Here is a 43736-nt window from a genome sequence, read left to right on the forward strand (position 1 = left end):
CGCCGACCAGGGCGTACCGGCCAGTGGCCAGGGGAAACAGATTACGGTTAAGACCGATGTGCTTGAGCTGACAATCAACACCCGTGGTGGTGATGTTGAGCAGGCGCTGCTGTTGACCTACCCGAAAGAGCTGAAGTCTAACGAACCGTTCCAGTTACTGGAAACCACGCCTGAGTTTATCTACCAGGCGCAGAGCGGCCTGACCGGTCGTGACGGCCCGGATAACCCGGCTAACGGTGCGCGTCCACTGTATACCGTCGAGAACGACACCTTTGTGCTGGCTGATGGTCAGAACGAACTCGCGATCCCGATGACGTACACCGACGCTGCAGGCAACACCTTCACCAAAACCTTCACCCTGAAACGCGGTGAATATGCGGTGAACGTGGGCTACAGCGTACAGAACGCCAGTGCGAAACCGCTGGAGCTGTCGACCTTTGGCCAGCTGAAGCAGTCCATCAATCTGCCGTCTCACCGTGACACCGGAAGCAGCAACTTTGCGCTGCATACCTTCCGTGGCGCGGCGTACTCCACGCCAGACGCGAAGTATGAGAAATACAAATTCGACACCATTGCCGATAACGAAAACCTGAACGTCAGCGCTAAAGGCGGTTGGGTGGCAATGCTGCAGCAGTATTTCGCTACTGCGTGGGTGCCAAATAACGACGGTACCAACAACTTCTACACCGCGAACCTGGGTAACGGTCTTGCAGCCATCGGTTACAAATCTCAGCCGGTACTGGTTCAGCCGGGTCAAACCGGTAAGCTGGCAAGCACCCTGTGGGTCGGGCCGGAAATTCAGGACAAAATGGCCGCTGTTGCGCCGCACCTGGATCTGACCGTGGATTACGGCTGGTTGTGGTTCATCTCTCAGCCGCTGTTTAAGCTGCTGAAGTTCATCCACAGCTTCCTGGGTAACTGGGGCTTCTCCATCATCGTTATCACCTTCATCGTTCGTGGCATCATGTACCCGCTGACCAAAGCGCAGTACACCTCCATGGCGAAGATGCGCATGCTGCAGCCGAAAATTCAGGCAATGCGTGAGCGTCTGGGCGATGATAAACAGCGTCAGAGCCAGGAAATGATGGCCCTGTATAAAGCAGAGAAAGTGAACCCACTGGGTGGTTGCTTCCCGCTGCTGATTCAGATGCCAATCTTCCTTGCGCTGTACTACATGCTGATGGGTTCCGTTGAGCTGCGCCACGCGCCGTTCGCCCTGTGGATCCATGACCTGTCCGCACAGGACCCGTACTACATCCTGCCGATCCTGATGGGCGTGACGATGTTCTTCATCCAGAAGATGTCGCCGACCACCGTGACTGACCCGATGCAGCAGAAGATCATGACCTTTATGCCGGTCATCTTCACCGTGTTCTTCCTGTGGTTCCCGTCAGGTCTGGTGCTGTACTATATCGTCAGCAACCTGGTGACCATCATCCAGCAGCAGCTGATTTACCGTGGTCTGGAAAAACGTGGCCTGCATAGCCGCGAAAAGAAAAAGTCCTGATTCGGTAAGTTAACGCTAAAATAAGGGCGGTCGATTGACCGCCTTTTTTATTTGTATTGAACGAGACCAACCATGAGCCATAACGACACTATCGTCGCCCAGGCAACCCCACCGGGACGCGGTGGTGTAGGCATTCTGCGCATCTCCGGCCTGAAGGCGCGCGAGGTGGCCGAAGCGGTGCTGGGTAAACTGCCAAAGCCGCGCTACGCTGATTACCTGCCGTTTAAGGACACCGACGGCACGCCGCTGGACCAGGGCATTGCACTGTGGTTCCCCGGCCCGAACTCCTTTACCGGCGAAGACGTGCTGGAGCTGCAGGGCCACGGCGGCCCGATTATCCTCGACCTGCTGTTAAAACGTATTCTGACCCTGCCGGGCCTGCGCATTGCGAAGCCGGGCGAGTTCTCCGAGCGTGCCTTCCTCAACGACAAGCTCGACCTGGCGCAGGCGGAGGCGATTGCTGACCTGATCGACGCCAGCTCTGAACAGGCGGCCCGCTCCGCCCTGAACTCGCTGCAGGGGGCATTCTCCGCGCGTGTGAATCACCTTGTGGAAGCACTTACTCACCTGCGCATCTACGTGGAAGCGGCTATCGACTTCCCGGATGAGGAGATCGACTTCCTCTCTGACGGCAAAATCGAAGCCCAGCTCAACCAGGTAATGGCCGATCTCGACGCCGTCCGTGCCGAAGCGCGCCAGGGCAGCCTCCTGCGCGAAGGGATGAAGGTGGTGATTGCCGGACGCCCTAACGCCGGGAAATCGAGCCTGCTGAACGCCCTGGCGGGCCGTGAAGCGGCGATCGTAACCGACATTGCCGGGACCACCCGCGACGTGCTGCGCGAGCATATCCATATCGACGGGATGCCGCTACACATCATTGATACCGCCGGTCTGCGCGATGCCAGCGACGAAGTGGAACGTATCGGTATCGAGCGCGCCTGGCAGGAGATCGAGCAGGCCGACCGCGTGCTGTTTATGGTGGACGGCACCACCACCGATGCCGTTGACCCGGCTGAGATCTGGCCAGACTTTATCGCCCGTCTGCCGGCGAAACTGCCGATCACCGTGGTGCGTAACAAAGCAGACGTTACCGGCGAAACGCTCGGCATTAGCGATGTGAATGGTCACTCACTGATTCGCCTGTCGGCGCGGACCGGTGAAGGCGTGGACGACCTGCGTAACCATCTTAAGCAGAGCATGGGCTTTGACACCAGCATGGAAGGCGGCTTCCTGGCGCGTCGTCGTCACCTGCAGGCGCTGGAAGAGGCGGCGAACCATCTCGTTCAGGGTAAAGCGCAGCTGATCGGCGCGTGGGCGGGTGAACTGCTGGCGGAAGAGCTGCGTCTGGCGCAGCAGAATCTGAGCGAGATCACCGGGGAGTTTACGTCGGACGATCTGCTGGGAAGGATCTTCTCGAGCTTCTGTATTGGTAAGTAATGCCCGCTAATCAATGGTGATTTCCTCCAGGGAAATCACCATTGTCCAAATGGCAACTCGCGTATTACCTTTTCACCCCCTATCCTGCATGCCTGCATCTATGGGGGGTTTATGGCGCGTTTTCTGTTTTGTAGTTTCGCATTAGTTCTGCTTTATCCGTCTGGCATTGATATGTATCTGGTGGGATTGCCCCACATCGCCCGCGATCTGGACGCCAGCGAAGCGCAGCTGCACATCGCGTTTTCGGCCTACCTCGCCGGGATGGCGTCGTCGATGGTCTTTGCCGGGAAGATAGCGGATAAGGCAGGCCGTCAGCCAGTCGCGATAACCGGTGCCATCATTTTTGCCCTGGCCTCTCTGCTCTGCTCACAGGCGCAAAACAGCACCGTGTTCCTGACCGGACGGTTTATCCAGGGTATTGGCGCTGGCGGTTGCTACGTGGTGGCGTTTGCCATTTTGCGCGACACCCTAAGCGCCCAGCGTCGCGCTAAGGTGCTCTCGATGCTGAACGGTATTACCTGCATCATCCCGGTGCTGGCCCCGGTCGTGGGATATCTGATCATGCTGAAATTCCCGTGGCAGAGCCTGTTCTGGACCATGGCGGCCATGGGCGCGCTGGTGTTTACCTTATCCATCGCCGTGCTGAAAGAGACCCACCCGGGCTCGCAGAATACCGGCCATACCGCCACCATTCACCCGGCAGAGAAGCTTCTCAACCGCTTTTTCCTCAGCCGTCTGGCCGTGACCACGTTAAGCGTGGCGGTGATCCTGACCTATGTAAACGTTTCCCCGGTTTTACTGATGGAAACCATGGGCTTCGATCGCGGTGAGTATTCAACGGTGATGGCATTAACCGCCATGGTCAGTATGGCGGTCTCGTTCTCCACCCCGTTTGCGCTAAATGTTTTCAGCCAGCGCACGCTGATGCTGACCTCACAGGTTTTATTCCTCACGGCAGGCGCGATCCTGGCGACCACCAGCTCACATGCGGTGATGCTGGTGGGCATTACGCTCATTTGTGCCGGGTTCTCGGTTGGCTTTGGCGTGGCGATGAGCCAGGCGCTTGGCCCCTTCTTGCTGCGGGCAGGCGTGGCCAGTTCGGTGCTGGGTATCGCGCAGGTCTGCGGCTCGTCGCTGTGGATTTGGCTGGCGGCAGTCATCGGGCTTAACGCGCTGAATATGCTGATCGGGGTTCTGATTGGCTGTAGCATACTGTGCATTACCTTACTTATGGTCATCCAGCCCGCGGCGCACTATGAAGAAGCCCATCAGCAGTCTCGATCTTAACCTGTTGCTCTGCCTGCAGCTTTTGCTGCAGGAGCGCAGCGTTACCAAAGCGGCGAAGCGGATGAACGTGACGCCGTCAGCGGTGAGCAAATCGCTGGCCAAGCTGCGCGACTGGTTCGATGATCCGCTGTTTGTCAAAACGCCGCTAGGGCTGCTGCCGACGCCGCTGACGGTGAGCCTGGAGCAGGATCTGGCTGACTGGATGCAAATCGGCAACCAGATCCTCGATAAATTCCACCATGACTCTCCGGGCGGGCTGACGTTCGTGCTGGCCGCGGAAACGCCGCTGATGCTGATCCGCTTCAATACCCTGCTGGAGCAGGTGAACCAGCGCTATCCGCAGGCGACGGTGAAAATGCGCCAGTGGGATTACGACTCGCTGGACGCGATTACGCGTGGCGAGGTGGATTTGGGCTTCACCGGGCGTGAAACGCATCCGCGATCCCGCGAGCTGCTTAAGCTGATGCCGTGGTTTATCGACTACGAAATTCTGTTCAGCGATCGCCCCTGCGTCTATCTGCGCGAGGATCATCCGGCGCTTCAGCAAGAGTGGAATCTGGAGACCTTCCTGCGCTATCCCCATATCAGCATCTTCTGGGAACGCAGCGACACCTGGGCGCTTGATGAGGTGCTAAAGGAGATGGGACGCGAGCGCACGATCGCCATGAGCCTGCCGGGCTTTGAACAGGCGATGTTTATGGCGGCGCAGCCCAACCATCACTATATCGCCACGGCTCCGCACTACTGCCATCACTACAATGAACTCCACCAGCGGAAGCTGATCGCGCTTCCTATTCCCATTGATGAAGCGCAGGCTGAAAAGCTTACCGTTCCCTTCACGCTGATCTGGCATAAACGGAACAGTCATAATCCGAAAATCCTGTGGCTGCGGGAGACCATCAAGGCGCTGTACGGTGCGAGCGATCCAATTTTTGCCTAAGAAAATGTAAAGTTCGGTCCTAAGGCTTCTCTTACTCCCATTTACTGATTAAAACAGGAGTCAAGTTAAGCGATAATCATGTAACCGTTTAACCGATTACGACCATTATCAAGGAGCGAAAAATGGCTACGCACTTTGCAAGAGGGATACTTACGGAAGGACGTCTCGTATCGGCAAGAATTTCTTCAGCCTGTCATACTGAAGCACTCACTCTCCCGGAACACCGCAGGACGCGGTTTTTAGCGTCCAGAGCGCTTCTCGCAGAACTGCTGTTTATGCTGTACGGCACCAGCGAGCTGCCGGATATCATTACCCAACCCGAAGGCCGCCCGGTCTTTGCCGACCCGGATCTCCCTCGTTTTTCGATTGCCTACGCGGGCAATATCATTGGCGTCGCGCTGACCACCGAAGGGGATTGTGGGCTCGATATGGAACTTCAGCGCGCGACGCGCAGCTTCCATGGCGGTAATGCGCATGAAGACTATCCGCTCTCCAGCAATGAGAAGCTGTGGGTCCGCAACCAGAACGACCCTGTCGAAGCCAGAGCCCAGCTCATTACCTTACGTCAGAGCATTCGCAAGCTCTGTGGATGCGCCTCAGACGACGCCAGCCTTCTGCAACTGCTGCCAGGCTCCGGACGTCTTCGTGCCACTCAGGCCACGCTGGTAGAGGCGCTCAGTGACGCAGAGGATGTGCTCATTTGGTCCATTGCGGTTACCCCCGCCATCGAACGCATGAAAATCTGGGAATTTGACAGTCAACAGGGATGGCGTAGCCTTCCTGATGTGCCCGAGCGCGCCAACGAGCCCGCCGCACGCCTGATGCGTTTAACCAGTTTACCGGCAGAAAAAGCATTCACCCTTAGCTGATCCAATCAGGGTCATCATGATGAAACAGGAGTAATCATGTCTGATACGTTGAAAGTCGTTACTTTACTGGGAAGCCTGCGCAAAGGTTCATTTAACGGGATGGTAGCCCGCACGCTGCCACAGCTGGCGCCTGCAGGTATGGAAATTAGCGCCCTGCCGTCTATTGGCGATATTCCGCTGTATGATGCGGATGTCCAGCAGGAAGAAGGGTTCCCGCAGAGCGTTGAGGCGCTGGCCGAACAGATCCACCAGGCCGACGGCGTGGTCATCGTCACGCCAGAGTATAACTACTCGGTTCCGGGTGGCCTGAAGAATGCCATCGACTGGCTGTCCCGTTTACCTGAGCAGCCGCTGTCAGGCAAACCGGTGCTAATCCAGACCAGCTCCATGGGCGCGATTGGCGGCGCGCGCTGCCAGTATCACCTGCGCCAGATCCTGGTATTCCTCGATGCGATGGTGATGAACAAGCCGGAATTTATGGGCGGAGTGATTCAGAATAAGGTCGACCCGCAAACGGGTGAGGTGGTCGATCAGAGCACGCGCGACCATCTCTCTGGCCAGCTGACGGCGTTCGGGGATTATATTAAGCGAGTGAAGGCGTAAGATCATTGCGGCCTGATGCCCTCACCCTGACCCTCTCCCACGGGGAGAGGGAACAAACACTAAAGCCCTTTTCGAAGAAAAGGGCTTACTGTTTATTTGGCGTCAATAAACACAATCTTCAGCACAAACAGCAGCGCCACAACGATGACGCACGGGCTGAGGTCGCGGAAACGACCGGTACCGATCTTCATTACGCAGTAAGAGATAAAGCCCAGCGCGATACCTTCGGTAATTGAGAAGCTGAACGGCATCATCACGGCGGTAATAAACGCCGGCACCGCTTCGGTTAAATCATCCCACTTAACGCGAGACAGGCTGGAGGTCATCAGCACCCCCACGTAGATCAGCGCACCCGCTGCAGCGTACGGAGGCACCATGCCCGCCAGCGGCGAAAGGAAGATCACCAGCAGGAACAGAATACCCACCACAACCGCCGTCAGACCAGTACGGCCACCTACAGAAACCCCGGAAGAGGATTCAATGTAAGCGGTAACAGACGAGGTTCCGATAAATGAGCCGGTCACAGAGGAGATACTGTCCACAAACAGCGCCTGCTTCATGCGCGGGAATTTCCCTTTTTCATCCGCCAGACCCGCTTTGTCGGTCACGCCGATCAGCGTACCGGAGGAGTCGAACAGGTTCACCAGCATGAAGGAGAAAATCACGCCCGCCAGGCCCAGGTTCAGGGAGCCCGCCAGATCGACGTGACCAACAACGGTAGAGATGCTCGGTGGCGCGGAAACGATGCCGTTATAGTGAACGTCGCCCAGCATCCAGCCCAGCAGGGTGGTGACCACGATAGACACCAGCACCGCCGCGTGAATATTGCGGGAAGCCAGGATCGCGATGATAAAGAAGCCCAGCACGCCCAGCAGCACGTTATGAGAGGTCAGGTGACCGATGCTCACCAGCGTATCCGGGTTCGCCACGATAACGCCGGCGTTTTTCAGCCCCATCATACCGATGAACAGACCGATACCGCTGGTGATGCCCACGCGCAGGCTCACAGGAATGTTCGCAATCATCCAGTAACGCACGCGGAAAATGGTCAGCAGCAGCAGACCAACCGCGCCCCAGAAGATGGCGCCCATGCCAACCTGCCACGGCAGACCCATCGCCTGAACGACCACGAACGCGAAGAACGCATTCAGGCCCATCGCCGGCGCCAGCGCAACCGGCAGGTTAGCGAACACACCCATCAGAATGCTGCCAAGGGCCGCAATCAGGCAGGTGGTTACAAAGACGGCGCTGGTATCCATGCCAGCAACGCCCAGAATTTGAGGGTTCACAAAAACGATATAGACCATCGTCAGGAAGGTGGTGAAACCCGCGATCACTTCGGTGCGTGCCGTTGTGCCGTGCTCGCGCAGTTTGAAAACGCGCTCAAGCAGACCCTGACCAGACGTCTGGGTAGTGTGTTGTTGACTCATCATCAATTTCCGAACAAGGAGGGAAAATTCGTCGCTATCCTATACCAAAATGCGACAATAGTGGCGGTTACGTGATACTTTTTTCATTGAATATGCTTATACGGCAACGATTGCGTTTCGGCGAACTGCCGTACGTAAACGTTAAACTGGTTAAAAGGGAAAGGCATGTCCGGAATTGAAGCGGTATTTTTCGACTGCGACGGTACGCTGGTCGACAGTGAGGTCATTTGTTCCCGCGCGTATGTGGCCATGTTCCAGGAATTTGGCATTACGCTGGAACTCGAAGAGGTGTTTAAACGCTTTAAGGGCGTGAAGCTCTACGAGATCATCGACATCATTAACGAAGAACACGGCGTTGTTCTGGAGAAAGCGGCTCTGGAACCGGTGTACCGCGCCGAGGTTGCACGCCTGTTCGACTCCGAGCTGGAGGTTATCTCCGGGGCTAACGCGTTGCTGGATGCGATGACGGTACCGATCTGCGTCGTCTCTAACGGCCCGGTCAGCAAAATGCAGCACTCGCTGGGCAAGCTTGAGATGCTGCACCACTTCCCGGAAAAGCTGTTCAGTGGCTACGATATCCAGCGCTGGAAGCCGGACCCGGCGCTGATGTTCCATGCGGCGAAAGCGATGGGCGTCAACGTAGAGAACTGCATTCTGGTGGATGACTCGTCTGCGGGCGCGCAGTCGGGGATTGATGCGGGAATGGAGGTGTTTTACTTCTGCGCCGACCCGCACAACAAGCCGATCGATCATCCAAAAGTCACGACCTTCACCGATCTGGCGCAGTTGCCCGCTCTGTGGAAGGCGCGCGGGTGGGATATTACTTGCTGAAAAAACAAAGCCGGATGGCGCTAACGCTTATCCGGCCTACAGGGCTAGTAGGGCGGGTAAGCGCTAGTGCCACCCGCCACAAACATTACTCTTTCGGATCTTTACCCGCCAGCAGCTTATCCAGCTCGTCGCCGCCCACGTGACGGAAGTCCTGACCTTTCACGAAGTAGAAAATGTATTCGCAAATGTTCTGGCAGCGGTCGCCGATACGCTCGATGGAGCGCGCGCAGAACAGGGCAGTCAGTACGCTTGGGATCGTACGGGAATCTTCCATCATATAGGTCATCAGCTGACGCACGATGCCTTCATACTCCTGGTCGACCTTCTTGTCTTCACGGTAGATACGCACCGCTTCGTCCAGATCCATACGCGCAAAGGCATCCAGCACGTCGTGCAGCATCTGCACGGTGTGGCGGCCCAGCGACTCCAGGCTCACCAGCAGCGGCTGGTGCTGCTGAGAGAACTTCTCCAGCGCGGTGCGGCAGATTTTATCCGCCACGTCACCAATACGCTCCAGCTCGGCGATGGTTTTGATGATCGCCATCACCAGACGCAGGTCGCTCGCCGTCGGCTGACGTTTCGCGATAATGCGCACGCAGGCCTCGTCGATAGCGACTTCCATCATGTTGACGTTTTTGTCGCCTTCAATGACGCGCTTCGCCAGCTCGCTGTCCTGGTTGTGCATTGCCGTAATTGCATCAGAAAGCTGCTGCTCAACCATGCCACCCATGGTCATCACCTGCGTGCGGATGCTTTCCAGCTCTGCGTTGAACTGGCCTGAAATATGTTTATTAAGATTGAGGTTGTCCATGGTTTCTCCACATGCACTAAGGCAAATCAACCGTAGCGGCCAGTAATATAATCTTCGGTTTGTTTCTTCGCGGGCTTAGTGAACAGATCGTCCGTGTTGCTGAACTCAATCAATTCACCCAGGTACATAAACGCCGTGTGATCGGAACAACGTGCAGCCTGCTGCATGTTATGGGTCACGATAACCACGGTGTAATCCTGCTTCAGCTCGGTGATCAGCTCTTCAATGCGGCCGGTTGAGATCGGGTCCAGCGCTGAACACGGCTCATCCAGCAGCAACACTTCAGGGCGAATCGCAATACCACGCGCAATGCACAGACGCTGCTGCTGACCACCGGAGAGAGAGTAACCGCTCTGGTGCAACTTATCTTTGGTTTCGTTCCATAATGCGGCCTTGGTCAAAGCCCACTGCACGCGCTCGTCCATATCGGCACGGGAGAGCTTTTCAAACAGACGAACGCCAAAGGCGATGTTGTCATAAATGGACATCGGGAACGGTGTGGGTTTCTGGAACACCATCCCCACTTTGGCGCGCAGCAGGGCAATATCCTGAGCCTGGGTCAGAATGTTTTCGCCGTCGAGGATGATTTCCCCTTCAGCGCGCTGCTCCGGATAGAGCGAATACATTTTGTTAAAGGTACGCAGCAGCGTGGATTTCCCACAGCCGGACGGACCGATAAATGCCGTGACCTGGTTCTTGGCGATATCCAGGTTGATGTTCTTCAGGGCATGGAATTTGCCGTAGTAGAAGTTCAAATCACGAACCTGAATCTTACCCGGGGCAGTATCAACCATACTCATTGACTCATTTCCTCATTCGGCGCCGCGAGCTGCCGCGCCGTAAAAAATTAACCGTGTTTCTTCTTCGCGAAAATGACGCGCGCCAGAATGTTCAGCAACAGTACGCAAAGGGTAATGATCAGCACCCCGGCCCAGGCCAGCTGCTGCCATTCCGCGAATGGGCTCATCGCAAATTTAAAGATCGTTACCGGCAGGTTGGCGATCGGCTGCATCATGTCCGTGCTCCAGAACTGATTGGAGAGGGACGTAAACAGCAGCGGCGCCGTTTCACCCGCGATACGCGCAACCGCCAGCAGGATACCGGTCATGATCCCGGAGACCGACGCCTTCAGCGTAATCGCCGAGATCATCTTCCATTTCGGCGTACCCAGCGCATAAGCCGCTTCACGCAGGCTGTCCGGCACCAGTTTCAGCATGTTCTCGGTGGTTCGAATCACAATCGGCACCTGCAGCAGCGCCAGTGCAATCACACCCGCCCAGCCGGAGAAGTGTTCCATCTGCGCCACCACCACGGTGTATACAAACAGACCCACGACGATAGACGGTGCAGACAGCAGAATGTCGTTGATGAAGCGAATGACTTCCGCCAGCCAGGATTTACGACCGTATTCTGCCAGGTAGATGCCCGCCATGATGCCCAGCGGCGTGCCGAAGACCGTCGCCCAGAGGATCAGCAGTCCGCTGCCCGCCAGGGCATTCGCCAGGCCACCACCCGCCGTGTTCGGCGGCGGCGTCATTTCGGTGAACAGCGACAGTGACATTCCGTCAATTCCGCGAACGACCGTCGAGAAGAGGATCCAGACCAGCCAGAACAGGCCGAATGCCATCGTCGCCATAGAGAGCGTCAGGGCAATGCGGTTTTTCATGCGGCGTCTGGCCTGCATTTTACGGCGAGATTCCGCCAGTTCAGCGGTTGCTTGCATTTCGAGAGTAGCCATTAGCGTGCCCCCTCATTTTTAGCGAGACGCATAATCATCAGCTTGGAAATCGCCAGAACAATGAAGGTGATAACGAACAGAATCAGACCCAGCTCCATCAGCGCCGCCACGTGCAGCCCCGATTCCGCTTCCGCAAATTCATTCGCCAGCGCCGAGGTAATACTGTTACCCGGCATGTAGAGCGACGCGCTGTCGAGCTGGTAGGTGTTACCGATGATAAAGGTAACCGCCATGGTTTCACCCAGCGCACGACCTAAGCCCAGCATCACGCCCCCGATCACCCCATTTTTGGTGAACGGAAGGACGATGCGCCAGATCACTTCCCAGGTGGTGCAGCCGATACCGTAGGCCGACTCTTTCATCATCACCGGCGTTTGTTCGAAGACATCGCGCATAACCGCCGCAATGTACGGAATAATCATGATGGCGAGGATCACACCTGCCGCCAGAATGCCAATACCGAAAGCCGGGCCAGAGAACAGGGCCCCCACAAACGGAATGGCAGAAAGAACGTTACCGACCGGTTCCTGGAAGTATGTGGCGAACAGCGGAGCAAAGATGAACAGGCCCCACATGCCGTAGACGATACTTGGAATGGCTGCCAGCAGTTCGATGGCAATACCCAGCGGGCGCCGCAGCCAGCCCGGCGCCAGTTCCGTCAGGAACAGGGCAATACCAAAGCTTACCGGAACCGCAATCAGAAGGGCGATGAACGAGGTCATCAGCGTGCCGTAAATCGGCACCAGGGCACCGTAGATGTCGTTCGGCGCGTCCCACTCTTTGGTCCACAGGAAGGAGAAACCGAATTTCTGGATGCTCGGCCATGAGGAGAAAATCAGAGACACGATAATGCCGCCCAGCAGCAATAGCACAATCAGCGCAGCCAGTTTAACCAGCGCGCTGAAAATCATGTCACCTTTTTTACCCGGAGGGTTAAATGCAGGCTTGGTTGCAGCCATAAATTACTCTTCTGTTTGAGACGTTTTTACGAATATGCCCGGTGGCGCTAACGCTTACCGGGCCTACAGCTTAAACCGTAGGGCGGGTAAGCGCAGCGCCACCCGCCATCTTCGTTAAATATATCCTGTTAGTACAGCGCTTTACCGCTGCTGTCTTTCACGTTGGTTTTCCATGCAGCGCGAATCTGCTCAACCACGTTGTCCGGCAGGGTGGCGTAATCCAGAGCGTTAGCCTGTTTGCCGCCGTTTTTGTATGCCCAGTCGAAGAACTTCAGCACTTCGGTGCCCTGCTCAGGTTTCTTCTGCTCTTTGTGAACCAGGATGAAGGTGGTAGAGGTGATTGGCCATGCACCTTCGCCTTTCTGGTTAGTCAGATCCTGCGCGAACGATTTGCTCCAGTCAGCGCCTTTGGCGGCGTTAGCAAAGTTCTCTTCGGTTGGGCTAACCGGTTTGCCGTCGGCTGAAACCAGTTTGGTGTAGGACAGGTTGTTCTGCTTAGCGTACGCATACTCTACGTAGCCGATGGAGCCAGGCAGACGCTGTACGAACGCGGCGATACCGTCGTTACCTTTACCGCCCAGACCGGTTGGCCAGTTAACGGTAGAGCCGGAGCCGACTTTAGATTTCCACTCTTCGTTCACTTTTGCCAGGTAGCTGGTGAACACGAAAGAGGTACCGGAACCATCCGCGCGGCGAACCACGGCGATGTTCTGAGAAGGCAGCTTCAGGCCTGGGTTGAGTTTGGCGATCGCTTCGTCATCCCATTTTTTGATTTTGCCCAGGTAGATGTCACCCAGGGTTTTGCCGTCCAGCACCAGCTCGCCCGACTTCACGCCCGGCAGGTTGATGGCCAGGACCACGCCACCGATCACGGTCGGGAACTGGAACAGGCCTTCCTGAGCCAGTTTGTCATCAGACAGCGGAGCGTCTGATGCGCCGAAATCAACCGTGTTCGCGGTAATTTGTTTAACGCCACCGGAGGAGCCGATACCCTGATAGTTAACCTTGTTACCGGTTTCTTTCTGGTAGGTATCCGCCCATTTGGCATACACCGGCGCAGGGAAGGTTGCACCAGCGCCAGTCAGGCTTGCTTCTGCAAATACAGAGAACGCGCTCAGAGATAAGGTCGCGGCGACAACAGTTGCGACAGTGGTACGCATAACTTTCATAATGTCTCCTGCAAGATTTTCGTAAATCGTTGTTTAGTGGCTACGATGAGCAAAATAGGACAAACAGGTGACAGATAAATGTACGAATTATGACAGTTTTATGACAATGGAAATTTCACTTAAAAACAAGCAAAATAAATATTATATTTCAATGCATTAGCCACTTTTATGACAAGACGTTTTCAGAAATATTTTCTTTATGTGACACTGAAAAAAGTAGCTGAAGATGACAAATTGTCATTATTAAAAATGAGAAAGGATTGATGAAAAACAAACCAGGCAGGATAAAAAAGCTCCACCCGAAGGTGGAGCCTGAAGGGATTATTCTACGGTAACCGATTTCGCCAGGTTACGCGGCTGGTCAACGTCGGTGCCTTTGATCAGCGCAACGTGATAGGCCAGCAGCTGCAGCGGAACGGTGTAGAAGATGGGTGCAATCACCTCTTCCACATGCGGCATCTCGATGATGTGCATGTTGTCATTGCTGACAAAACCGGCATCTTTGTCGGCGAAGACGTACAGGACACCACCGCGAGCGCGGACTTCTTCGATGTTAGATTTCAGTTTTTCCAGCAGTTCGTTGTTTGGTGCCACAACGATGACCGGCATATCCGCGTCAATCAGCGCCAGCGGGCCGTGTTTCAGCTCGCCTGCCGCATAGGCTTCAGCGTGAATGTAGGAGATCTCTTTCAGCTTCAGCGCGCCTTCCAGCGCAATCGGATACTGATCGCCACGACCCAGGAACAAGGCGTGATGTTTATCAGAGAAGTCTTCCGCCAGCGCTTCAATGCGTTTGTCCTGAGACAGCATCTGCTCAATGCGGCTCGGCAGCGCCTGCAGGCCGTGAACGATGTCGTGCTCAACGGAAGCATCTTCGCCTTTCAGACGCGCCAGCTTCGCCACCAGCATCAGCAGAACGGTCAGCTGCGTGGTAAACGCTTTGGTGGAGGCCACGCCGATTTCGGTGCCTGCTTTGGTCATCAGCGCCAGATCGGATTCACGCACCAGGGAAGAGCCAGGAACGTTGCAGATGGCCAGTGAGCCCAGGTAACCCAGCTCTTTAGAGAGACGCAGCGCGGCAAGCGTGTCCGCCGTTTCGCCAGACTGGGAAAGGGTGATCATCAGGCTGTTACGACGCACCGCAGATTTGCGATAGCGGAATTCAGACGCGATTTCCACATCGCACGGCACGCCCGCCAGGGATTCAAACCAGTAGCGAGAAACCATACCGGAGTTGTAGGAGGTGCCGCAGGCCACGATCTGAATGTGCTCAACCTTGCCGAGCAGTTCGTTCGCGTTTGCACCCAGCTCGCTCAGATCCACTTCACCGTGGCTGATGCGCCCGGTCAGGGTGTTTTTGATGGCGTTTGGCTGCTCGTAAATCTCTTTCTGCATGTAGTGACGGTAAGCGCCTTTATCGCCCGCGTCGTACTGCAGATTCGATTCGATCTCCTGACGTTTCACCTGCTCGCCTTTGGTATCGAACACGGTCACGCTGCGGCGAGTCACTTCCGCGATATCACCCTCTTCGAGGAAGATAAAGCGACGGGTAACCGGCAGGAGCGCCAGCTGGTCAGAAGCGATGAAGTTTTCGCCCATGCCCAGACCGATAACCATCGGGCTACCGGAACGCGCGGCCAGCAGCGTGGACGGGTCGCGGGAATCCATGATCACCGTACCGTACGCACCGCGCAGCTGAGGGATAGCACGCAGCACCGCATCACGCAGTGTGCCGCCCTGCTCCAGCTCCCAGTGCACCAGGTGAGCAATCACTTCGGTGTCAGTTTCAGAGACGAAGGTGTAGCCGCGCGCTTTCAGTTCTTCGCGCAGCGGTTCGTGGTTTTCGATAATGCCGTTGTGCACGACCACGATGTGTTCAGACACATGCGGGTGCGCGTTACCTTCAGACGGTTCACCGTGCGTCGCCCAGCGGGTGTGCGCAATACCGGTACCACCGTGCAGCGGATGTTCTTCCGCGGCCTGGGCCAGCATCTGCACTTTTCCGAGACGACGCAGACGGGTCATATGGCCTTCTGCATCGACGACAGCCAGACCGGCTGAGTCGTAACCACGGTATTCCAGACGACGTAAACCTTCGAGAAGGATTTCAGCAATATCACGCTGCGCAACTGCGCCAACAATTCCACACATAATTTTAGATTCCGAATTTAGGCATTATGCCTGCGTTGTCGCTGACCTGTATTTGCCCTTTCCGGGCGCCCCGAGCCTTGTAGAGAGTGGGGTTATTTTTATGGGTACTGCTTGTGGGGGGAGGATTATATTATCCCCTCACCCCGGCCCTCTCCCCAAAGGGGCGAGGGAGAAAAACACCGCACCGAACGATCCCCTCTCCCCTGTGGGGAGAGGGTTAGGGTGAGGGGTAAATCCGTTACTTTTTCTTCACCGGGCGTTTCCAGCCCTGCTTGCTGACCTGCGGAACGCGGCTTAACACCAGCGCGTTCTCGGCCACATCGCGCGTGACGGTTGTTCCGGCGGCAATGGTCACCCCGTTACCCACGGTAACAGGCGCCACCAGCTGCGTATCGGAGCCAACGAACACGTCATCACCGATGATGGTTTTAAACTTATTCGCGCCGTCATAGTTACAGGTAATCGTCCCTGCACCAATATTCACGTTATTGCCAATTTCCGCGTCGCCAAGATAGGTCAGATGACCGGCTTTCGAGCCTTTACCCAGACGCGCTTTTTTCATTTCCACGAAGTTACCCACGTGAGCGCCTTCCAGCAGCTCAGCGCCCGGGCGCAGACGCGCAAACGGGCCGATGGTACAGGCGGCATCCAGACGGGCATCTTCCACCACGCTGTACGGGCTGATTTCGCAGTCGTCACCGATGACGCTGTTTTTAATCACGCAGCCGGTGCCAATTTTGACGCGGTTGCCCAGCGTCACGTTACCCTCGAGGATAACGTTAGTATCAATCTCAACGTCACGCCCGTGAGATAACGAACCACGCAGATCGAAACGCGCCGGATCGCGCAGCATCACGCCCGCCAGCAGCAGTTTTTCGGCCTGCTCGGACTGATAAATACGCTCAAGACGGGAAAGCTGCAGGCGGTTGTTCACACCGTCCGTTTCGCTGATGCGCGCCGGATGAACGGCGGCAATTTCACGCCCTTCGTGGTACGCCATCGCAATGATGTCGGTGATGTAGTATTCACCCTGCGCGTTGTTGTTGTTGAGTTTGGACAGCCAGCGCTTCATATCCGCGCCATTGGCAATCAGGATACCGGTGTTGATCTCCTGAATCTTGCGCTGTTCGTCGCTGGCATCTTTATGCTCAACAATACCCGTGACGTTACCGTTTTCACGGGTGATGCGACCATAACCGCTCGGATCGTCCAGCACGACGGTCAACAAACCGATGCCGCCCTGCGGTTTGGCTGCACGCAGGCGAGTCAGTGTTTCAACGGAGATCAGCGGGACATCGCCGTAGAGCATCAAAATGTCTTCGTCATCCGCAAAGAAAGGCGCTGCCTGCTGCATCGCATGGCCTGTACCCAACTGTTCGGCCTGAAGCACCCAGTTGAGCTTGTCATCGCTCAGCGTCTTTTTAAGCAGATCGCCACCGTGGCCGTAGACCAGGTGGACCTGACTCGCACCCAGTTCATTCGCTGCATCAATGACATGCTGCACCATTGGCTTTCCTGCAAGCGTGTGGAGCACCTTAGGCAGATCGGAATACATGCGGGTCCCTTTGCCTGCGGCAAGGATCACCACGCTCATCGCACTGTTTGACATACGCATCCTGACGGTAGTTTGAGTGAGAAGTAAAAACGTTTGATGCTTAAAATTCTACATCTTTTTCATCATGAATTAAGGCCGAAAAAAAAAGCCAGCCTGGTATCCAGACTGGCTTTTGTGCTTTTCAAGCCGGTGTTACATCGCTTTTTTGGTCAACTCGATAACGCGCAGTTTCGCGATCGCTTTGGCCAGCTCCGCAGACGCCTGAGCGTAATCCACGTCACCATGAGAGCTGCTAATGTGCTCTTCAGCCTTACGCTTCGATTCCAGGGCTCGCGCTTCGTCGAGATCCTGGCCACGGATAGCGGTATCGGCCAGAACGGTCACACTGCCTGGCTGCACTTCAAGAATGCCGCCGGACAGATAGATAAACTCTTCGTGACCGAACTGTTTAACGATGCGGATCATACCAGGCTTAATGGCGGTGAGCAGCGGTGCGTGACCCGGGAAGATACCCAGTTCACCTTCACTACCCGTTACCTGGATTTTCTCGACCAGACCAGAGAACATTTGTTGCTCTGCGCTGACGACGTCCAGGTGGTAAGTCATTGCCATATCACCCTCCGATTAAGGCGTTAAAGTTTTTTGGCTTTTTCCACGGCTTCGTCGATGGAACCAACCATGTAGAACGCCTGCTCCGGCAGGTGATCGTATTCGCCTTCCATGATGCCTTTAAAGCCACGGATGGTGTCTTTCAGGGAAACGTATTTACCCGGAGAACCGGTGAATACTTCCGCAACGAAGAATGGCTGGGACAGGAAGCGCTGGATCTTACGCGCACGTGCTACCACCAGTTTGTCTTCTTCAGACAGTTCATCCATACCCAGGATGGCGATGATGTCTTTCAGTTCCTGGTAACGCTGCAGCAGGGACTGTACGCCACGCGCGGTGTCGTAGTGTTCCTGACCCACAACCAGTGGATCCAGCTGACGGCTGGTGGAGTCCAGCGGGTCAACGGCCGGGTAGATACCCAGAGACGCGATCTGACGGCTCAGTACCACGGTTGCATCTAAGTGCGCAAAGGTGGTGGCTGGTGATGGGTCAGTCAAGTCATCCGCAGGTACGTATACCGCCTGAACGGAGGTGATAGAACCGGTTTTGGTAGAGGTGATACGTTCCTGAAGAACACCCATCTCTTCCGCCAGCGTAGGCTGATAACCTACCGCTGAAGGCATACGACCCAGCAGTGCAGATACTTCCGTACCGGCCAGGGTGTAACGATAGATGTTATCAACGAACAGCAGAACGTCACGGCCTTCGTCACGGAATTTCTCAGCCATAGTCAGACCGGTCAGCGCAACGCGCAGACGGTTTCCTGGTGGCTCGTTCATCTGGCCGTAAACCAGGGATACTTTGTCCAGAACGTTGGAGTCGGTCATTTCGTGGTAGAAGTCGTTACCCTCACGAGTACGTTCACCTACACCCGCAAACACAGAGTAACCGGAGTGCTCGATCGCGATGTTACGGATCAGCTCCATCATGTTTACGGTTTTACCTACGCCCGCACCACCGAACAGACCAACTTTACCGCCCTTCGCGAACGGACACATCAGGTCGATAACTTTGATACCGGTTTCCAGCAGTTCCTGAGAGCTGGACAGCTCTTCGTAGGAAGGTGCCGCGCGGTGGATAGCCCAACGCTCTTCTTCACCGATGTCGCCTTTCATGTCGATTGGTTGACCCAATACGTTCATGATACGACCCAGTGTTGCTTTACCTACCGGGACTTCGATCGGGTGCTCAAGGTCTTTTACTTCCAGACCACGACGCAGACCGTCGGAAGAACCCATCGCGATGGTACGCACGATACCGCCGCCGAGCTGCTGCTGAACTTCCAGCACCAGGCTCTCGTTACCATTCTGTACCTCAAGCGCGTCGTACACGCGTGGTACGGCGTCCTGAGGGAACTCGACGTCCACCACGGCGCCGATTACCTGGACAATCTTTCCAGTAGCCATCTTGAATCCTCTACGTAATTCGTAAACCTGGTTAAACCGCGGCGGCCCCCGAGACGATCTCGGTGAGTTCCTGAGTAATGCTGGCCTGACGAGCTTTGTTGTAAACCAACTGCAGCTCTTTAATCAGGCTGCCGCCATTATCGGTCGCGGCTTTCATCGCCACCATTCGTGCGGCCTGCTCGCTGGCCAGGTTTTCTACAACGCCCTGATAAACCTGAGATTCAACGTAACGACGCAGCAGGGTATCCAGCAGCGGTTTCGGATCGGGTTCATACAGGTAATCCCAGGTTTTTTGCTTCAGCTCGCCATCTTCTGATGCCGGTAACGGCAGCATCTGCGTGAGCGTTGGAACCTGAGACATGGTGTTAATGAATTTGTTGCTGACAACGTACAGTCTGTCCAGACGGCCTTCATCATAAGCCTGCAACATCACTTTAACCGGGCCGATCAGTTCGGACAGGGACGGGTTATCACCCATACCGGTCACCTGAGCGACAATGTTGCCACCAACGGAGTTAAAGAAAGAGACGCCTTTAGAGCCGATCATTGCGATATCGCACTGAACGCCTTTTTCAGACCATGCTTTCATATCCGCCAGCAGTTTTTTGAACAGGTTAATGTTCAAGCCGCCACACAGACCACGGTCGGTCGACACCACCAGGTAGCCCACGCGCTTAACGTCGCGTTCTTCCAGGTAAGGGTGCTTATATTCCAGATTACCGTTTGCAAGGTGACCAATCACTTTGCGCATGGTTTCTGCATAAGGACGGCTGGCCGCCATGCGATCCTGCGATTTACGCATTTTGGAAGCGGCGACCATCTCCATCGCTTTAGTGATCTTTTGCGTGTTCTGGACGCTTGCGATCTTACTACGTATCTCTTTTGCGCCGGCCATGAGCTTCTCCTCAATGCCAGGCGGCTTGTCCTGAGACAAGCCGCCGGACGATTACCAGGATTGGGTTGCTTTGAAGGAATCGAGGATAGCTTTCAGCTTGCCTTCGATTTCGTCGTTATAGCCACCGGTCTGGTTGATCTCTTGCATCAGCGGAGCGTGATCACGGTCGACGTAAGCCAGCAGAGCGGCTTCGAAGCTACCGATTTTCGCCAGTTCCACATCTTCGAGGTAACCGCGTTCAGCCGCGAACAGTACCAGGCCCTGCTGAGCAACAGACATTGGTGCATACTGTTTCTGCTTCAGCAGCTCGGTCACTTTCTGACCGTGGCTCAGCTGTTTACGGGTTGCTTCGTCCAGATCGGATGCGAACTGAGAGAACGCAGCCAGTTCACGATACTGTGCCAGCGCGGTACGGATACCACCGGACAGTTTCTTGATGATCTTGGTCTGAGCAGCACCACCAACACGGGATACGGAGATACCCGGGTTAACTGCCGGACGAATACCGGAGTTAAACAGGTTGGTTTCCAGGAAGATCTGACCATCGGTAATGGAGATTACGTTGGTCGGAACGAACGCAGAAACGTCACCCGCCTGGGTTTCAATGATCGGCAGCGCGGTCAGAGAGCCCGTTTTACCCTTCACTTCACCTTTGGTGAAGTTCTCGACGTATTCCGCGTTAACGCGGGAAGCACGCTCCAGCAGACGAGAGTGGAGGTAGAATACGTCGCCAGGGAACGCTTCACGTCCAGGTGGACGACGGAGCAGCAGGGAAACCTGACGATAAGCAACAGCCTGTTTAGACAGGTCATCGTATACGATCAGTGCATCTTCACCGCGGTCACGGAAGTATTCGCCCATTGCGCAACCGGCGTATGGCGCCAGGTATTGCAGTGCAGCAGATTCAGACGCAGTTGCTACCACAACGATGGTGTTAGACAGTGCGCCGTGCTCTTCCAGTTTACGAACCACGTTAGAAATGGTGGACGCTTTCTGGCCGATGGCCACGTACACGCATTTGATGCCGGAATCACGCTGGTTGATGATGGCGTCGATAGCCATCGCGGTTTTACCGGTCTGACGGTCACCGATGATCAGTTCACGCTGACCACGACCGATTGGAATCATGGCATCAACGGACTTATAACCTGTCTGAACAGGCTGATCTACGGACTGACGGTCGATAACGCCTGGTGCGATAACTTCGATTGGGGAGAAGCCATCGTGCTCAACCGGACCTTTACCGTCGATTGGCGCACCCAGGGTGTTAACAACGCGACCCAGCAGGCCACGGCCAACCGGAACTTCCAGAATACGGCCAGTACACTTAACCTTCATGCCTTCGGCGAGGTCAGCGTATGGACCCATCACAACTGCACCTACGGAGTCGCGCTCCAGGTTCAGTGCGATAGCGTAACGGTTACCCGGCAGGGAAATCATCTCACCCTGCATACAATCGGCCAGGCCGTGGATGCGGATAACACCGTCACTTACAGAAACAATAGTACCTTCGTTGTGAGCTTCACTCACAACACTGAACTGAGCAATGCGCTGCTTGATCAGTTCGCTGATTTCGGTGGAATTCAGTTGCATGCTCCAGTCCCCTTAAGACTGCAAGACGTCTGCAAGGCGTTCAAGACGGCCGCGTACGCTGCCATCAATGACCATATCACCCGAGCGGATGATTACGCCTGCCATTACAGACTTATCGATTTTGCAATTCAGCTTAACTTTGCGTGACAGACGTTTTTCCATCGCGGCGGTGATTTTCGCAAGCTGTTCGTTACTCAGTTCAGTCGCAGAAGTCACTTCAACTTCAGCGGTTGCTTCACTAAGGGCACGTAAGTGCTCAAACTGCTCGAGAACATCCGGGAGCACACGGAGACGACCATTTTCTGCCATCACCTTAATCAGGTTCTGGCCGTTGGCATCCAGTTGCTCTCCGCACACGGCGATAAACGACGCGGCGAGAGTTTCAGGTGCTAACGCACCGGAAAGCAACTCAGCCATTTGTTCGTTTTTCGTCACCTCAGCGGCAAACGCCAGCATATCCTGCCAGCGATCGACATTGTGGTGTTCGACAGCAAAGTCAAAAGCTGCTTTGGCGTAGGGGCGAGCTACCGTAACAAATTCAGACATCAGCCCCTCCCTCCTTACAGTTCAGCGACAAGTTTGTCCACGATGTCGCTGTTAGCAGCTTCATCCACGGAACGTTCGATGATCTTCTCGGCGCCAGCAACAGCCAGAATCGCAACCTGCTTACGCAGTTCTTCACGAGCACGTTTACGCTCAGCATCAATTTCTGCCTGAGCCTGTGTCACGATCTTAGTACGTTCCTGTTCTGCTTCAGCTTTGGCTTCGTCCAGGATCTGCGAACGGCGTTTGTTAGCCTGTTCGATGATTACCTGAGCTTCCGCTTTCGCTTTTTTCAGCTGGTCTGTCGCGTTGGCCTGTGCAAGGTCCAAATCTTTCTTAGCGCGTTCTGCAGAAGCCAGACCGTCAGCAATTTCTTTCTGACGTTTTTCGATGGCAGCCATTAAAGGCGGCCATACATACTTCATGCAGAACCAGACAAAGAGAATAAACGCGATGGCCTGGCCGAGGATTGTTGCGTTCATGTTCACAGCACAATACCTCTTTAATTTCTGTGGCTTAGGGTTTTAAAACTACTACTACGCGACAGCAAACATCACGTACAGACCCAGACCTACAGCGATCATTGGGATAGCATCCACCAGACCCATAACGATAAAGAACTGAGTACGCAGCAGAGGAATCAGATCAGGTTGACGCGCTGCGCCTTCCAGGAATTTGCCCCCGAGGATGCCGATACCGATCGCAGCACCGATAGCCGCCAGACCCATCATCACAGCGGCAGCCATGTACAGCAGATCCATATTCAGGTTTTCCATGACAGTCTCCAGTTTGTTTCAATTAAAACGTAGTAGTGTTGGTAAAAAATCAGTGCTCTTCAGACGCCATCGACAGATAGACGATCGTCAGAACCATGAAGATAAAGGCTTGCAGCGTAATGATCAGGATGTGGAAAATGGCCCACGGCACATTCAGAACCCACTGTGACCACCACGGCAGAAGACCCGCGATCAGAATGAAAATCAGCTCACCCGCATACATGTTGCCGAACAGTCGCAGACCCAGTGAAACAGGTTTGGACAGCAGGCTAACGCCTTCCAGGATCAGGTTGACCGGAATAAACGCCCAGTGGTTGAACGGCTGCAAGGTAAGCTCTTTCACAAAGCCGCTTACGCCTTTCATTTTGATGCTGTAGAAAAGAATCAGGATAAACACGCCCAGCGCCATCGACAGGGTGATGTTCACGTCCGCAGACGGTACAACACGCAGTGCAGGCAGGCCGAAGATGTGCTCGCCGATAAACGGCAGCAGATCGATTGGCAGCAGGTCCATCAGGTTCATCAGGAAGACCCAAACGAACACGGTCAGCGCCAGCGGAGCAATCAGCTTGCTCTTGCCATGGTACATGTCTTTGACGCTGCCATGGACGAAGCCGATGATCATTTCGATGAAGGTCTGGAATTTCCCTGGTACACCGCTGGTCGCTCGTTTAGCAACACCGCGGAACATGGCCAGGAACAGAAGACCCAAAACCACCGAGAAGAACATGGAGTCGATGTTGATCGTCCAGAAGGTGGCCGGGGGGTTATGTGGATCCACCAGCGAGAATGTACGCAGGTCCAGCTGAAGGTTATTCAGATGGTGACCTATGTAATCCTGCGGCGTCATATTTTCTGAAGCCATGATGCCTTTTACCCTTTGTTATTGATTACAGCTGGAGCCAGAACTTGTACCACCAGCACCAAAACCCACGTTGCTATCAGCGGCATGAAGACCACTTTCAAAACCGCCAGCGCCATCACCAGTAGAGCAAAGGTCAGCAACACCTTACACACTTCGCCGAGGGCGAAGGACCAGGCCACGCGGCCTTTGGCGGGTGTATGCGCCTGATGACGCCAGGCAAAAATCATAAACAACACGTTTGGCAGCACAACCGCCAAACCCCCGCACACGGCGGAGATGCCCCAGAAGGGGTCTTTGAGGCTAAACAGCAGTCCACTTGCTATCACAGCCAGAAACTGAACGAACAGAAGCTTACGAGCAACGTTTCTACTCAAGAGCGACACAGACATCACGTTTTTACTCCTGCTCCCTTCGAGGTATGCCGCGTGTCGTATAAAACGTCCTTTAAGGCTCAGAGTCAAGCATCAAAAAGCGGTCAAATTATACGGTGCGCACCCGTGATTTCAAACATTAAGTAGCGAAAAGGTGAATAAATGTTTAAATATTTTTCCCCACCGCTATTTTTTAACTTTCGCTGAAAGCGTCAACCTTCGACCAAAACTGCAAACAGCGCGAAAACGTTGTCGATAAAGCGTGCACGAGATCACAAAACACACATTTGCGATAAGGTTGTATTTATCAAAGGCGCAAATCGCGAAAATTTATCTTTATGAAATTAAACACAAAATGTCGCAACTATTTTCAAAACAGCCCAGTACACAATAAAAACCTTTTATTGACATTCTTAATAAATAATTAACTTTACGTTCTGGTTACCGCCTTCCACTTTTAGCAGACTTATATTTTCACAGATGACTATCTTCTAGGTGAATAATAGGCGCTACGTTAAACGGAAGAAAAACCTTAGTGAAGCAGAGGTTAAAAGCTCCCCGATAAAACCCCGGTAGTTGTGCTGTTTTTTAACATGATAAGAACAGCACGAATTCCACATTTTTTATTAATTTTTTAAAAATTGTTTGGCTTAATTATCACCAGATGACGTTCACCTTCGAGCTGAGGAATCTGTAATTTCTCAATAGACTCGACAGCAAAACCGTCTGGAAGCTGTTCAATCTCATCGCCTGGCAACTGCCCTTTCAGCGCATAAAAGCGGCCGTTCTCCGCAGGCAAGTGCTTACACCAGCTCACCATGTCATTGAGCGAAGCAAAGGCGCGGCTGATAACCCCGTCAAACGGCGGCTCTGCCGGGAATTCCTCTACCCTGCTCTGCACGGGCGTGATGTTCTCAAGCTTCAGCTCATGCTGTACCTGACGTAAAAAGCGCACGCGCTTGCCAAGGCTGTCCAGCAGCGTGAAATGGCTCTCAGGGCGAACAATCGACAGCGGAACGCCCGGTAAACCTGGACCCGTACCCACGTCGATGAAACGCTCACCTTTCAACCAGGGGGCAACCACGATGCTATCGAGTATATGGCGAACGAGCATCTCGTTGGGGTCGCGAACAGACGTCAGGTTGTACGCTTTGTTCCATTTGTTCAGCATATCGACATAGGCCACCAGCTGATTTTTCTGGTGATCGGTGAGCGAAATACCTGCCTGATCCAGCAGACGAGAGAGTTTGTTGAGCACGGTGAATACCTGTTTAGAGATTTTTCGCCCGGTGGCGCTGCCGCTTACCGGGCCTACGAATAAGTAGGGCGGGTAAGCGAAGCGCCACCCGCCAAAAGCAATGTCAATTACGCGCTGCGGCGCAACATACCTTGCTTTTTCAGCCAGACCAGCAGGATCGAAATCGCCGCAGGGGTAACCCCCGAGATGCGGGACGCCTGACCGATCGACACCGGTTTGTGATCGTTCAGCTTGGCGATCACTTCGTTAGAAAGACCCGTCACCTGGCGGTAGTCCAGCATTTCCGGCAGCAGCGTGTTTTCGTTGCGTTGCTGTTTTTCGATCTCATCCTGCTGACGCGCGATGTAACCTTCGTACTTCACCTGGATCTCAACCTGCTCTGCCGCTTCAGCGTCTTCCAGGCCCGGCGCGAACGCGGTCAGTTTGACCAGGTTCTCGTAGGTGACTTCAGGACGGCGCAGCAGATCTTCCCCGCTGGCCTCGCGCGACAGCGGCGCTGTTAAGTGAGCGTTTACTTCGGCAGCAGTTTCCGCCTGCGGATTCACCCAGGTGGTTTTCAGGCGCTGACGTTCCTGTTCAATGCGTTCCAGCTTCTCGTTGAAGCGCGCCCAGCGTTCGTCATCGACCAGACCGAGTTCACGGCCCATTTCGGTCAGACGCAGGTCGGCGTTATCTTCACGCAGCATCAGGCGATATTCCGCGCGAGAGGTAAACATACGGTACGGTTCTTTGGTACCCAGCGTGCAGAGATCGTCAACCAGCACGCCCAGATACGCCTGAGAACGGCCTGGTGCCCAGCCTTCTTTCTCAGCAGAGAAGCGCGCGGCGTTCAGACCGGCAAGCAGACCCTGTGCAGCCGCTTCTTCGTAGCCGGTGGTGCCGTTAATCTGACCCGCGAAGAACAGACCGTGGATGAATTTGCTTTCCAGGGTTGGCTTCAGGTCACGCGGATCGAAGAAATCGTACTCAATAGCGTAGCCGGGGCGAACGATTTTCGCATTCTCCATCCCCTGCATTGAGCGAACAATTTGCATCTGCACATCAAACGGCAGGCTGGTGGAGATGCCGTTCGGGTAAATTTCGTTCGAGGTCAGCCCTTCCGGCTCCAGGAAGATCTGGTGCTGGTTACGATCGGCAAAGCGCATCACTTTGTCTTCGATCGACGGACAGTAGCGTGGACCGATCCCTTCGATCACGCCAGCATACATGGGGCTACGATCGAGGTTATTGCGGATCACGTCATGGGTTTTCTCGTTGGTATGCGTGATGTAGCACGGTACCTGCTGCGGATGCTGTGCCGCATTGCCCATGAACGAGAAGACCGGCATTGGGTTATCACCGTGCTGTTGCGCCAGCACGCTGAAATCAATGGTGCGCGCATCAATACGCGGCGGCGTGCCTGTTTTCAGGCGGCTAACGCGCAGCGGCAGTTCGCGCAGACGACGAGACAGTGGAATAGACGGCGGATCGCCAGCACGGCCACCGCTGTAGTTATCCAGACCGATATGAATTTTACCGTCCAGGAATGTGCCCACGGTCAGCACCACGGCTTTCGCGCGGAATTTGAGGCCCATCTGGGTCACGGCACCCACGACGCGATCGTTCTCAACGATAAGATCTTCAACCGCCTGCTGGAAGATCATCAGGTTCGGCTGGTTCTCCAGGGCGGTACGCACCGCCTGACGGTAAAGTACGCGGTCTGCCTGAGCACGGGTCGCACGGACAGCGGGGCCTTTACTCGCGTTTAGTATCCTAAACTGGATGCCAGCCCGATCGATCGCTTTCGCCATCAGGCCGCCAAGTGCATCCACTTCTTTTACCAGGTGTCCTTTCCCAATGCCGCCAATCGCCGGATTACAGGACATTTGTCCCAGCGTGTCGATATTGTGTGTCAAAAGCAGGGTCTGCTGACCCATTCGCGCTGCGGCCATTGCGGCCTCAGTGCCTGCGTGACCCCCGCCAATGATGATGACGTCAAAAGGATCCTGATAAAACATGGTGGTCTGCCTCGCGTAAAGCGGTATGAAAATGGATTGAAGCCCGGGCCGTGGATTCTACTCAACTTTAGTCTTTCGAGAAAGCATTGGGATCCTGGGCTATTAAAAAGAAGATCTTTTTATTTAGAGATCTGTTCTATTGTGATCTCTTATTAGGATCGCGAACCTGTGTGGATAAGTCCGATCTCATAAAGAAGATCATGCAGTTAGAAAGGATCGTTTGCTGTGAATGATCGGTGATCCTGGACCGTATAAGCTGGGATCAGATCGCGACTTTATGCACAGGCCAAAAACAACGCTACGGTTGTTCTTTGGATAACTACGGGTTAATACGAGCTTTTAACCAGAGTTATCCACATCTGTTCGCGCGATCTTTAATCGTTTTTGAGTAAATTTTTCCATTCCGCGAGCCAGATCTCGGCTGGATCCTCCGGAATGTCATGATCGAGGATGTTGATCTTGAGCGTTTCACCCAGCTGTTTTGCTCCGCAGGAGGTGACAGCGGCTTCGACTTTCTCTATTGCCCCGCAAAAGGTGTCATATTCGCGACTGCCGATCCCCACTGCGCCAAAACGGACGTTTGACAGGTCGGGCTGCTGTTCCAGCAGTTCGTCATATAAAGGTTGCAGGTTATCCGGCAGATCGCCCGCGCCGTGCGTGGAGGTGATCAGCAGCCAGACCCCGTCAGTCGGGAGATCTTCCAGCAACGGGCCGTGCAGGGTTTCCGTGGAAAAGCCCGCATCTTCCAGCTTTTCAGCCAGATGTTCCGCTACGTATTCCGCACCACCAAGGGTGCTGCCGCTGATAAGGGTAATGTCCGCCATTGATCGCTCGCCTGGATAAAGAGAAGGCCATTGTACGCTGTGAGCGAGCTGGGATCTACCTGTGGAAAATGTGGGAATGAATTTGCCCGATCACGGACGGATGGTACGCATGATCGGGTTTTGCAGGGAGATCAGGGTCTCGGTGGACTGAATTTCATCGATTGTTTGGATCTTGTTGATAAGTACCTGCTGAAGGGCGTCGATGGATCGGCACATGACTTTAATAAAGATGCTGTAGTGCCCGGTGGTGTAATACGCCTCGGTGACTTCATCCAGCGCGTTTAGCCTCGCCAGGGCGGAAGGATAGTCTTTGGCGCTTTTAAGAATGATGCCGATGAAGCAGCAGACGTCATAACCCAGATGTTTAGGACTGACGTCAATGCGTGCGCCGGTAATGATCCCCGCCTGCTTCATCTTCTCTACGCGAACGTGAATGGTTCCCGGGCTGACGCCAAACTGTTTCGCCAGTTCGGCGTAGGCGGTACGGGCATTGGCCATTAACGCCTCCAGAATGCCGCGGTCGAGATTGTCGATCTGATAATTTTCCATAGCTTTTTCTTATGAAGATTAATGAATCACTCTATTCTAGCGTTTAATTTTATCGAATCAAAAGTGAAGGTGGCTTTTTGTTGATGAGTTATTGAATGTGATGCCATTTCTGTTGCTTAATCAATATCAACAGGACGCAGGAGTATAAATAATGAAAACCGCTTACATCGCAAAACAACGCCAGATCAGTTTCGTTAAATCCCATTTTTCCCGCCAGCTGGAAGATAAACTTGGGCTAATTGAAGTCCAGGCGCCGATTCTAAGCCGCGTGGGTGACGGGACCCAGGATAACTTGTCTGGATGCGAAAAAGCGGTACAGGTGAAAGTGAAAACACTGCCAGACGCCCAGTTCGAAGTGGTTCATTCACTGGCGAAGTGGAAGCGTCAAACCCTGGGGCAACACGACTTCAGCGCGGGCGAAGGGCTCTACACGCACATGAAAGCCCTTCGCCCCGATGAAGACCGCCTCACCCCAATTCACTCTGTCTATGTTGACCAGTGGGACTGGGAGCGCGTAATGGGTGACGGCGAGCGCCACGTCGGCACGCTGAAATCCACCGTTGAGGCGATCTACGCCGGGATCAAAGCGACCGAAGCGGCCGTGAGCAAAGAGTTTGGTCTGGTACCGTTCCTGCCGGATACGATCCACTTTGTGCACAGCCAGGAATTGCTGGCCCGCTTCCCGGATCTGGATGCCAAAGGCCGTGAACGTGCGATTGCTAAAGAGCTGGGCGCGGTATTTCTGATTGGGATCGGCGGCAAACTGTCTGATGGCAAACGCCACGACGTTCGCGCGCCGGATTATGATGACTGGAGCACTGCGGGTGAGGGCGAGTTTGCCGGGCTGAACGGCGATATTCTGGTCTGGAACCCGGTACTGGAAGACGCATTCGAGCTTTCTTCTATGGGGATCCGCGTGGATGCTGACGCGCTGAAGCGCCAGCTGGCGGTCACCGGTGATGAAGATCGTCTCAAACTCGAGTGGCACCAGGCGCTGCTGCGCGGTGAAATGCCGCAGACGATTGGCGGCGGTATCGGCCAGTCCCGTCTGACCATGCTGCTGCTGCAATTACCCCATATCGGTCAGGTTCAGTGTGGCGTATGGCCGCAGCAGGTACGTGAAAGCGTCGGCTCTCTTCTGTAATTAACGCTGCCAGCGTCTGAGCAGGCGGCTACGCAGCCCGGTATCAAAGCGCCAGATATGATCGAAGATGCGCATGATGCCGGGTTTTCCATGGGCGGACATTGCCACCGCATGAAAACGGTGCTGATGCACCCGCTGTAACTCCTTCACCTTATTCACCACGTCATCCGGCAGCCGCTGGGCAATAAAATCGGAAATCACCACCGCGTCGGCGTCGTACCAGTCGCCGCCCTGCATACGCTCCACAATGCTGCGAAAGCAGCTGGCCAGATCCGTGCCGCCGCGAAAACGCTGGCTCAGGAAGCGGATTGCCTGCTCGATCCCCTGCTGGTTCGTCAGCTCATACCCTACGACTTCACTGGAGAACAGCATGATGAAGCAACGACGGCGATCGGCGAGCGCCACGCGCATCAGCGCCAGACAAAAGGCTTTTGCACACTGCTCGTTAAACCCGCCCATCGATCCGGACGTATCCACGCAAACGATGAAGGGCCCGCGCGGCTGTTCATCAAAATCCTGATGAACGACCGGCCGCTGGCTGATTTTCTCTCGCCAGGCTTCGCCGTGCAGCCGGTAGGTGAGAAGCTGTTTTTCCACCAGCCGACGGTAAAACTCATACTCCAGCTCGGTCATCCCCAGCGTGCTCAGCTCCGTGGGCAGCAGACGCAAAATATCATCGCTCTGCTGGAGCCCGTCGACCTGCTCCGGTACGGTGGCCGGTTCACGCACCAGGGTGCGGAAGGTTTCCATCGGGGCGTCTTTCTTTGGAACCGACTTTGCCTCTCTTGAGCGTCCCAGCTGTTCTGCAAGCTTCATCAGCTCGGGCTGCTGCGTCAGAAAATCGCCGTACTTGACGATCAGCTGATAGTCCCCGCGCCTGAGCTGGCCTGCGCTCATATCCCAGAGACGCCCAGCGGCGTTTTCATTCTCCACCAGCACCTGTTCTAACTGGCCGCTCAGGGTCATTCGTTCCTGAACTTCACTAAGCAGCTGTTCGCGCTCTTCATCCAGCAGCTGCTGGTTTAGCGTCGTGGCCTGCACCACCAGGCTGAGGCGCCAGCGCTGTAAGAAGAGGGTGTGCAGCGCCGGGGTAAAAGTGGCGTTATCCGTGACCAGCGCCCGCGCCTGGCTGGCAAACGGGGAGTGGACCTTGTCGAGCAACGTCAAGGTTTGCGGAAGATGGACGATAAACTGCGGCGTGGAGAGCCGCTGGCACTGCTGATAGCAGGCCACCTCTTCCGTTAACTCAGGCGGAACTTCGGTCTCCCTGAACCGCTGACGCAAATTTTCGCGCCAGCGCGGAAGATCGTCCGTCATCGCCTTTTTGAGCTTCGGAAATTTTTCAAAGAAGGCTGCCAGCTGCGGTGACGCCAGAAGTGTTATGACCACCTCTTCGATCAACCCCTCCTCGCTGACGGCCAGCATAACGTTAAGCGTATCCAGGGTTAGCATTGACGCGCCTGTTTGATCTGCGCGCTGACGTCCTGCAGGCTGGCTTCGATGCGGCCTAACCAGTCGCTATGAATAAAGAGGCACTTTTGCTGCTCGCTAAAGCGGGTATGCTGCTGGTGCCATTCCGTATCCAGCGCTTCCAGCTGCTGCTTAATCTCTTCCGGTACGCTGTCCGAGGCGGTGCCCGGCAGCGCCAGACGCGAGCCCTGCAGGCTGACGTCGCGGATCACCAGATGCTGGCTGCTGTCCACTTCCATATTCAGCGGCTGCGCGAAGCCGATGCCGTTGAGCTTGCCGCGGATCTCTCCCCCCTTATCCAGCCACTGCGCCAGCGCCTCGCGCTCAATCGTAATGTGTACCACCTGCATATCATGCAGTTTGAGCGGCTGCTGGAGCAGCAGCGTGAGCGTTGCGCCGGTCAGATCGGCAGGAAGCTCATAGTGCGGCTTGCGGGCAAACATGCCTCCAAGGCGATTCACTTTCAGCGCGGTTTTATCACTTTGCTGCTGCTGGAGCTGGATGCGCCGCTGGGCAATCGCCCCCAGCTGGTTGAGCATCGCCTGCTGCCCCCAGGCGTGTCCGGTCATCAAAACGTCAAGCTGCTGCTGCATCAGATTCATGCCTTCCGCGTCGTGCCAGAGGCAATCTTTCAGCAGGATCAGATCGATGGGGGCAACGGCATCGCGGCCGCTAAACAGGGCGCTGGCCTGCAGGAGGCGGATCGCTTTTTTCCAGCGACGATCGGAGACATAGGGTGCCGAAGGGAGGAGATCTAGCTGCTGACGCAGCAGATAGATCAGCTCGAATACGGCATCAGGCAGTTTGATTTTGCTGATATCCTGCTGCCACTGGTAATACTCCTCATCCGTCACCTGCAGCGAAGCGGATACCGGGTTTTCACTCTCATCCTGCTGGCTCACCAGCATGGAGCGGAAGTTTGATTTGTCCTGCACTTTGTCCAGCCACAGGCGGATGAGCATACGGTCATACAGCGCTTCCAGACTGCTGTCGGCCTCGGGCAGTTCGTTAGAGGCGGCCACCAGCAGGCGCATCGGGATTTTCTCTTCACTGGCGCCGTTGCGGAACCGACGTTCGTTTATCGCCGTGAGCAGGGTGTTAAGAATGGCCGGTCCCGCTTTCCAGATCTCATCGAGAAAGACAATCTCAGCCTCAGGCAGATACCCCGCCGTCAAACGCTCATAGCGCCCTTCATCTTTCAGCGCCTGAATAGAGAGGGGGCCAAACACTTCTTCAGGGGTGGAAAAGCGGGTCATGAGATATTCGAAGGCGCGGGCATTCTGAAAAGCAAATTTTAGCCTGCGGGCAATCAGGCTTTTGGCAATGCCCGGCGGTCCCAGCAAAAACACGCTTTCACCGCTCAGCGCCGCCAGTAAACAGAGGCGAATGGCGTGGCTACGCTCGAAAAGGCCTTTCTCCAGCGCGCTGCTGAGGCGGGAAATTCTTTCTGCTAATAAATGTGAGTGAGCCATAATAGTTTTGCATCCTTTCGCCGTCGTGGCGGCCAATTGAAGCGAGTATAGACGTTTCAGTCAGGGCTGGTAATAGACTGAAGTGCGGCGCAATTTTCTTTGCGCTACATTAATGCGGTTGCATTTAGGGGTACGATTTTGCAATGAATCGTGCATACTGTGCGCTTTTTGTGGGCCAAGGGACCAGGAACACATTTGTTATTTAAACGAAAAGACTAGTCTATGAGCACTGATAATAAGCAATCATTACCCGCAATAACGCTTGCGGCGATCGGGGTTGTCTACGGTGATATTGGCACCAGCCCGCTTTATACGCTTCGTGAATGTCTGTCCGGCCAGTTTGGCTTTGGTGTTGAACGCGATGCCGTGTTTGGCTTCCTGTCCCTCATTTTCTGGCTGCTGATCCTGGTGGTTTCCGTTAAGTATCTCTCCTTCGTTATGCGTGCTGATAACGCAGGTGAAGGCGGGATCCTGACCCTGATGTCTCTTGCCGGGCGCAATACCTCGGCCAGAATGACCTCAGTGCTGGTCATTATCGGCCTGATTGGGGGCAGTTTCTTCTACGGAGAGGTGGTTATCACGCCCGCTATTTCGGTGCTGTCGGCGATAGAGGGGCTGGAGATTATCGCTCCACAACTTGATTCATGGGTGGTTCCGCTGGCCATTATTGTCCTGACGCTGCTGTTCATGATCCAGAAGCACGGTACCGGGCTGGTGGGCAAACTGTTTGCACCGATTATGCTGGCCTGGTTCCTGATCCTGGCGGCGCTTGGTTTGCGCAGCATTATCGCGAACCCGGAAGTGCTGCAGGCGCTGAATCCCTACTGGGCCGTGCATTTCTTCCTCGAATACAAAGTGGTTTCCTTTGTGGCGCTGGGTGCCGTGGTGCTCTCCATCACCGGTGTGGAAGCGCTGTATGCTGATATGGGTCACTTCGGGAAACTGCCTATCCGCGTGGCATGGTTTATTGTGGTGCTCCCGTCGCTGGTGCTGAACTACTTCGGTCAGGGGGCGCTGCTGCTTAAAAACCCGGAAGCGATCAAGAACCCGTTCTTCCTGCTGGCGCCTGACTGGGCGCTGGTACCGATGCTGATCCTGGCGACGCTGGCGACCGTCATTGCCTCTCAGGCGGTGATCTCCGGCGTGTTTTCTCTGACGCGCCAGGCCGTGCGTCTGGGGTATCTCTCACCGATGCGCATCATCCATACCTCAGAGATGGAGTCGGGTCAGATCTACATCCCGTTCATTAACTGGCTGCTCTATTTCGCTGTGGTCATTGTTATCGTCAGCTTCGAGCACTCCAGTAACCTGGCGGCGGCGTACGGTATTGCGGTAACCGGTACGATGGTGCTGACGTCGCTTCTCTCCACCACGGTGGCGTACCGAAACTGGCACTGGAATAAATTCCTCGTGGCGATGATTCTGGTGGGCTTCCTGTGCATCGACGTGCCGCTGTTCTCTGCGAACCTCGACAAGATTGTCTCCGGAGGCTGGCTGCCGCTGACGCTGGGTCTGGTGATGTTTATTGTCATGACCACCTGGAAAAGCGAGCGTTTCCGCCTGCTGCGCCGCATGCACGAGCACGGGAATTCTCTGGAGGCGATGATCGCTTCTCTGGAGAAATCTCCGCCGGTCCGCGTGCCGGGTACCGCGGTATACATGTCTCGCGCGCTGAATGTTATTCCGTTCGCGCTGATGCATAACCTCAAGCACAACAAAGTGCTGCACGAGCGCGTGATCCTGCTGACGCTGCGCACCGAAGATGCGCCGTATGTTCATAACGTCCGCCGCGTGCAGATTGAGCAGCTGTCGCCGACTTTCTGGCGCGTAGTGGCAAGCTACGGCTGGCGTGAAACGCCAAACGTGGAAGAGGTGTTCCACCGCTGCGGCCTGGAAGGGCTGAGCTGTCGGATGATGGAAACATCGTTCTTTATGTCGCACGAGTCGCTGATTATCGGCAAGCGCCCGTGGTATCTGCGCCTGCGCGGCAAGCTATACCTCATCCTGCAGCGTAATGCCCTGCGTGCGCCTGACCAGTTTGAGATCCCGCCTAACCGCGTGATTGAGCTGGGAACGCAGGTCGAGATTTAAGTCTTTGTGCGGCCTGATGCCCTCACCCCGCCCCTCTCCCACAGGGAGAGGGCGCAAACATAAAAAACGGTAACCAGGGGGTTACCGTTTTGCATTTACCTCCACGCCATTTCACTTAGCGAAACGTTTCGACGTCGATCACAAATCTGTTACGTCATGATGGTTTTCTGAACATTTCTGGGGCTACACTACTTTTAGCGAAACGTTTCGCTAGTGGAGCAAGAAAATGAAGAAAGGCACTGTACTCAACTCAGAAATCTCATCGGTTATTTCCCGTCTTGGGCATACCGATACGCTGGTGGTTTGCGATGCAGGCTTACCGGTTCCGCGCAGCACAACCCGTATCGATATGGCGTTAACGCAGGGCGTACCTTCGTTTATGCAGGTACTGGACGTGGTGACCGCGGAGATGCAGGTTGAGGCGGTCATTCTCGCGGCGGAAATCAAACAACATAATCCGCAACTCCACGAAACGTTGCTCAGCCACCTTGAGCAGCTGCAACAACACCAGGGAAATACCATAGAAATTCGTTACACAACGCACGAACAATTCAAACAACAAACCGCAGACAGTCAGGCGGTGATTCGCAGCGGGGAGTGTTCCCCGTATGCGAATATCATTCTCTGTGCTGGCGTCACCTTCTGAGGCCATCATGGACGCATTACTGCAACTTAAAGGGATCGATAAGTCGTTCCCGGGCGTAAAAGCCCTCTCCGGCGCGGCGCTGAACGTCTACCCCGGGCGCGTCATGGCGCTGGTGGGCGAAAACGGCGCCGGCAAATCCACCATGATGAAAGTGCTGACCGGTATCTACCAACGCGATGCCGGTTCACTCCTTTGGTTGGGTAAAGAGACCACCTTCACTGGCCCGAAATCCTCTCAGGAAGCGGGCATCGGTATTATTCACCAGGAGCTGAACCTCATCCCGCAGCTCACCATTGCGGAAAACATCTTCCTCGGCCGCGAGTTTGTGAACCGCTTCGGTAAGATCGACTGGAAAACCATGTATGCCGAAGCGGACAAGCTGCTGGCGAAGCTGAACCTGCGCTTTAAGAGCGACCGCCTGGTGGGCGATCTCTCCATCGGCGATCAGCAGATGGTGGAAATCGCGAAGGTGCTGAGCTTCGAGTCGAAGGTCATCATTATGGATGAACCGACCGACGCCCTGACCGATACCGAAACCGAATCCCTGTTCCGCGTTATCCGCGAGCTGAAATCGCAGGGGCGCGGGATTGTCTATATCTCTCACCGTATGAAAGAGATCTTCGAAATCTGCGATGACGTCACCGTTTTCCGCGACGGGCAGTTTATTGCCGAGCGCGAAGTGGCGACGCTGACTGAAGATACGCTCATCGAAATGATGGTGGGACGTAAGCTCGAAGATCAGTACCCGCATCTGGATAAAGCGCCGGGTGAGATCCGCCTGAAGGTGGACAACCTCTGCGGTCCGGGTGTGAACGACGTGACCTTCACCCTGCGCCAGGGCGAGATCCTGGGCGTAGCGGGCCTGATGGGGGCGGGACGTACCGAGCTGATGAAAGTGTTGTACGGCGCACTGCCGCGTACCAGCGGTTATGTCACCCTCGACGGCCATGAAGTGGTCACCCGCTCTCCGCAGGATGGTCTGGCGAACGGCATCGTCTATATCTCCGAAGACCGCAAACGCGACGGCCTGGTGCTGGGGATGTCAGTAAAAGAGAACATGTCCCTGACCGCGCTGCGCTATTTCAGCCACAGCGGTGGCAGCCTGAAGCATAAAGACGAGCAGCAGGCGGTGAGCGATTTTATCCGCCTCTTTAACGTCAAAACCCCGTCGATGGAGCAGGCGATTGGCCTGTTGTCCGGCGGGAATCAGCAGAAAGTGGCGATTGCGCGCGGGCTGATGACGCGTCCGAAAGTGTTGATCCTCGACGAGCCAACCCGCGGCGTAGACGTGGGGGCGAAGAAAGAGATCTATCAGCTGATTAACCAGTTTAAGGCCGACGGTCTGAGCATCATTCTGGTCTCTTCCGAGATGCCAGAAGTATTAGGCATGAGCGATCGCATTATCGTCATGCATGAAGGGCATCTCGGCGGTGAATTCACTCGCGAGCAGGCCACCCAGGAAGTTCTGATGGCTGCCGCTGTGGGCAAGCTTAATCGCGTGAATCAGGAGTAAGAAGATGACTACCCAGGCTGTTTCTGGTCGCCGCTATTTCACAAAGGCGTGGCTGATGGAGCAAAAATCGCTAATTGCCCTGCTGGTGCTGATCGCGATTGTGTCGACCATGAGCCCGAATTTCTTCACCGTTAATAACCTGTTCAATATTCTGCAGCAGACGTCGGTGAACGCCATTATGGCGGTCGGCATGACGCTGGTGATTCTGACCTCAGGTATCGATCTGTCCGTCGGTTCCCTGCTGGCGCTCACCGGCGCGATCGCCGCTTCGATTGTCGGCATTGAAGTCAACGCGCTGGTGGCCGTGGCCGCTGCCCTGGCGGCAGGTGCGGCGATAGGCGCCGTCACCGGCGTGATTGTGGCAAAAGGCCGCGTTCAGGCGTTCATCGCGACGCTGGTGATGATGCTGCTGCTGCGCGGGGTGACCATGGTTTATACCAACGGCAGCCCGGTCAATACCGGCTTTACCGATAACGCCGATCTGTTTGGCTGGTTCGGTATCGGTCGCCCGCTGGGTGTCCCGACCCCGGTATGGATCATGGCTATCGTCTTCCTGGCGGCGTGGTACATGCTGCATCACACTCGTCTGGGCCGTTATATCTATGCGCTGGGCGGTAACGAAGCGGCAACGCGCCTGTCCGGTATCAGCGTTAATAAAGTCAAAATTATCGTTTACTCCCTGTGCGGTCTGCTGGCGTCACTGGCAGGCATTATCGAAGTGGCGCGCCTCTCCTCCGCGCAGCCAACGGCGGGTACGGGGTATGAGCTGGACGCCATTGCGGCAGTGGTTCTGGGCGGTACGAGTCTTGCGGGCGGTAAAGGTCGCATTGTTGGGACATTGATCGGCGCACTGATCCTCGGTTTCCTGAATAATGGTTTGAATTTGTTAGGTGTTTCCTCCTATTACCAGATGATCGTTAAGGCAGTGGTGATTTTGCTGGCGGTACTGGTAGACAACAAAAAACAGTAACTGACGACACTACAGGACATCTTAGATATGAACATGAAAAAACTGGCTACCCTGGTTTCTGCTGTCGCGCTGAGCGCAACCGTAAGTGCTAACGCCATGGCGAAAGACACCATCGCGCTGGTTGTCTCTACCCTGAACAACCCGTTCTTCGTCTCTCTGAAGGATGGCGCGCAGAAAGAAGCGGACAAACTGGGCTACAACCTGGTGGTTCTGGATTCACAGAACAACCCGGCGAAAGAGCTGGCTAACGTTCAGGACTTAACCGTTCGCGGCACCAAAATTCTGCTGATCAACCCAACCGATTCTGATGCCGTAGGCAACGCCGTGAAGATGGCAAACCAGGCGAAGATCCCGGTAATCACCCTGGACCGTCAGGCAACCAAAGGCGAAGTTGTGAGCCATATTGCGTCTGATAACGTGCTGGGCGGTAAAATCGCGGGTGATTACATCGCGAAGAAAGCCGGTGAAGGCGCGAAAGTTATCGAACTGCAGGGGATTGCCGGTACGTCTGCCGCCCGCGAGCGTGGCGAAGGCTTCCAGCAGGCGGTTGCAGCGCATAAATTCAACGTACTGGCCAGTCAGCCTGCGGACTTCGACCGTACTAAAGGTCTGAACGTCATGCAGAACCTTCTGACCGCGCACCCTGACGTGCAGGCAGTATTCGCGCAGAACGACGAAATGGCGCTGGGCGCGCTGCGTGCCCTGCAGACCGCTGGTAAATCTGATGTGATGGTTGTCGGATTTGACGGCACGCCGGATGGTGAAAAAGCAGTAAACGATGGCAAACTGGCAGCGACCATTGCTCAGCTGCCTGAGCAGATTGGCGCCACTGGCGTTGAAACTGCCGACAAAGTGCTGAAGGGCGAAAAAGTTCAGGCCAAATACCCGGTTGACCTGAAGCTGGTCATCAAGCAGTAAAGGCGAATCAGGCCGTCACGGCGGCCTGAGGGACACCAATAAAGAAAAGTGTGGCATACGCCACCGGGTAACACCGGTGGCGCTCTCTGATGGACAATCCAACCATGAAAACCGCAGGTAACCTCGTCGTCCTTGGCAGTATCAATGCCGATCACATTCTTAACCTTGAATCGTTCCCGACACCGGGCGAAACCGTCACGGGTAACCAGTATCAGGTGGCATTTGGCGGTAAAGGTGCAAACCAGGCCGTTGCTGCCGGTCGCAGCGGGGCAAATATTGCGTTTATCGCCTGCACGGGTGATGACGATACCGGTGAGCGCGTACGCAAGCAGCTGGCGAGCGACAATATCGATATCGCACCGGTCAGCGTTGTTGCAGGGGAATCTACCGGCGTTGCGCTGATTTTCGTCAACGCAGAAGGTGAGAATGTCATCGGTATTCATGCTGGCGCTAACGCGGCGCTGACGACGGAACGCGTAGAAGCGCAACGTGCACTCATCGGCGGAGCGGAAGCCCTGCTGATGCAGCTGGAGTCGCCGGTTGAAAGCGTGCTGGCCGCCGCCAAAATTGCGCATGAAAATCATACCACTGTCGTACTTAATCCGGCCCCTGCCCGTGTATTATCAGACGAGCTGCTGGCGCTGGTGGACATCATCACGCCGAACGAAACCGAAGCCGAAAAGCTGACGGGCATTCGCGTTGAAAACGATGATGATGCCGCGCGAGCCGCGCGTGCGCTGCACGACAAAGGCATCGGAACGGTGATCATCACCCTGGGTAGCCGTGGGGTGTGGGCAAGCGTCAATGGCGAAGGCCGTCGCGTGCCGGGCTTTAAGGTGAAGGCGATTGATACCATTGCAGCGGGAGACACCTTCAATGGTGCACTTGTGACCGCGCTGCTGGAAGGTATGAGAATGGATGACGCTATCCGCTTCGCACACGCTGCCGCAGCGATTGCGGTGACGCGCAAGGGCGCCCAGCCTTCCGTTCCGTGGCGTAAAGAGATCGATGAATTCTTAAGTCAGCAGGGGTAACGCTTGGCCACAATGAAAGATGTCGCCCGCATGGCGGGCGTTTCTACCTCGACGGTCTCTCACGTTATAAACAACGATCGCTTCGTCAGCGAGGCGATTCGGGAGAAAGTCGAAGCGGCGGTAAAAGATCTCAACTATGCGCCGTCTGCGCTGGCGCGCAGCCTTAAGCTCAACCAGACGCGCACCATCGGTATGCTGATCACCGCGAGTACCAACCCCTTTTATTCAGAACTGGTTCGCGGCGTGGAGCGCAGCTGCTTCGAGCGTGGCTACAGCCTGGTGCTGTGCAATACCGAAGGTGACGAGCAGCGCATGAATCGTAACCTGGAAACGCTGATGCAAAAACGCGTCGACGGGCTACTGCTGCTTTGTACCGAAACGCACCAGCCGTCGAAAGAGATCATCCAGCGCTATCCTTCGATTCCCACAGTGATGATGGACTGGGCGCCGTTCGACGGTACCAGCGACCTTATTCAGGATAACTCCCTGCTGGGGGGCGATATGGCCACTCAGTATCTGATCGATAAAGGCTATACCCGCATCGCCTGTATTACCGGCCCGCTGGACAAAACCCCGGCGCGTTTGCGTCTGGAAGGGTATCTCGCCGCGATGGCGCGGGCGGGCCTTTCCGTGCCGGAAGGGTACCGTATTACCGGCGATTTTGAGTTTCACGGTGGTTTTGAAGCGATGCAGACGCTGCTGGCGCAGCCGCAGCGTCCGCAGGCTGTTTTTATCGGCAACGATGCCATGGCGTTTGGCGCCTATCAGGCGTTATATCAGGCCGGTTTGCGTGTTCCCCACGATATGGCGGTAATCGGCTACGATGATATCGAGCTGGCCAGCTATATGACGCCGCCGCTCACCACCATTCATCAGCCAAAAGATGAGCTGGGCGAGCTGGCCATCGATGTGTTGATCCACCGAATGGCTCAGCCCACGCTGCAGCAGCAACGCCTGCAGCTTACTCCTGTTCTGATGGAACGGGGTTCGGTTTAGCTTTCGCCTTATGGCGTTCTTTAATCAGGTTACGGCCATCTTTCGGTTTTAACAGCATAAAGACCAGCGCTGAAACGACGGTGAGTGCGCCCATGGTGATAAAGGTATAGTGGAACTGCTCGACGGTGTTCGCGCTGTCGAAACCTTCATAAAACCGCAGTACCGCCGCGCTCACGGCCACACCCAGACTGATGGACAACTGCTGTGTTACCGCCAGCACGCTGTTGCCGCTACTGGCGTTCTCGTCGGTCAAATCCGCAAGGGTGATGGTGTTCATTGAGGTGAACTGCGTCGACATCGCCATGCCCAGTACAAATAGCGGCAGGATCAGCATCCAGACGGGTAACGCGGCGGACTGCAGCGAGAACTGCGCAATCATCAGACCGATAAAGACCGTCACACCAACCAGCGTCTTACGATAGCCAAACCAGCGTAGCACCTGCGTCACGGTCGATTTTGCCAGAATCGAGCCCATTGCGGTGGGCGCCATCATGCAGCCGGCAATCAGGGCCGGGTAGCCGAAACCCACCTGCAGCATCAGTGGCATCAGGAACGGTACGCAGCCCGTCCCCAGACGCGAGGCAATGTTTCCCGCGATCCCGACGGAAAAGGTTCGGGTGTTGAAGAGCCCAAGAGAGATTAACGGCGTCGGGTGACGGCGCGCGTGACGTATATAAAGAAGGAACAGCAGCACGCCGGCGAGGATAACGGAGAGCGCCATCCACGTCGCGACGATCTTCTCGCCAACCAGCTCCATCCCGCTGGAGAAGAGTACCAGGCTCAGGCCAAACAGGAAAAAGCCACCCATGTCGAAGCTGCGTCTTGGCGTGGTGAAGTTCGGCATATATTTGCGGGCATACAGCAGCCCCGCAACGCCAATCGGAATATTAATCAGGAAGATCCAGTGCCAGCTTGCCCAGGTGACAAACACGCCACCGAGTACCGGGCCCAGTATCGGGCCGACCAGTCCCGGCATGGTAACGAAGTTGAGCACGGGAAGCAGTTCGCTTCGAGGGTAGGCTCGTAATAAGGCAAGGCGCGCCACGGGCATCATCATCGCGCCGCCAATGCCCTGTAATACGCGGAAGATAACCAGTTCCGTTAAGGACGAGGAGAGCGCACAGGCCAGCGAACCGAGCGTAAAGAGCGTCACGGCCAGCATGAAAACTCTACGGGTACCGAAGCGGTCAGCCAGCCAGCCGCTAACTGGAATTAACATTGCAACCGTCAGGGTGTAGCTGATGATGGCGGACTGCATCGCCAGCGGGGAGCGGTTAAGGCTTTGCGCAATAGCGGGAAGCGCGGTGTTGAGGATGGTGGCATCCAGTGCCTGCATAAAAAACGCCATGGCTGCAATCCACGGCAATCCGGCCATGCTGCGCGCTTTTTTCTTTGTCATTTATTTACCTGCTGGTGGGTTGGCGCAGCCAGTAATGCCTGGCACGCACTCAGGGCTCGCTGCCCGTCGCTTTCCTGAATGGCATCCACTATCGCCTGATGCAATTCCAGTTTTACCACGTCGTTTTGTGTAATAGAGGTAAAGTAGGTGTGATACACCGAATGAAATAATGAGGCAAACGAGGTGAGGAACGGATTGGCGCTCATCATATAGATATGTTCATGCCAGGCCATATCGACCTCAACCCAGCGTTCGCGGTTGAAGTGTTTTTTCAGGAACACCATCTCTTCCATCAACGCGTTAAGCTGCGCTTTCTGCTCTGCTGTGCCAAGCGTGGCGGCAAGCAGACATGCCTGAGGTTCAAGGCTGCTGCGCATCACCAGAAAGTGATCGACGACCTGATGAAAGTTGTCTTCCGTCATCCACCAGGAGAGCAGCTCCTGATCGAGAAAATTCCAGTTACTCTGTGGCATCACGCGTGTGCCAATACGAGGACGTGGAAGCACCATACCTTTTGCCGTCAGGGTTTTCACCGCTTCGCGCACTGCGGTACGGCTCACCCCAAACTGCTCACCCAGCTCCATTTCACCCGGCAGGATGCTGCCCGGGGCATATTTACCCGCTAAAATCCGCTGAGCCAGCTTTTCTGCCAGCACATACGACAGGTTTTTTTGGGCGGCCAGCTGTTGTGCGCTTAATGGCATCGCTTTTATTCCTTAAAGATTCATGCTGATAATTATGCCACCTCGAATGTGATTGTGGTTGCAGATACATCAAATAGAACAATTTGTAGCTTGATTTCACCTCTGTTGGTGAAAAAAAACGCGGATGGAAACTTTTTTTAAATTTCCTCTTGTCACCTCGGAATAACTCCCTATAATGCGCCTCCACTGACACGGAACAACGGCACACACGCCGCCAGGTCAGCAGAGAAAAGCGAAAATAAACGCTTGACTCTGAAGCGGGAAAGCGTAATATGCACACCCCGCGCCGCAGCGAAAACGAAGCGGCACTGCTCTTTAACAATTTATCAGACAATCTGTGTGGGCACTCAAAGTGACATGGATTCTTAATGTCTTCGGACAATAAATGAATACCAAGTCTCTGAGT

General features: G+C 55.2%; 40 protein-coding genes (1 of these 40 running past the window's edge). 15 read left to right on the forward strand and 25 right to left on the reverse strand.

All coding sequences use genetic code 11. The features are described 5' to 3' along the window. The 6 genes from yidC to AC0TNG_RS01030 form a co-directional block, all read left to right on the forward strand. On the forward strand, window positions 1-1507 hold the 3' portion of the coding sequence (gene yidC, locus AC0TNG_RS01005; protein WP_090420285.1) for a membrane protein insertase YidC. 137 nt of this gene lie to the left of the window's left edge; the window shows 1507 of its 1644 coding nt (coding positions 138-1644); its start codon lies off the left edge, out of view; its stop codon occupies window positions 1505-1507. 72 nt (window positions 1508-1579) lie between these two features. Beyond that, window positions 1580-2944 (forward strand): tRNA uridine-5-carboxymethylaminomethyl(34) synthesis GTPase MnmE, encoded by a 1365-nt coding sequence (gene mnmE / locus AC0TNG_RS01010; protein WP_473712624.1) that lies wholly within the window; start codon window positions 1580-1582, stop codon window positions 2942-2944. A 111-nt stretch (window positions 2945-3055) separates the two neighbouring features. Next, on the forward strand, window positions 3056-4231 hold the full coding sequence (locus AC0TNG_RS01015) for an MdtL family multidrug efflux MFS transporter (protein WP_473712625.1): 1176 nt from the start codon (window positions 3056-3058) through the stop codon (window positions 4229-4231). Continuing rightward, a complete protein-coding gene (gene yidZ / locus AC0TNG_RS01020) occupies window positions 4200-5171 on the forward strand; it encodes an HTH-type transcriptional regulator YidZ (RefSeq protein WP_157189894.1) in 972 nt (323 codons plus the stop codon). The genes AC0TNG_RS01015 and yidZ overlap by 32 nt, the downstream gene beginning before the upstream one ends. A gap of 122 nt (window positions 5172-5293) precedes the next feature. Further along, window positions 5294-6040 (forward strand): 4'-phosphopantetheinyl transferase family protein, encoded by a 747-nt coding sequence (locus tag AC0TNG_RS01025; RefSeq protein WP_024907878.1) that lies wholly within the window; start codon window positions 5294-5296, stop codon window positions 6038-6040. A 36-nt stretch (window positions 6041-6076) separates the two neighbouring features. Beyond that, window positions 6077-6643, forward strand: a complete 567-nt coding sequence (locus AC0TNG_RS01030) for an NADPH-dependent FMN reductase (protein WP_473712626.1) — start codon at window positions 6077-6079, stop codon at window positions 6641-6643. 92 nt (window positions 6644-6735) lie between these two features. Here the strand turns inward: AC0TNG_RS01030 and adeP are convergent, their stop codons facing one another. Then, window positions 6736-8073, reverse strand: a complete 1338-nt coding sequence (gene adeP, locus AC0TNG_RS01035) for an adenine permease AdeP (RefSeq protein ID WP_463727200.1) — start codon at window positions 8071-8073, stop codon at window positions 6736-6738. Between the two features lie 165 nt (window positions 8074-8238). On the opposite strand from adeP, the gene yieH reads away from it, so the two are divergent. Then, window positions 8239-8904 carry a 6-phosphogluconate phosphatase gene (gene yieH, locus AC0TNG_RS01040; RefSeq protein ID WP_463727199.1) on the forward strand — a complete coding sequence of 222 codons (666 nt, stop codon included), beginning with the start codon at window positions 8239-8241 and terminating at the stop codon, window positions 8902-8904. An 85-nt stretch (window positions 8905-8989) separates the two neighbouring features. Here yieH and phoU read toward each other — a convergent pair whose 3' ends face one another. The 20 genes from phoU to asnC form a co-directional block, all read right to left on the reverse strand. Further along, a complete protein-coding gene (gene phoU / locus AC0TNG_RS01045) occupies window positions 8990-9715 on the reverse strand; it encodes a phosphate signaling complex protein PhoU (protein ID WP_008500182.1) in 726 nt (241 codons plus the stop codon). 26 nt (window positions 9716-9741) lie between these two features. Then, window positions 9742-10515: a phosphate ABC transporter ATP-binding protein PstB gene (gene pstB, locus AC0TNG_RS01050; RefSeq protein ID WP_008500183.1), complete on the reverse strand. Its 774-nt coding sequence runs from the start codon at window positions 10513-10515 to the stop codon at window positions 9742-9744. Window positions 10516-10562: 47 nt separating this feature from the next. Then, complete coding sequence (gene pstA / locus AC0TNG_RS01055) at window positions 10563-11453, reverse strand: phosphate ABC transporter permease PstA (protein WP_024907882.1); 891 nt, start codon at window positions 11451-11453, stop codon at window positions 10563-10565. Next, window positions 11453-12412, reverse strand: coding sequence for a phosphate ABC transporter permease PstC (gene pstC, locus AC0TNG_RS01060; protein WP_024907883.1), 960 nt, complete (start codon window positions 12410-12412; stop codon window positions 11453-11455). Before pstC ends, pstA begins: the two co-directional genes overlap by 1 nt. Window positions 12413-12540: 128 nt before the next feature. After that, window positions 12541-13581, reverse strand: coding sequence for a phosphate ABC transporter substrate-binding protein PstS (gene pstS / locus AC0TNG_RS01065; protein ID WP_024907884.1), 1041 nt, complete (start codon window positions 13579-13581; stop codon window positions 12541-12543). Between the two features lie 321 nt (window positions 13582-13902). Further along, window positions 13903-15732 (reverse strand): glutamine--fructose-6-phosphate transaminase (isomerizing), encoded by a 1830-nt coding sequence (gene glmS, locus AC0TNG_RS01070; RefSeq protein WP_023309792.1) that lies wholly within the window; start codon window positions 15730-15732, stop codon window positions 13903-13905. A 238-nt stretch (window positions 15733-15970) separates the two neighbouring features. Next, window positions 15971-17341 carry a bifunctional UDP-N-acetylglucosamine diphosphorylase/glucosamine-1-phosphate N-acetyltransferase GlmU gene (gene glmU / locus AC0TNG_RS01075; RefSeq protein ID WP_024907885.1) on the reverse strand — a complete coding sequence of 457 codons (1371 nt, stop codon included), beginning with the start codon at window positions 17339-17341 and terminating at the stop codon, window positions 15971-15973. Between the two features lie 138 nt (window positions 17342-17479). Then, a complete protein-coding gene (locus AC0TNG_RS01080) occupies window positions 17480-17899 on the reverse strand; it encodes a F0F1 ATP synthase subunit epsilon (RefSeq protein WP_006177560.1) in 420 nt (139 codons plus the stop codon). Between the two features lie 20 nt (window positions 17900-17919). Beyond that, window positions 17920-19302, reverse strand: coding sequence for a F0F1 ATP synthase subunit beta (gene atpD / locus AC0TNG_RS01085; protein ID WP_006177559.1), 1383 nt, complete (start codon window positions 19300-19302; stop codon window positions 17920-17922). 31 nt (window positions 19303-19333) lie between these two features. Then, complete coding sequence (gene atpG, locus AC0TNG_RS01090; RefSeq protein WP_024907886.1) at window positions 19334-20197, reverse strand: F0F1 ATP synthase subunit gamma; 864 nt, start codon at window positions 20195-20197, stop codon at window positions 19334-19336. A 51-nt stretch (window positions 20198-20248) separates the two neighbouring features. After that, window positions 20249-21790 carry a F0F1 ATP synthase subunit alpha gene (gene atpA / locus AC0TNG_RS01095; protein ID WP_006808751.1) on the reverse strand — a complete coding sequence of 514 codons (1542 nt, stop codon included), beginning with the start codon at window positions 21788-21790 and terminating at the stop codon, window positions 20249-20251. 12 nt (window positions 21791-21802) lie between these two features. Further along, window positions 21803-22336, reverse strand: coding sequence for a F0F1 ATP synthase subunit delta (atpH, locus tag AC0TNG_RS01100; protein WP_024907887.1), 534 nt, complete (start codon window positions 22334-22336; stop codon window positions 21803-21805). A 14-nt stretch (window positions 22337-22350) separates the two neighbouring features. Further along, a complete protein-coding gene (atpF, locus tag AC0TNG_RS01105; protein WP_014072436.1) occupies window positions 22351-22821 on the reverse strand; it encodes a F0F1 ATP synthase subunit B in 471 nt (156 codons plus the stop codon). A 48-nt stretch (window positions 22822-22869) separates the two neighbouring features. After that, window positions 22870-23109: a F0F1 ATP synthase subunit C gene (atpE, locus tag AC0TNG_RS01110; protein ID WP_000429386.1), complete on the reverse strand. Its 240-nt coding sequence runs from the start codon at window positions 23107-23109 to the stop codon at window positions 22870-22872. A 49-nt stretch (window positions 23110-23158) separates the two neighbouring features. Beyond that, the gene (gene atpB, locus AC0TNG_RS01115; RefSeq protein WP_008500193.1) at window positions 23159-23974 is read right to left on the reverse strand and encodes a F0F1 ATP synthase subunit A; all 816 of its coding nucleotides are present in this window, start codon (window positions 23972-23974) and stop codon (window positions 23159-23161) included. 8 nt (window positions 23975-23982) lie between these two features. Next, on the reverse strand, window positions 23983-24363 hold the full coding sequence (atpI, locus tag AC0TNG_RS01120; protein WP_023333920.1) for a F0F1 ATP synthase subunit I: 381 nt from the start codon (window positions 24361-24363) through the stop codon (window positions 23983-23985). A 616-nt stretch (window positions 24364-24979) separates the two neighbouring features. Next, window positions 24980-25603 (reverse strand): 16S rRNA (guanine(527)-N(7))-methyltransferase RsmG, encoded by a 624-nt coding sequence (rsmG, locus tag AC0TNG_RS01125; protein WP_024907888.1) that lies wholly within the window; start codon window positions 25601-25603, stop codon window positions 24980-24982. Between the two features lie 107 nt (window positions 25604-25710). After that, entirely contained in the window at window positions 25711-27600 is a 1890-nt protein-coding gene (gene mnmG / locus AC0TNG_RS01130; protein ID WP_024907889.1) for a tRNA uridine-5-carboxymethylaminomethyl(34) synthesis enzyme MnmG, read from the reverse strand. A gap of 374 nt (window positions 27601-27974) precedes the next feature. Further along, window positions 27975-28424 (reverse strand): FMN-binding protein MioC, encoded by a 450-nt coding sequence (mioC, locus tag AC0TNG_RS01135; protein WP_023309786.1) that lies wholly within the window; start codon window positions 28422-28424, stop codon window positions 27975-27977. Window positions 28425-28514: 90 nt separating this feature from the next. Further along, entirely contained in the window at window positions 28515-28973 is a 459-nt protein-coding gene (gene asnC / locus AC0TNG_RS01140; protein WP_024907891.1) for a transcriptional regulator AsnC, read from the reverse strand. A gap of 151 nt (window positions 28974-29124) precedes the next feature. On the opposite strand from asnC, the gene asnA reads away from it, so the two are divergent. Then, complete coding sequence (gene asnA, locus AC0TNG_RS01145; protein WP_024907892.1) at window positions 29125-30117, forward strand: aspartate--ammonia ligase; 993 nt, start codon at window positions 29125-29127, stop codon at window positions 30115-30117. Here the strand turns inward: asnA and viaA are convergent, their stop codons facing one another. Continuing rightward, window positions 30118-31569: an ATPase RavA stimulator ViaA gene (gene viaA / locus AC0TNG_RS01150; RefSeq protein WP_024907893.1), complete on the reverse strand. Its 1452-nt coding sequence runs from the start codon at window positions 31567-31569 to the stop codon at window positions 30118-30120. It lies immediately after the preceding gene. Then, entirely contained in the window at window positions 31563-33059 is a 1497-nt protein-coding gene (gene ravA / locus AC0TNG_RS01155; protein WP_061716269.1) for an ATPase RavA, read from the reverse strand. The genes viaA and ravA overlap by 7 nt, the downstream gene beginning before the upstream one ends. A gap of 222 nt (window positions 33060-33281) precedes the next feature. On the opposite strand from ravA, the gene kup reads away from it, so the two are divergent. From kup to rbsR, 7 genes are all read left to right on the forward strand, one after another. Continuing rightward, on the forward strand, window positions 33282-35150 hold the full coding sequence (gene kup / locus AC0TNG_RS01160) for a low affinity potassium transporter Kup (RefSeq protein ID WP_024907895.1): 1869 nt from the start codon (window positions 33282-33284) through the stop codon (window positions 35148-35150). A 226-nt stretch (window positions 35151-35376) separates the two neighbouring features. Further along, window positions 35377-35796: a D-ribose pyranase gene (gene rbsD, locus AC0TNG_RS01165; protein ID WP_024907896.1), complete on the forward strand. Its 420-nt coding sequence runs from the start codon at window positions 35377-35379 to the stop codon at window positions 35794-35796. 7 nt (window positions 35797-35803) lie between these two features. Then, a complete protein-coding gene (rbsA, locus tag AC0TNG_RS01170) occupies window positions 35804-37309 on the forward strand; it encodes a ribose ABC transporter ATP-binding protein RbsA (RefSeq protein ID WP_021242658.1) in 1506 nt (501 codons plus the stop codon). Between the two features lie 4 nt (window positions 37310-37313). Further along, window positions 37314-38279, forward strand: a complete 966-nt coding sequence (rbsC, locus tag AC0TNG_RS01175; protein WP_006808742.1) for a ribose ABC transporter permease — start codon at window positions 37314-37316, stop codon at window positions 38277-38279. 27 nt (window positions 38280-38306) lie between these two features. Further along, complete coding sequence (gene rbsB, locus AC0TNG_RS01180) at window positions 38307-39197, forward strand: ribose ABC transporter substrate-binding protein RbsB (protein WP_010426610.1); 891 nt, start codon at window positions 38307-38309, stop codon at window positions 39195-39197. 104 nt (window positions 39198-39301) lie between these two features. Next, window positions 39302-40231 carry a ribokinase gene (rbsK, locus tag AC0TNG_RS01185; protein WP_024907898.1) on the forward strand — a complete coding sequence of 310 codons (930 nt, stop codon included), beginning with the start codon at window positions 39302-39304 and terminating at the stop codon, window positions 40229-40231. A 3-nt stretch (window positions 40232-40234) separates the two neighbouring features. Beyond that, entirely contained in the window at window positions 40235-41227 is a 993-nt protein-coding gene (gene rbsR / locus AC0TNG_RS01190; protein WP_075201549.1) for a ribose operon transcriptional repressor RbsR, read from the forward strand. On the opposite strand, the gene mdtD is transcribed toward rbsR, so the two are convergent. Continuing rightward, window positions 41193-42626 (reverse strand): multidrug transporter subunit MdtD, encoded by a 1434-nt coding sequence (gene mdtD / locus AC0TNG_RS01195; protein WP_032648599.1) that lies wholly within the window; start codon window positions 42624-42626, stop codon window positions 41193-41195. The genes rbsR and mdtD overlap by 35 nt on opposite strands. Continuing rightward, the gene (locus AC0TNG_RS01200; protein ID WP_024907901.1) at window positions 42623-43330 is read right to left on the reverse strand and encodes a FadR/GntR family transcriptional regulator; all 708 of its coding nucleotides are present in this window, start codon (window positions 43328-43330) and stop codon (window positions 42623-42625) included. Before AC0TNG_RS01200 ends, mdtD begins: the two co-directional genes overlap by 4 nt. Window positions 43331-43736: the final 406 nt, after the last annotated feature.

The organism is Enterobacter sp. PL_is514, from assembly GCF_055816715.1.

Bases quoted from the DNA above. Each gene is read 5' to 3' on its own strand.
- mnmE (WP_473712624.1), top strand. From the start codon at position 1,580: ATGAGCCATAACGACACTATCGTCGCCCAGGCAACCCCACCGGGACGC.
- AC0TNG_RS01015 (WP_473712625.1), top strand. From the start codon at position 3,056: ATGGCGCGTTTTCTGTTTTGTAGTTTCGCATTAGTTCTGCTTTATCCG.
- yidZ (WP_157189894.1), top strand. From the start codon at position 4,200: ATGAAGAAGCCCATCAGCAGTCTCGATCTTAACCTGTTGCTCTGCCTG.
- AC0TNG_RS01025 (WP_024907878.1), top strand. From the start codon at position 5,294: ATGGCTACGCACTTTGCAAGAGGGATACTTACGGAAGGACGTCTCGTA.
- AC0TNG_RS01030 (WP_473712626.1), top strand. From the start codon at position 6,077: ATGTCTGATACGTTGAAAGTCGTTACTTTACTGGGAAGCCTGCGCAAA.
- adeP (WP_463727200.1), bottom strand. From the start codon at position 8,073: ATGAGTCAACAACACACTACCCAGACGTCTGGTCAGGGTCTGCTTGAG.
- yieH (WP_463727199.1), top strand. From the start codon at position 8,239: ATGTCCGGAATTGAAGCGGTATTTTTCGACTGCGACGGTACGCTGGTC.
- phoU (WP_008500182.1), bottom strand. From the start codon at position 9,715: ATGGACAACCTCAATCTTAATAAACATATTTCAGGCCAGTTCAACGCA.
- pstB (WP_008500183.1), bottom strand. From the start codon at position 10,515: ATGAGTATGGTTGATACTGCCCCGGGTAAGATTCAGGTTCGTGATTTG.
- pstA (WP_024907882.1), bottom strand. From the start codon at position 11,453: ATGGCTACTCTCGAAATGCAAGCAACCGCTGAACTGGCGGAATCTCGC.
- pstC (WP_024907883.1), bottom strand. From the start codon at position 12,412: ATGGCTGCAACCAAGCCTGCATTTAACCCTCCGGGTAAAAAAGGTGAC.
- pstS (WP_024907884.1), bottom strand. From the start codon at position 13,581: ATGAAAGTTATGCGTACCACTGTCGCAACTGTTGTCGCCGCGACCTTA.
- glmS (WP_023309792.1), bottom strand. From the start codon at position 15,732: ATGTGTGGAATTGTTGGCGCAGTTGCGCAGCGTGATATTGCTGAAATC.
- glmU (WP_024907885.1), bottom strand. From the start codon at position 17,341: ATGTCAAACAGTGCGATGAGCGTGGTGATCCTTGCCGCAGGCAAAGGG.
- AC0TNG_RS01080 (WP_006177560.1), bottom strand. From the start codon at position 17,899: ATGGCAATGACTTACCACCTGGACGTCGTCAGCGCAGAGCAACAAATG.
- atpD (WP_006177559.1), bottom strand. From the start codon at position 19,302: ATGGCTACTGGAAAGATTGTCCAGGTAATCGGCGCCGTGGTGGACGTC.
- atpG (WP_024907886.1), bottom strand. From the start codon at position 20,197: ATGGCCGGCGCAAAAGAGATACGTAGTAAGATCGCAAGCGTCCAGAAC.
- atpA (WP_006808751.1), bottom strand. From the start codon at position 21,790: ATGCAACTGAATTCCACCGAAATCAGCGAACTGATCAAGCAGCGCATT.
- atpH (WP_024907887.1), bottom strand. From the start codon at position 22,336: ATGTCTGAATTTGTTACGGTAGCTCGCCCCTACGCCAAAGCAGCTTTT.
- atpE (WP_000429386.1), bottom strand. From the start codon at position 23,109: ATGGAAAACCTGAATATGGATCTGCTGTACATGGCTGCCGCTGTGATG.
- atpB (WP_008500193.1), bottom strand. From the start codon at position 23,974: ATGGCTTCAGAAAATATGACGCCGCAGGATTACATAGGTCACCATCTG.
- atpI (WP_023333920.1), bottom strand. From the start codon at position 24,363: ATGTCTGTGTCGCTCTTGAGTAGAAACGTTGCTCGTAAGCTTCTGTTC.
- mnmG (WP_024907889.1), bottom strand. From the start codon at position 27,600: ATGTTTTATCAGGATCCTTTTGACGTCATCATCATTGGCGGGGGTCAC.
- mioC (WP_023309786.1), bottom strand. From the start codon at position 28,424: ATGGCGGACATTACCCTTATCAGCGGCAGCACCCTTGGTGGTGCGGAA.
- asnC (WP_024907891.1), bottom strand. From the start codon at position 28,973: ATGGAAAATTATCAGATCGACAATCTCGACCGCGGCATTCTGGAGGCG.
- asnA (WP_024907892.1), top strand. From the start codon at position 29,125: ATGAAAACCGCTTACATCGCAAAACAACGCCAGATCAGTTTCGTTAAA.
- viaA (WP_024907893.1), bottom strand. From the start codon at position 31,569: ATGCTAACCCTGGATACGCTTAACGTTATGCTGGCCGTCAGCGAGGAG.
- ravA (WP_061716269.1), bottom strand. From the start codon at position 33,059: ATGGCTCACTCACATTTATTAGCAGAAAGAATTTCCCGCCTCAGCAGC.
- kup (WP_024907895.1), top strand. From the start codon at position 33,282: ATGAGCACTGATAATAAGCAATCATTACCCGCAATAACGCTTGCGGCG.
- rbsD (WP_024907896.1), top strand. From the start codon at position 35,377: ATGAAGAAAGGCACTGTACTCAACTCAGAAATCTCATCGGTTATTTCC.
- rbsA (WP_021242658.1), top strand. From the start codon at position 35,804: ATGGACGCATTACTGCAACTTAAAGGGATCGATAAGTCGTTCCCGGGC.
- rbsC (WP_006808742.1), top strand. From the start codon at position 37,314: ATGACTACCCAGGCTGTTTCTGGTCGCCGCTATTTCACAAAGGCGTGG.
- rbsB (WP_010426610.1), top strand. From the start codon at position 38,307: ATGAACATGAAAAAACTGGCTACCCTGGTTTCTGCTGTCGCGCTGAGC.
- rbsK (WP_024907898.1), top strand. From the start codon at position 39,302: ATGAAAACCGCAGGTAACCTCGTCGTCCTTGGCAGTATCAATGCCGAT.
- mdtD (WP_032648599.1), bottom strand. From the start codon at position 42,626: ATGACAAAGAAAAAAGCGCGCAGCATGGCCGGATTGCCGTGGATTGCA.
- AC0TNG_RS01200 (WP_024907901.1), bottom strand. From the start codon at position 43,330: ATGCCATTAAGCGCACAACAGCTGGCCGCCCAAAAAAACCTGTCGTAT.